At 71.3% G+C, this 56090-nt stretch carries 54 protein-coding genes (1 of these 54 running past the window's edge); 14 read left to right on the forward strand and 40 right to left on the reverse strand.

Annotation, left to right across the window (positions count from 1 at the left end; translation table 11 throughout):
• Positions 1 to 182: 182 nt before the first annotated feature.
• Positions 183 to 2234, forward strand: coding sequence for a M23 family metallopeptidase (locus MFF13_RS03455; protein WP_238271024.1), 2052 nt, complete (start codon positions 183 to 185; stop codon positions 2232 to 2234).
• Positions 2235 to 2247: 13 nt separating this feature from the next.
• Here MFF13_RS03455 and gluQRS read toward each other — a convergent pair whose 3' ends face one another.
• The 5 genes from gluQRS to MFF13_RS03480 form a co-directional block, all read right to left on the reverse strand.
• The gene (gene gluQRS, locus MFF13_RS03460; protein ID WP_238270876.1) at positions 2248 to 3147 is read right to left on the reverse strand and encodes a tRNA glutamyl-Q(34) synthetase GluQRS; all 900 of its coding nucleotides are present in this window, start codon (positions 3145 to 3147) and stop codon (positions 2248 to 2250) included.
• Positions 3144 to 3431, reverse strand: coding sequence for a hypothetical protein (locus tag MFF13_RS03465; protein ID WP_238270878.1), 288 nt, complete (start codon positions 3429 to 3431; stop codon positions 3144 to 3146). The genes gluQRS and MFF13_RS03465 overlap by 4 nt, the downstream gene beginning before the upstream one ends.
• A 32-nt stretch (positions 3432 to 3463) precedes the next feature.
• Positions 3464 to 5488 carry an ATP-binding protein gene (locus tag MFF13_RS03470; RefSeq protein WP_147830686.1) on the reverse strand — a complete coding sequence of 675 codons (2025 nt, stop codon included), beginning with the start codon at positions 5486 to 5488 and terminating at the stop codon, positions 3464 to 3466.
• 173 nt (positions 5489 to 5661) lie between these two features.
• On the reverse strand, positions 5662 to 6510 hold the full coding sequence (locus MFF13_RS03475) for an oxidoreductase (RefSeq protein ID WP_147830689.1): 849 nt from the start codon (positions 6508 to 6510) through the stop codon (positions 5662 to 5664).
• A 179-nt stretch (positions 6511 to 6689) separates the two neighbouring features.
• Positions 6690 to 7235: a hypothetical protein gene (locus MFF13_RS03480; RefSeq protein ID WP_238270881.1), complete on the reverse strand. Its 546-nt coding sequence runs from the start codon at positions 7233 to 7235 to the stop codon at positions 6690 to 6692.
• Between the two features lie 307 nt (positions 7236 to 7542).
• On the opposite strand from MFF13_RS03480, the gene trpA reads away from it, so the two are divergent.
• The 4 genes from trpA to MFF13_RS03500 all read left to right on the forward strand — a co-directional run bounded on the left by trpA (position 7543) and on the right by MFF13_RS03500 (position 11813).
• A complete protein-coding gene (gene trpA, locus MFF13_RS03485) occupies positions 7543 to 8379 on the forward strand; it encodes a tryptophan synthase subunit alpha (protein ID WP_147751841.1) in 837 nt (278 codons plus the stop codon).
• A 107-nt stretch (positions 8380 to 8486) separates the two neighbouring features.
• Positions 8487 to 9398 carry an acetyl-CoA carboxylase, carboxyltransferase subunit beta gene (accD, locus tag MFF13_RS03490; RefSeq protein WP_147812875.1) on the forward strand — a complete coding sequence of 304 codons (912 nt, stop codon included), beginning with the start codon at positions 8487 to 8489 and terminating at the stop codon, positions 9396 to 9398.
• 14 nt (positions 9399 to 9412) lie between these two features.
• Positions 9413 to 10738 (forward strand): bifunctional folylpolyglutamate synthase/dihydrofolate synthase, encoded by a 1326-nt coding sequence (locus MFF13_RS03495; RefSeq protein ID WP_147830693.1) that lies wholly within the window; start codon positions 9413 to 9415, stop codon positions 10736 to 10738.
• 166 nt (positions 10739 to 10904) lie between these two features.
• On the forward strand, positions 10905 to 11813 hold the full coding sequence (locus tag MFF13_RS03500) for an outer membrane protein (RefSeq protein WP_147751843.1): 909 nt from the start codon (positions 10905 to 10907) through the stop codon (positions 11811 to 11813).
• Between the two features lie 178 nt (positions 11814 to 11991).
• Here MFF13_RS03500 and trxA read toward each other — a convergent pair whose 3' ends face one another.
• Positions 11992 to 12321: a thioredoxin gene (trxA, locus tag MFF13_RS03505; protein ID WP_147751865.1), complete on the reverse strand. Its 330-nt coding sequence runs from the start codon at positions 12319 to 12321 to the stop codon at positions 11992 to 11994.
• A 309-nt stretch (positions 12322 to 12630) separates the two neighbouring features.
• Between trxA and MFF13_RS03510 the strand changes: the two genes are divergently transcribed.
• Complete coding sequence (locus MFF13_RS03510; RefSeq protein ID WP_147830697.1) at positions 12631 to 13920, forward strand: PQQ-dependent sugar dehydrogenase; 1290 nt, start codon at positions 12631 to 12633, stop codon at positions 13918 to 13920.
• Between the two features lie 418 nt (positions 13921 to 14338).
• On the opposite strand, the gene MFF13_RS03515 is transcribed toward MFF13_RS03510, so the two are convergent.
• From MFF13_RS03515 to MFF13_RS03580, 14 genes are all read right to left on the reverse strand, one after another.
• Positions 14339 to 15040, reverse strand: coding sequence for an SURF1 family protein (locus MFF13_RS03515; RefSeq protein WP_187273720.1), 702 nt, complete (start codon positions 15038 to 15040; stop codon positions 14339 to 14341).
• Positions 15037 to 15447 (reverse strand): cytochrome o ubiquinol oxidase subunit IV, encoded by a 411-nt coding sequence (cyoD, locus tag MFF13_RS03520; protein ID WP_147751845.1) that lies wholly within the window; start codon positions 15445 to 15447, stop codon positions 15037 to 15039. The genes MFF13_RS03515 and cyoD overlap by 4 nt, the downstream gene beginning before the upstream one ends.
• Positions 15444 to 16070, reverse strand: coding sequence for a cytochrome o ubiquinol oxidase subunit III (gene cyoC, locus MFF13_RS03525; protein WP_147751846.1), 627 nt, complete (start codon positions 16068 to 16070; stop codon positions 15444 to 15446). Before cyoC ends, cyoD begins: the two co-directional genes overlap by 4 nt.
• 4 nt (positions 16071 to 16074) lie before the next feature.
• Positions 16075 to 18078 (reverse strand): cytochrome o ubiquinol oxidase subunit I, encoded by a 2004-nt coding sequence (gene cyoB / locus MFF13_RS03530; protein ID WP_147761725.1) that lies wholly within the window; start codon positions 18076 to 18078, stop codon positions 16075 to 16077.
• Positions 18079 to 18121: 43 nt separating this feature from the next.
• A complete protein-coding gene (gene cyoA / locus MFF13_RS03535) occupies positions 18122 to 19318 on the reverse strand; it encodes a ubiquinol oxidase subunit II (protein WP_373322478.1) in 1197 nt (398 codons plus the stop codon).
• A 94-nt stretch (positions 19319 to 19412) separates the two neighbouring features.
• Complete coding sequence (locus MFF13_RS03540; protein ID WP_147751849.1) at positions 19413 to 20750, reverse strand: MFS transporter; 1338 nt, start codon at positions 20748 to 20750, stop codon at positions 19413 to 19415.
• Positions 20751 to 21013: 263 nt separating this feature from the next.
• A complete protein-coding gene (locus MFF13_RS03545) occupies positions 21014 to 21208 on the reverse strand; it encodes a hypothetical protein (RefSeq protein WP_147751850.1) in 195 nt (64 codons plus the stop codon).
• A 120-nt stretch (positions 21209 to 21328) separates the two neighbouring features.
• Positions 21329 to 21649 carry a hypothetical protein gene (locus MFF13_RS03550; RefSeq protein ID WP_238270884.1) on the reverse strand — a complete coding sequence of 107 codons (321 nt, stop codon included), beginning with the start codon at positions 21647 to 21649 and terminating at the stop codon, positions 21329 to 21331.
• Positions 21646 to 21786 carry a hypothetical protein gene (locus tag MFF13_RS03555; RefSeq protein WP_187273716.1) on the reverse strand — a complete coding sequence of 47 codons (141 nt, stop codon included), beginning with the start codon at positions 21784 to 21786 and terminating at the stop codon, positions 21646 to 21648. Before MFF13_RS03555 ends, MFF13_RS03550 begins: the two co-directional genes overlap by 4 nt.
• Before the next feature lie 209 nt (positions 21787 to 21995).
• A complete protein-coding gene (locus MFF13_RS03560) occupies positions 21996 to 22445 on the reverse strand; it encodes an EamA family transporter (protein ID WP_373322479.1) in 450 nt (149 codons plus the stop codon).
• Between the two features lie 16 nt (positions 22446 to 22461).
• Positions 22462 to 22830 carry a fluoride efflux transporter CrcB gene (gene crcB / locus MFF13_RS03565; protein ID WP_147830701.1) on the reverse strand — a complete coding sequence of 123 codons (369 nt, stop codon included), beginning with the start codon at positions 22828 to 22830 and terminating at the stop codon, positions 22462 to 22464.
• A gap of 174 nt (positions 22831 to 23004) precedes the next feature.
• The gene (locus MFF13_RS03570; protein WP_147830703.1) at positions 23005 to 25260 is read right to left on the reverse strand and encodes a xanthine dehydrogenase family protein molybdopterin-binding subunit; all 2256 of its coding nucleotides are present in this window, start codon (positions 25258 to 25260) and stop codon (positions 23005 to 23007) included.
• Positions 25261 to 25270: 10 nt separating this feature from the next.
• Positions 25271 to 26284: an FAD binding domain-containing protein gene (locus MFF13_RS03575; protein WP_147830705.1), complete on the reverse strand. Its 1014-nt coding sequence runs from the start codon at positions 26282 to 26284 to the stop codon at positions 25271 to 25273.
• Positions 26281 to 26832 carry a (2Fe-2S)-binding protein gene (locus MFF13_RS03580; protein WP_147830707.1) on the reverse strand — a complete coding sequence of 184 codons (552 nt, stop codon included), beginning with the start codon at positions 26830 to 26832 and terminating at the stop codon, positions 26281 to 26283. The genes MFF13_RS03575 and MFF13_RS03580 overlap by 4 nt, the downstream gene beginning before the upstream one ends.
• 246 nt (positions 26833 to 27078) lie before the next feature.
• Between MFF13_RS03580 and MFF13_RS03585 the strand changes: the two genes are divergently transcribed.
• From MFF13_RS03585 to MFF13_RS03595, 3 genes are all read left to right on the forward strand, one after another.
• Entirely contained in the window at positions 27079 to 28473 is a 1395-nt protein-coding gene (locus MFF13_RS03585; protein ID WP_147751856.1) for a dipeptidase, read from the forward strand.
• Between the two features lie 134 nt (positions 28474 to 28607).
• On the forward strand, positions 28608 to 29585 hold the full coding sequence (locus MFF13_RS03590; RefSeq protein ID WP_147830709.1) for an SMP-30/gluconolactonase/LRE family protein: 978 nt from the start codon (positions 28608 to 28610) through the stop codon (positions 29583 to 29585).
• A 13-nt stretch (positions 29586 to 29598) separates the two neighbouring features.
• Positions 29599 to 30804: an SMP-30/gluconolactonase/LRE family protein gene (locus MFF13_RS03595; protein ID WP_187273717.1), complete on the forward strand. Its 1206-nt coding sequence runs from the start codon at positions 29599 to 29601 to the stop codon at positions 30802 to 30804.
• Between the two features lie 10 nt (positions 30805 to 30814).
• On the opposite strand, the gene MFF13_RS03600 is transcribed toward MFF13_RS03595, so the two are convergent.
• On the reverse strand, positions 30815 to 31222 hold the full coding sequence (locus MFF13_RS03600) for a DoxX family protein (protein WP_147830711.1): 408 nt from the start codon (positions 31220 to 31222) through the stop codon (positions 30815 to 30817).
• 424 nt (positions 31223 to 31646) lie between these two features.
• Here MFF13_RS03600 and MFF13_RS03605 point away from each other — a divergent pair, with 424 nt between their 5' ends.
• On the forward strand, positions 31647 to 32213 hold the full coding sequence (locus tag MFF13_RS03605) for an NAD(P)H-dependent oxidoreductase (protein ID WP_373322480.1): 567 nt from the start codon (positions 31647 to 31649) through the stop codon (positions 32211 to 32213).
• A 17-nt stretch (positions 32214 to 32230) separates the two neighbouring features.
• Here MFF13_RS03605 and MFF13_RS03610 read toward each other — a convergent pair whose 3' ends face one another.
• Complete coding sequence (locus MFF13_RS03610) at positions 32231 to 32800, reverse strand: glutathione peroxidase (RefSeq protein WP_147761736.1); 570 nt, start codon at positions 32798 to 32800, stop codon at positions 32231 to 32233.
• A gap of 215 nt (positions 32801 to 33015) precedes the next feature.
• Here MFF13_RS03610 and MFF13_RS26480 point away from each other — a divergent pair, with 215 nt between their 5' ends.
• Positions 33016 to 33690: a PRC-barrel domain-containing protein gene (locus MFF13_RS26480; RefSeq protein WP_306422405.1), complete on the forward strand. Its 675-nt coding sequence runs from the start codon at positions 33016 to 33018 to the stop codon at positions 33688 to 33690.
• A gap of 21 nt (positions 33691 to 33711) precedes the next feature.
• Here MFF13_RS26480 and MFF13_RS03620 read toward each other — a convergent pair whose 3' ends face one another.
• The 3 genes from MFF13_RS03620 to MFF13_RS03630 all read right to left on the reverse strand — a co-directional run bounded on the left by MFF13_RS03620 (position 33712) and on the right by MFF13_RS03630 (position 36012).
• Entirely contained in the window at positions 33712 to 34548 is an 837-nt protein-coding gene (locus MFF13_RS03620; protein WP_147830713.1) for an AprI/Inh family metalloprotease inhibitor, read from the reverse strand.
• A complete protein-coding gene (locus MFF13_RS03625) occupies positions 34545 to 35498 on the reverse strand; it encodes a 2-hydroxyacid dehydrogenase (RefSeq protein WP_238271030.1) in 954 nt (317 codons plus the stop codon). Before MFF13_RS03625 ends, MFF13_RS03620 begins: the two co-directional genes overlap by 4 nt.
• Before the next feature lie 112 nt (positions 35499 to 35610).
• Entirely contained in the window at positions 35611 to 36012 is a 402-nt protein-coding gene (locus MFF13_RS03630; RefSeq protein ID WP_238270886.1) for an OsmC family protein, read from the reverse strand.
• A 308-nt stretch (positions 36013 to 36320) separates the two neighbouring features.
• Between MFF13_RS03630 and leuC the strand changes: the two genes are divergently transcribed.
• The gene (gene leuC, locus MFF13_RS03635; RefSeq protein WP_238270888.1) at positions 36321 to 37733 is read left to right on the forward strand and encodes a 3-isopropylmalate dehydratase large subunit; all 1413 of its coding nucleotides are present in this window, start codon (positions 36321 to 36323) and stop codon (positions 37731 to 37733) included.
• A 209-nt stretch (positions 37734 to 37942) separates the two neighbouring features.
• Here leuC and MFF13_RS03640 read toward each other — a convergent pair whose 3' ends face one another.
• The 9 genes from MFF13_RS03640 to MFF13_RS03680 form a co-directional block, all read right to left on the reverse strand.
• Positions 37943 to 38599 (reverse strand): glutathione S-transferase family protein, encoded by a 657-nt coding sequence (locus tag MFF13_RS03640; RefSeq protein WP_147754468.1) that lies wholly within the window; start codon positions 38597 to 38599, stop codon positions 37943 to 37945.
• Between the two features lie 121 nt (positions 38600 to 38720).
• A complete protein-coding gene (locus MFF13_RS03645; RefSeq protein ID WP_147754467.1) occupies positions 38721 to 39188 on the reverse strand; it encodes a cytochrome c-type biogenesis protein in 468 nt (155 codons plus the stop codon).
• Positions 39185 to 41188, reverse strand: coding sequence for a heme lyase CcmF/NrfE family subunit (locus tag MFF13_RS03650; protein ID WP_147761742.1), 2004 nt, complete (start codon positions 41186 to 41188; stop codon positions 39185 to 39187). Before MFF13_RS03650 ends, MFF13_RS03645 begins: the two co-directional genes overlap by 4 nt.
• 30 nt (positions 41189 to 41218) lie before the next feature.
• A complete protein-coding gene (ccmE, locus tag MFF13_RS03655; RefSeq protein ID WP_147754465.1) occupies positions 41219 to 41740 on the reverse strand; it encodes a cytochrome c maturation protein CcmE in 522 nt (173 codons plus the stop codon).
• A 143-nt stretch (positions 41741 to 41883) separates the two neighbouring features.
• Positions 41884 to 43404: a c-type cytochrome biogenesis protein CcmI gene (gene ccmI / locus MFF13_RS03660; protein ID WP_147830560.1), complete on the reverse strand. Its 1521-nt coding sequence runs from the start codon at positions 43402 to 43404 to the stop codon at positions 41884 to 41886.
• A gap of 227 nt (positions 43405 to 43631) precedes the next feature.
• Complete coding sequence (locus MFF13_RS03665; protein ID WP_147753951.1) at positions 43632 to 45050, reverse strand: sensor histidine kinase; 1419 nt, start codon at positions 45048 to 45050, stop codon at positions 43632 to 43634.
• A 263-nt stretch (positions 45051 to 45313) separates the two neighbouring features.
• A complete protein-coding gene (locus MFF13_RS03670; RefSeq protein WP_147830561.1) occupies positions 45314 to 46756 on the reverse strand; it encodes a sensor domain-containing diguanylate cyclase in 1443 nt (480 codons plus the stop codon).
• Between the two features lie 260 nt (positions 46757 to 47016).
• Positions 47017 to 47694: a response regulator transcription factor gene (locus tag MFF13_RS03675; RefSeq protein WP_147753953.1), complete on the reverse strand. Its 678-nt coding sequence runs from the start codon at positions 47692 to 47694 to the stop codon at positions 47017 to 47019.
• Positions 47695 to 47731: 37 nt separating this feature from the next.
• Positions 47732 to 48103, reverse strand: a complete 372-nt coding sequence (locus MFF13_RS03680) for a PepSY domain-containing protein (RefSeq protein ID WP_147753954.1) — start codon at positions 48101 to 48103, stop codon at positions 47732 to 47734.
• Between the two features lie 459 nt (positions 48104 to 48562).
• Between MFF13_RS03680 and MFF13_RS03685 the strand changes: the two genes are divergently transcribed.
• Together MFF13_RS03685 and MFF13_RS03690 are read left to right on the forward strand one after the other, a co-directional pair.
• Entirely contained in the window at positions 48563 to 48727 is a 165-nt protein-coding gene (locus MFF13_RS03685) for a hypothetical protein (RefSeq protein WP_238270890.1), read from the forward strand.
• Positions 48728 to 49852, forward strand: coding sequence for a family 16 glycosylhydrolase (locus MFF13_RS03690; RefSeq protein WP_238270893.1), 1125 nt, complete (start codon positions 48728 to 48730; stop codon positions 49850 to 49852). It begins immediately after the preceding gene.
• On the opposite strand, the gene MFF13_RS03695 is transcribed toward MFF13_RS03690, so the two are convergent.
• From MFF13_RS03695 to MFF13_RS03720, 6 genes are all read right to left on the reverse strand, one after another.
• Positions 49809 to 50321 carry a hypothetical protein gene (locus MFF13_RS03695; protein WP_147830563.1) on the reverse strand — a complete coding sequence of 171 codons (513 nt, stop codon included), beginning with the start codon at positions 50319 to 50321 and terminating at the stop codon, positions 49809 to 49811. The genes MFF13_RS03690 and MFF13_RS03695 overlap by 44 nt on opposite strands.
• Positions 50318 to 50740 (reverse strand): hypothetical protein, encoded by a 423-nt coding sequence (locus tag MFF13_RS03700; protein WP_238270895.1) that lies wholly within the window; start codon positions 50738 to 50740, stop codon positions 50318 to 50320. Before MFF13_RS03700 ends, MFF13_RS03695 begins: the two co-directional genes overlap by 4 nt.
• A 56-nt stretch (positions 50741 to 50796) precedes the next feature.
• Positions 50797 to 51153, reverse strand: coding sequence for a hypothetical protein (locus tag MFF13_RS03705; RefSeq protein ID WP_238270898.1), 357 nt, complete (start codon positions 51151 to 51153; stop codon positions 50797 to 50799).
• 223 nt (positions 51154 to 51376) lie between these two features.
• Complete coding sequence (locus tag MFF13_RS03710) at positions 51377 to 51997, reverse strand: lysozyme (RefSeq protein ID WP_238270900.1); 621 nt, start codon at positions 51995 to 51997, stop codon at positions 51377 to 51379.
• A gap of 50 nt (positions 51998 to 52047) precedes the next feature.
• Complete coding sequence (locus MFF13_RS03715; RefSeq protein ID WP_238270902.1) at positions 52048 to 53643, reverse strand: DUF2793 domain-containing protein; 1596 nt, start codon at positions 53641 to 53643, stop codon at positions 52048 to 52050.
• Positions 53644 to 53700: 57 nt separating this feature from the next.
• Positions 53701 to 56090, reverse strand: the 3' portion of a protein-coding gene (locus tag MFF13_RS03720) for a baseplate multidomain protein megatron (protein WP_238270904.1). The gene runs 1501 nt beyond the window's last position; the window shows 2390 of its 3891 coding nt (coding positions 1502-3891); its start codon lies beyond the right edge, outside the window — the gene reads right to left on this strand; its stop codon occupies positions 53701 to 53703.

The following is a 56090-nucleotide window of genomic DNA, read 5'->3' on the forward strand; positions in this document are numbered from 1 at the left end:
AGACTGGAAGGCGGCCCCGAGTGGATCGTCGCGCATCTCTCCTGACGGATGGACCTGATCCGACGGATCGATGAGTGGAAGCGCGCTCGCGCACGAGGCGCCTCAATCTCGACATGCTGCCCTTCGACATGCTCATGTCTTGGCGGCCCTTGAAGCCGCCCTCCTCCGACAAGGCGCTCTTGGTGAACCGCGACCGTCTCAAGATCGGCGAGGCCGGCGGCCCGCGGACCCCGCCGGGTCATGCCCACGGGATTCAGCCGGCCCTCGACCTGCTCGGATCGGATGCGACGCGCATCGACCGCCGCGAGGTCAACCTGCGCTGGCTCTGCGCCTCGGCGCTGACCGGCCTCACCGGCGCGGCGCTGATCGGGGCGGCACTGCACGTCTCGCTTCAGGGCGAGGCCTCCTTCGCCGCCATCCCGGAACGGGTGAGCGTGGCGCCCCGGCCCCAGCCGAGCGAGGGCGGCACCAACCTCGCGCGCAAGGGCGACCGCCTCGTGCGCAACCTGATGATCGCCTCGGCCAAGCAAAGTTTCCGCTCGCCGGTGACGGTGCGTCTGGGGGACCGCGAGATCATCAAGGTCCGCCCCTTCGTGCGGATCACCACCGCGCTGTCTATGTCGACCGGGGTGTTCGCCGGCGACATCCCGAAATTCGATCCGATGAAGTTCGTTTCCGACGAGCCGGTCGAGCGGGCGCCTGATCCCGGCTCCGCCGACGCGCCCGGCGCGGAGGTCAGCGTGGTCAAGCGCGACCTCGCCGACGCGACGGTCGAGGCCGGCTCCGCCGCGCTGTCCGACGACGACGTGACGGCGCAGGTCGAGGAGGAGCGCCGGATCTCGGCCGAGGCGGGCCGGCGCACCGCGATCCCGATCGCGCCGCAGATCCTGCTGTCGCGCACCCTGCAGGGCGCGCCGACGCCGGACTTCGCGGGATCGCCCAAGACCGCCAACGACGGCAACCCGTTCAAGTCGATCGAAGTGCTGGTCGTGCCCGAGAACGTGACCAAGCTCGCCAAGGTCGAGTTGCGCCCCAACGAGACGCCGATCGTCGAGGAGCGCGACCTCGCATTGAAGCGCGGCGACACGCTGGAGGCCGTGGTGCGCGCCACCGGCTTCGCCTCGGAAGAGCAGATCCGCGGCATCGTCACGGCGCTCGGCGGTAGGACCAAGACCGGGGCGCTCGCGGAAGGGCAGCAGTTCCGCCTGCAGATCGCCCCCGGCGCGAAGCCCGGCGACCCGCGCCAAGTGACCCGGGTCGTGCTCTACGGCGAGGGCGGGATCGAGGGGATCGCGGCGATCAACGATCGGGGCGCCTTCGTCTCGGTGGCCCCTCCCCCCGAGGAGGCGCCGTCGCAGAAGCCGGCGGCGAGCGCCGAGAACGCTGAGGACGACGAGGAGGATGGCGGCTCGGGTCCGCGCCTGTACCAGAGCCTCTACGAGACGGCGGCCCGGCACGAGCTGCCGCGGGCCACGGTCGAGGACATCGTGCGGGTGTTCAGCTACGACCTCGACTTCCAGCGGCGAATCTCGGCCGGCGACGGCCTCGACGTGTTCTACACCTACGACGAGGATGCCGGCGCCTCGGCCGACCGGCCCGACCTGCTCTACGCCTCGTTGAACCTCGGCGGGGAACAGCGGAAGGTCTACCGCTTCCAGTCCCCGGACGACGGCTCGATCGACTACCTCGACGACCAGGGCCGCTCGCTCAAGAAGTTCCTGATCCGCAAGCCGATCGCCGACGGCATCATGCGCTCGGGCTTCGGCTATCGCCGCCACCCGGTGCTCGGCTACGCCAAGCTCCACACCGGCGTCGACTGGTCGAACCCGATCGGCACGCCGATCGTGGCCGCCGGCAACGGCACCGTGATCCGGGCCGAGATGACCTCGGGCTACGGTCGCCGGGTCGAGATCCAGCACATCAACGGCTACGTCACCACCTACAACCACATGTCGCGGTTCGGGCGCGGCGTCACCGAAGGCGCGCGGGTGCGCCAGGGCCAGGTGATCGGCTACGTCGGCTCCACCGGCCTCTCCACCGGCGCGCACCTGCACTACGAGGTCATCATCAACGGCCACTTCGTCGACCCGATGAAGATCCGGGTGCCGCGCGGGCGCGAGCTCGACGGCCGGATGCTCACCGAGTTCAAGCGCCAACGCGAGCAGATCGACGCGGTGATGCAGAAGTCGAAGAGCGCCACCGCGATGGCGCAGCGCGACGCGGCGGTGCGCTGACGCGGTCTGCCCTTCAGGCGAAGCCGAGCGTCGCGCGGATCGCTTCGGCGGTGTCGCCGCGCGCACGCAGGTCGGCGAGGCTCTCGGACGCCTTCGATTTCGCGAGCTTGCCGCCGTCCGGCCCGAGGATCAGGGCGTGGTGGTGGTAGCGTGGGGTGGGCAAGCCGAGCAGCGCCTGGAGCAGGACGTGCAGGTCGGTCGCCGCCTCGAGGTCGCGACCGCGCACCACATGGGTGACGCCCTGGTGCGCGTCGTCGACGACGACGGCGAGATGATAGCTCGTCGGCACGTCGCGGCGCGCGATCACGGCGTCGCCCCAGCGGACGGGATCGGCGACCCGAAACGTTTCATGAGACACTCCCTCCCCTCCCCGCTCGGCGGGTGATGAGAGAGCGAGATCGGCATAGCCATGGGTGCCGGATTCCGTTGCCAACGCCCGAGCCATGTCGAGCCGCCAGGCGTGCGGCGCGCCGGCGGCGCGGCGGGCGGCGGCGGCCTCCGGGGGGAGGCCGCGGCAGGTTCCGGGATAGAGCGGCGCGCCGTCCGGGTCGCGCGCGGCGCTGCCCTCGGTCGCGACGCGGACGTCGCCGCGGGTGCAGAAGCAGGGATAGGCGAGGCTCCGCGCGATCAGCCGGTCGCGGGCGTCGCGATAGGCCTGCATGTGCTGCGACTGATGGCGGACGGGCGCTTCGAAGCGGAGGCCGAGCCAGGCGAGATCGGACATGATCGCGTCCACCAGCTCGGGCCGCGATCGGGCCGGGTCGATGTCCTCGATCCGTAGCAGAACACGGCCGCCGGTTCGGGCGGCGAGGTCGGCGTTGAGCAGCGCGGAATAGGCGTGGCCGAGATGCAGGCGCCCGTTCGGGCTCGGCGCGAAGCGGAAGGTGGGCCGAGGCGCGCCGGCAGACGTCAACCGCCGACGCGCTGCAGGCAGCGCAGCGGGCCGGGCGTGCAGGCGATGCCCGGCAGCGAGCAGGCCGGACCCTCGGCCTGCCGCCGGCAGACGCTGCAGCCGTCGCCCCATTCGGCGCAGGTCGCGTCCGCGGCCGGCGAGACCGGGCCGTGGGGGGCGCGGTTCGGCAGGAGCACGCCGAGCAGTACCGTCGCCGCCACGAGGGCGGCGATGCCCCAGGCGGCGAGGCAGCCGGGGTCGCGGGACTTCGGGTGCGGGTCGGCGGTCGTGGCGGAAGCGGACATGGTGCCGGTGTTCGCTTGGGGGGACGCGTCCGTCAAGCCGCCCGCGCCACGCGGCGTTCCAGCAGGCCGGGCAGCAGCTTGAGGTCGAGGGGCTTGGCGAGGAACCCGTCGAAGCCGGCGCGGCGGGCGGCCTTCTCGTCCTCGCGGCCCGCGTTGGCGGTGAGCGCCACGAGCTGGAGGCGGCCGGACCGCGCGCGGGCTTCGGCCGCGCGGATGCGGCGGGCGGTCTCGTGGCCGTCGCAGTTCGGCATACGGATATCGATCAGGGCAAGGTCGAACACGCCGCCGTCCGCGATCCGCGCCAGGGCCTCGAGCCCGTCGGCCGCGTGCACCACCTCGGCGCCGAGGCGTTCCAGGGCCTTGGTCGCCAGGAGCGCGTTGATCGGGTTGTCCTCGGCCAGCAGCACGCGCAGGCCCGCGCCCACGCGCGCGGGGGCGGCGCTGGCCGCCTCGGGCGCGACGTCGGCCGGGGGCGCGGGGGCGAGCAGGCGGTCGAACAGCGAGCGGGCGCGAACGGGCTTGATCAGGTAGGTGTCGAAGCCGGCCGCACCCGGCGCGCCGAATTCGCGCCGGTCGAACGGCGAGAGCAGGACGAGGCTGCAGCGCACCCCGCAGGCCCGGGCCTGGTCGGCCAGCCGCCGAACCGCGTCGTCGCCGAGCGCCCGGTCGGCGATCACCGCGTCGAAGCCGACGCCGGCCAGCGCGTCGAGCCCGTCCTTGAGGTTGGGCATCACCACGGCCGCCGCGCCGGAGCGGGCGAGGTTGCGCGCCAGGAACGGCGCCTGGAACGGCGAGTCGGCGACGATCAGCACCTTGCGCGCCGCCAGCACCGGACGCGGCACGGGGGCGGGCTGGTCGTCGGCTTCCGGCAGCGGCAGCACCACGCGGAAGGTCGAGCCGCGGCCGAGCTTCGATTCCACCTCGATCCGGCCGCCCATCCGCAGGACGAGGCGGCGGGTGATGGCCAGCCCGAGGCCGGTGCCCTCGTGGCTGCGGCTGGCGCTGCCGTCGCCCTGCTCGAACTCCTCGAACAGCGAGCCGATGCGGTCCTCGGCGATGCCCGGCCCGGTGTCGGCGACCGTGAGCAGGATCGCGCCGTCGGCTCGCGCCACGCCGACGCCGACGCCACCGGATTGGGTGAACTTCACCGCGTTGCCGACGAGGTTGACCAGGATCTGCCGCACCCGGTCGCCGTCGCCGACCACCAGGGCCGGCACGTCCTCGGCCACGTCGAGGGCGATCTCGATGCCCTTGTCCTGCGCGCGCGGCGCCAGCAGCTCGACCACGGCCTCGGCGGTGGTCTCGACGTCGAACGGTTCGGCTGCGAGGTCGATGCGGCCCGCCTCGATGCGCGAGAAGTCGAGGATGCCGTCGATCAGCGAAAGCAGCGCCTGCCCGCTGGTGCGGACCGCCTGGACGTAGGTGCGCTGCTCGGCGTCGAGGCCCGTGTCGAGGACGAGCTCGGCCATGCCGAGGATGCCGTTGAGCGGCGTGCGGAACTCGTGGCTGACGGTGGCGAGGAAGCGCGACTTGGCGACGCTCGCGGATTCGGCGCGCGAGAGCGCCACATCGAGGGCACGCGCCGACTCGACCCGTCCGGTCACGTCGCGGCCGGCGCGCAGCCATTGGATCGGCTCGCTCCCGCGGGCGATCGGCACCTCGACGAAGGCGAACCAGCGCGGCACGCCGTCGGGTGGCATCACCCGCACCTCGCTCCGGCGCACCCCGTCCGGGCCTGTCTCGGCGCCGGCGGCCTCGAGCACCTGGAGGTCGAGGGTCGCGCCGATCATCGCGAGCGGCGTCCGGTCGAAGAGCGCGGCGTAGCCTTCGTTGGCGAAGGTGATGCGCCCGGCCGCGTCGCGCTGGACGATCACGTCGGTGGTCGCCTCGACCAGGGCGCGGTAGCGGTCCTCGCTCTCCGAGACCTGCCAGATCCGGTCGTGAAGATGCTCGGTGTCGTCCTGGGCGCCCGCCCGCCCACGGCGCGCCCAGGCGAAGGCGACGCTTCCCACGGTGACGAGGAGCGCGAGCGCGACGACGAGGTCCCTGGGGTCCATGCGGATCTCCCCCGGCGTGACGCACCCGGGCAGGGTGGACCATCGCAGGCGAGGCTGAACGATCGGTTGGGAAAGGCGCTTAATCGGAGGTTGCGACGCGCACGCCTCCCGATGTCGCGGCGCGTCGCCGTTCGAGCGTTCCCTCGCCGCAAGCGGTCACCCGCCGCGGGTCATCAACTCTGCGGAAAATCCGCACCCAGGCTGGTCTCGCGCCAGGCTTCGATCTCGGCGAGCCGCGCCTTCAGCTTCGCGGTGACCGCGTCGTAGCCCCAGGCGCCGAGGACGAGGTGGCGCGGGGGATTGTCGATCTCCGCGACGCGGATCATCGCCTCCGCCGCGCGGACCGGGTCGCCGGCCTGGGTGCCGCTCTTCTCCGAGGTGGCGGTCAGCCGCGCGCCTGCGGTCTCGGCGTAGTCGGGGATCGTGCTCGGGGTCTGCTTCAGCGAGCGTCCGGCCCAGTCGGTGCGGAACGGACCGGGTTCGATGCAGGTGACCTTGATGCCGAGGGGCGCGGTCTCGGCGGCGAGCGCGTCCGACCAGCCTTCGACCGCATGCTTGCTCGCGGAGTAGTAGCCCGAGGCGGGAAAGCCGATGAAGCCCGCCACCGAGGTGACGTTGAGGATGCGGCCGCCGCGTTGCGCCCGCATGCCGGGCAGCACCGCGCGGGTCAGCGCGAACAGGCCGAACACGTTGGCATCGAACTGCGCGCGAATCTCGGCCTCGACGCCCTCCTCGACCGAAGCCTGGTAGCCGTAGCCGGCATTGTTCACGAGCACGTCGACGCGGCCGAACGCGGCGTGGGCCGCCGCGACCGCAGCTTCGACCTGGGCTTGGTCGGTCACGTTGAGGGCGAGCGCCAGGGCGCGGTCGCCGACGGCCTCGGCGAGGTCCGCGACGCGGCCGACGTCGCGGGCCGTCACCACCGCGCGCCAGCCGCGGGCGAGCACGGCGCGGGCGAGGTCGCGGCCGAAGCCGGTGGAGCAGCCGGTGATGAACCAGACGGGGGTGGTCGCGGAGGCCATGCGGATCGTCCCGTGCGCCCCGGCGGCCGGGGCGATGCGTGAGGGAAACGCGCATCCGGCCCAGGGCCGGGACGCGCGGCGTCCTCACGCAGATAGGACGCAGCGACGCCCCGGCGACGGGCTGGGCCGTCGCCGGGGCGGGGATCGTGCTGGGCTGCGCTGCGGCAGGCCCGTCGAGATCACTGGACGGCGTAGCGGGCGTGGCCCTCGATGGTGCCGGCATGGTGCTGCACCGGCACCTGGGCCTGGCCGACGAAGTAGGCCTCGACCATCTCACGCACGACCTCGGCGAGGTCGTCGGCGCGGGCGAGGTCGAGCTGCAGGTCGCTGCCGACCGAGCGGCCGAGGCTCGCCGCGCAATGGGTCTTGGCCACGAGCTTCTCGGCGTAGGCCTGGCCGATGCCGGAGACCGAGATCAGGTTGCGGCCGCCGAGCTCCGGGCCGTACTTGATGACGATGCGCTGCTCGGGCTGCGAGGTGCCGCTGAGGACCGCACGCAGGGTGACGAAGTCCTCCTTGTCGATCGCGCAGTCGAGGCCGGCGATGCGGCCGTGGACGTTGTCGCGCTCGTCCAGCACCTCGGACATCAGGGTCAGGACGCCGAGCACCGGCTGCAGCGCGCGCACGCCCTCGGCGAGCAGCCGGCTGCGGAAGCCGTTCTCGCGCGCCTCGGAGGCTTCGAGGCTGGCGTGGAAGCGATTCTTGATCTCTGACGGGTTGGTCATGGCGTGTCCTCGGATTCGACTGTCGATCTTTGGCGACCGTGATTCGAGACCTAGGGGTTTTCTTGATCTGCCACAATAGTATGCAAAGTATTCCCGCCTGCCTGCACAATGGGCAGCTGGCGCGTCGATGATCATGCCTCTTTCCGGTGCAGACGGGCGACCCGTCCTCGCGCGCACGAGGACGGGTCGCGAAACCGCTTCCGCTTCACGGGCCGGCGCCGATGGTGTAGGCGCGGCATCGATCCTTCGCCGCGCTCCCCTTCGCGACGCGCGGCACACGTCTCGATACCAGGAACGGACAGGCACCATGGCCGCCCGCATCGACGCCACCTTCGCCCGCTGCCGCGCGGAAGGCCGCGCCGCCCTCGTGACCTACGTGATGGCGGGCGACCCCGACCCCGAGACCTCGCTGAAGGTGCTGCAGGCGTTGCCGGCGTCGGGCGCCGACATCGTCGAGTTCGGCCTGCCCTTCACCGACCCGATGGCCGACGGCCCGGCGATCCAGGCGGCGGGCCTGCGGGCGCTGAAGGCCGGCCAGGGCGTCGCGAAGACGCTCGACCTCGTGCGCCGGTTCCGTGCGGGCAACGCCGACACGCCGGTGATCCTGATGGGCTACTTCAACCCGATCCACACCTACGGCGTGGAACGCTTCCTCGACGACGCGTCGGCGGCCGGCATCGACGGGCTGATCGTGGTCGACCTGCCGCCCGAGGAGGACGACGAGCTCTGCCTCCCGGCGCTGGCCAAGGGCCTCGCCTTCATCCGGCTGGCGACGCCGACCACCGACGAGCGGCGCCTGCCGGCCGTCCTCGCGAACACCGCCGGCTTCGTCTACTACGTCTCGATCAACGGCATCACCGGCACGGCTACGCCGGATTTCGGTGCCGTCGGCACCGCGGTCGGTCGCATCCGCCGCCACACGGCGCTGCCCGTGGTCGTCGGATTCGGCGTGAAGACCGGCGCCCACGCCGCGGCGATCGCCAAGGGCGCGGACGGCGTCGTCGTCGGCTCGGCGCTGGTCGACGCGCTGCACCGGACGCTGGACGGCGCGGGCGCGGCCACCGGCGGCAGCGTCGAGGCGGTCTCGGCGCTGGTGCGCGAGCTCGCGGCCGGGGTGCGCTCGGCCTCCGCCCGCGCCGCCTGACGCGGGCGGCGCTGGTCAAACGGGGCGACGGCCCCGATATGCAGGGCTCACGCTGAGCAAGGCCGATCGACGATCTCGGTCTGATCGAACCGGACGGGCGCTACATGATGGTCGAACCGATGAACTGGATCTCGGAGGTCGTGCGCCCCAAGATCAAGACCCTGTTCAAGCGCGAGACGCCCGAGAACCTCTGGGTGAAATGCCCGGATACCGGGCAGATGGTGTTCCACAAGGAGGTGGAAGGGAACCACTGGGTCATCCCCGGCTCCGAGCACCACCTGAAGATGAGCGCCAGCGCGCGCCTGAAGATGATGTTCGACGAGGGCACCTGGATCGACGTGCCGCTGCCCGAGGTCGCCGTCGACCCGCTCAAGTTCCGCGACGAGAAGCGCTACGCCGACCGCCTCAAGGAGGCGCGCACCAAGACCGGCATGCAGGACGCGTTCAAGGTCGGGTTCGGCCGGGTCGGCGGGCAGCCGATGACGCTGGCCTGCCAGGATTTCGCGTTCATGGGCGGGTCGCTCGGGATGGCGGCCGGCGAGGCCTTCATCCGCGGCGCCGAGACGGCCCTTGAGAAGCGCACGCCCTACGTGATGTTCGCGGCCTCCGGCGGCGCGCGGATGCAGGAGGGCATCCTCTCGCTGATGCAGATGCCGCGGACCACCGTGGCGATCCGGCGCCTGCGCGCGGCCCGCCTCCCCTACGTCGTCGTGCTCACCAACCCGACGACCGGCGGCGTCACCGCCTCCTACGCGATGCTCGGCGACGTGCACCTGGCCGAGCCCGGCGCGCTGATCTGCTTCGCCGGCCCGCGGGTGATCGAGCAGACGATCCGGGAGAAGCTGCCGGACGGCTTCCAGCGCGCCGAGTACCTGCTGGAGCACGGCATGCTCGACCAGGTCGTCCACCGCCACGCGCTGAAGGACACCATCGTGCGGATCTGCGGCCTCCTGATGAACGTCGGGCCGGCCTCGGTGCCGGCGTCCGCGCCGTCCGCGCCGATTCTCGAACCCGCCTGACGCGGCGCGCGCCCATGGATTCCTCCGACGCGCTGATGGCGCGCTTCCTGGCCCTGCATCCGCGCACGATCGACCTGTCGCTCGGCCGCATCCAGAGCCTGCTCGCCCGCCTGAACCATCCCGAGCGCCGGTTGCCGCCGGTGATCCACGTGGCCGGCACCAACGGCAAGGGCTCGACCATCGCCTTCATGCGGGCGATCCTCGAAGCCGGGGGCTTGGCCGCGCACGTCTACACCTCGCCCCACCTCGTGCGCTTCCACGAGCGGATCCGGCTGGGCGGCATCGGCGGCGGCCACTACGTGCCCGAGGACCGGCTCGCCGAGGCCTTCGCCCGCTGCGAGGCGGCCAACGCCGGCGACCCGATCACGGTGTTCGAGATCACCACCGCGGCCGCGCTCCTGCTGTTCTCCGAGGCGCCGGCCGACGTGCTGCTGCTCGAGGTGGGGCTGGGCGGCCGCGTCGACGCGACCAACGTGATCGACACGGTCGCCGCCGCCGTCGTCACGCCGATCGGCCGGGACCACGCCGAGTATCTCGGCGACACCGTCGAGCTGGTCGCCAACGAGAAGGCCGGCATCTTCAAGCGCGGCTGCCCGGCGGTGATCGCCGCGCAGGACTACGCCGAGGCCGACGCGGTCCTGTGTCGCCGCGCGGAAGCCGTGGGCGCGACGCCGGTCTGGGTCGGCAACCAGGACTTCTCGGTGCACGAAGAGAGCGGCCGCCTCGTCTACCAGGACGAGACCGACCTGTTCGACCTGCCGCGCCCGAAGCTCGTCGGCCGCCACCAGTTCACCAACGCCGCCACCGCCATCGCGGGCCTGCGGGCGGCGGGCTTCGGCGACATCGGCGTCGCCGCGGTGGAGGCGGGCCTGCGCAACGTCGACTGGCCCGGCCGGATGCAGCGTCTCGCCCGCGGCCGACTCGCGGCCCTGGTCCCGGCCGGCTCCGAGCTCTGGCTCGATGGCGGCCACAACATCGACGGCGGCCGCATCCTCGCCACCGCGCTCGCCGACCTCGGCGAGCGCAGCGACGTGCCGCTGGTGCTCGTGGTCGGCCTGCTCGGCACCAAGGACGCCGAGGGGTTCCTGCGCCACTTCGTCGGGCTGGCCCGCGCGCTGATCGCGGTGCCGATCGCCGGGCAGATGGCGGCGAGGCCGGCCGTGGAGGTCGCCGAGATCGCCCAGCAGGTCGGCCTGAGCGCGCGCGTCTCGCCGAGCATCGAGGCCGCCCTCACGGCGGTCGCCGACATCGCCTTCGAGCGGCCGCCGCGCATCCTGATCTGCGGCTCGCTCTACCTCGCCGGCGCCGTCCTGACCGCAAACGGCACGCCGCCGACCTGACGCCCGACGCGCCCGGCGGCGTGCGGGCTAGAGCCTGCCGCACGCGAGGTCCGGTCGGCCCGCCATTGCAGAGCTGCCGCATCTGTGGCGCCGATGTTACATCTTGGCTGTGGGAAATCCCGTATTCTCAGCATCGATCGGGCAACATGCTGGGGATCAAGAGAACATGAACAAGCTTCTGACGTCATTGGCCGCCTTCACGGCCCTCACCGCCGCCGCCTCGGCCGCCGACCTGCCGCGTCGCGCTCCGCCGCCGGTCTTCACGCCCGTCCCGGTGTTCACCTGGACCGGCTTCTACTTCGGTGTGAACGCCGGCTACGGCTTCAACGCCGGCAACACCACCGCCCCGACCGTCGTCGGCGTCTCGCCGGGTAACGCGATCTTCGCCGGCCCCGCCGTCGGCGGTGTGCCCGCTGGCAACCGCGCTGGCGTCCTCGCCTTCGGCAACAACAGCGGCAACGACGGCTTCACCGGCGGTGGCCAGGTCGGCTACAACTACCAGTTCACCCCGGGTTCGGGTGTCGTGATCGGCATCGAGGCCGACGCCCAGTACGTCGACTTCGGGCAGAACCGGAACCGCTTCTCGTCCGCCACGGTCGCCGGCGGCGGCATCCTGCCGGGCACCCTCGTGTTCAACCCGTCGGGCCTTTCCAGCCTCGACTACTTCGGCACCGTGCGCGGTCGTCTCGGCTACGCCTTCGACAAGGCCCTGTTCTACGCCACCGGCGGTTTCGCCTACGGCTCGGGCGGCGGTCGTGACTTCGGCCTGCCGAACCGTTCGACCGACTCGTTCCAGACCGGTTACGCGGTCGGCGGTGGCGTCGAGTACGCGCTCCCCACCGACTCGTTCCTGAACTTCTTCCGTTCGTCGGCCGTGACCCTCAAGGTCGAAGGCCTGTACGTGAACCTGAACCAGGGCAACCGCAACAACGGCATCTTCGCCGTCAACTCGGCCGGTACGCCGGTCGGCGTCGGCAGCCCGGGCGTCACGCTCGTGTCGGGCGGCAACGTCCGTCGCGACACCGAGTTCGCCGTCGTCCGCGCCGGCCTGAACTACAAGTTCGGCTCCTACTAGGATCCGACCTCCGACCCATGGGCCGTCCAGAGCCCGGGGTCGACTCGAACCATTCGAATTGGGTTTCGAAACGGAGAAAGCCCGGCCTCGCGGCCGGGCTTTCTTTTTGCGCGTGAAGCGATGCGCACGAAAAAGCCCGCCTCCTCGAGGAGGCGGGCCTGTTCGGCCGACGCGGGCGTCAGGCGCTCGCGGTTTGCGCGCTGATCCAGCGGGACAGGTCGCCCTTCGGCGCCGCGCCGACCTTCTGGTCGACCCGCTCGCCGTTCTTGAACAGCAGCAGCGTCGGGATCGAGCGGATCCCGTACTGTGAGGCGATGCCGGGATTCTCATCCACGTTCACCTTCGCGATCTTCACGCGGCCCTGCATGTCGGAGGCGATCTCCTCGAGCGCCGGACCGATCTGCCGGCAGGGACCGCACCACTCCGCCCAGAAATCCACGACCACGGGCTCGACGGACTTGAGGACGTCCTGCTCGAAGCTCGCGTCGGTCACTTTCACCGTCGCCATCGGAAAATACCCTTCTCGAAAGGCCGCCCGGGCGCCTGCAACAGGCCGCCCGCCGACCGGTGCCATGAGACTTGGCGACCGGGCGTCCTGCGGTCAAGGCGGCGGAGGGGGCCGCATGCCGGCTGCCCACCCGGTTCATGACGAATCGCACACGAAGCGCCGTGCGACGGGGGCCGGGTCCCCGCGCGCTCGCTTTGGTGGAGGCCCCGCCCCATGTGAGTCGGAACGCCCGGGCGACGGTCCGTATCCGCCGCCCGGGCGTTTGGACCCGATCCAGGAGGATTCTCGACGGTGACAGGATTTTTGCAGGTGCCGCGCTTCCGTTCCCTCACGCTCGCCACCGTGGCGGCGGTCGCGCTCGCACCGGTCGCATTCGGCGAGGAGAGCGCCGCCCCGCGGCCGTCGCGCATCGAGGGCGATGCCTTCAGCGTGCCCGCGGCCAAGACCGCCGGCGACGCGCCCGCCGAGACTGCCGCGCCGAACACCGCCTACAAGCCGCTGCTGCCGAACCAGACCCGTGCCCCGAAACCCGCCGAGGCCGTGAAGGTGGACGTCGCCACGGTGGCCAAGGGCCTCGCGAGCCCGTGGGCGATGGAGTTCCTGCCGGACGGCCGGATGATCGTCACCGAGAAGGCGGGCAAGATCCGCATCGTCGCGAAGGACGGTACCGTCGGCCCGGCCATTTCCGGCGTGCCGAAGGTCGACGCCCGCGGCCAGGGCGGCCTGCTCGATATCGTGCTCGGGCCGACCTTCGCCACCGACGGGCAGGTGTTCTTCAGCTTCAGCGAGCCCCGCGGCAAGGGCAACGGCACGACCGTGGCGAAGGCCAAGCTCCTCCAGGACGGCAAGGGCGGGGGCAGGCTCGACGACGTGAAGGTCGTGTTCCGGCAGATGCCGACCTACGACGGCGACAAGCACTTCGGCTCGCGCCTCGTCTTCGCGCCCGACGGCATGCTGTTCGTCACGGTGGGCGAGCGCTCCGACAAGGCGACGCGCGGGCAGGCGCAGGACCTGTCGAGCGGCCTCGGCAAGGTCTTCCGCATCGACGCCGAGGGCCAAGCCCCCAAGGACAACCCGTTCTACGGCAGCGACAAGGCCAAGCCCGAGATCTGGTCCTACGGCCACCGCAACGTCCAGGCCGCGGCCCTCGACGGGCAGGGCCGGCTCTGGACCGTGGAGCACGGCCCCCGCGGCGGCGACGAGCTGAACCGGCCGCGCCCCGGCCTCAACTACGGCTGGCCGGTGGCGACCTACGGCATCGAGTATTCCGGCGAGCCGCTCGGCGAGGGCGTGACCCAGGCCGCCGGCACGGTGCAGCCAGTCTACTACTGGGACCCGGTGATCGGCCCCTCCGGCATGGCGCTCTACACCGGCACGCTCTTCCCCGCCTGGAAGGACGACTTCCTCGTCGGCGGCCTCGTCAGCGAGGGGATCGTGGTGCTGAAGCGCGACGGCGACAAGGTCGTCACCGAGGAGCGCGTGCCCCTCGATGCCCGCATCCGCGACGTCCGCGTCGGACCGGACGGCGCGGTCTACGCTGTCACCGACGGCGCGGACGGCCGCATCCTGAAGCTGACCCCCAGGGCCGACGCCGGCTGATCGGGGCATCGCTTGCCGAACGCACGCGACGCGTTCGGGCGCCCGTTGGTGTTCCTTCCACGTGCTGCCAGAGACCGTATTCACACAGCTCGCCGCGCATCCCGAGGGAGGCGCGGCTTCCCCTCTCCCCGCGGGCGGGGAGAGGCTCGGCTGCACCCCGTCGTGCAGCCGGGGAGCGGCGGCGAAGCCGAAGCGACGGTGAGGGGGAGTATGCGGAAGAGCCTCCTCCGGCGTCGCCCCCTCACCGTCGGCCGCCGCCTCGCTTTGCCGACGACGAGGTCGGCAATGCCCTCTCCCCGCAGGCGGGGCGAGGGGATGCGCGCAGAGCGGATCGACAGCAGCGGCGATGTGTGAATTCGGTAGGTTTGCCGGGAAGGGACAGCACCACAACTTCGCAGCAGCCGACGAACGTGCGTCGCTACCGCCGCCGCTCCCCATTCACGTAGATCGCCGCGCCTAGCATCATCGCGGCGAGGGTGAACCAGGTCAGCGCGTAGACGAGGTGGTTGTTGTGGAAGGCCACCACCGTCAGGCCGCCGACCGGGAGGCCGCCCTCCGGCCCGGCATCCGCATCGATGAAGTACGGCGCCACGTCGGACAGCCCGCGGGCCGATGCGATGACCGCGACGTCGCGCGAGTACCAGCGATTCTCGGGCGGCGCGTTGCTGCGGAGGAACGCGCCGCCGGGTTCGGTCAGCCGCAGCAACCCGGTGACCACGACCTCGCCCTCGGGCCGGCGCCAGCCCGCCGGGTCGCGGCGGTCGGACGGGACGAAGCCGCGGTTCACTAGGACCGTGAAGCCCTCGGAGACCAGCGGGGTCAGAACCCAGAACCCACCGCCGAGCGCCGTCACGGCCTGGACCAGCGTCGTGGATTCGTGGCGGAAGCGGCCCGACACCCGCACGTGCCGGTAGGCGTCGGACGCCTCGGTGACCGAGGGCCAGGCTGCGGGTCCCGGGGCAGGCGTCGGCGCCGCGCTCACCCGCGCCTCGACGCGGGCGATGAGGTCGAGTTTCCAGGTCCGGCGCTCGACCTGCCAGATCCCGAGGGCGACGAGCCCCGTGACCGCCAGCGCGCTCGCAAGGTTGAAGGCCGCCCGGCCGAGGCGGATCGTCCTCAGGGCTTGTGGTGCATCAAGTCGTGCGGGGAGGCCGGCATCATGTTGTTGTTCAGGTGATACATCACCCAGATCGAGCCGGTCAGCGTGATCACGACGAGGGTCAGCGTGAAGATCAGGGCGAGGATGGTCCATCCCCCTTCCGACTTCGTGTTCATGTGCAGGAAGTAGATCATGTGGACCACGATCTGCACCACCGCGAAGGCCATGATGATCAAGGTGGTGTGCACGGCGTTGCCGAGCACGTCGCTCATCACCAGCCAGAACGGGATCGCGGTGAGGATCACCGAGAGCACGAAACCGGTCATGTAGCTGCGGAACGACCCGTGCGCGCCGGTCCCGGGACCATGCGCGTCGTGGCCGTGGCCGTGCGGCTCGGCGTGGGTGCCCGCCCCCGTCGCTAGACTCACTGCAGCACTCCCATCAGGTACACGAAGGTGAACACGCCGATCCAGACCACGTCGAGGAAGTGCCAGAACATCGACAGGCACATCAGCCTGCGCTTGTTCTCGACGATCAGCCCCTTCTGGGCGGTCTGCACCATCAGCACGATCAGCCAGACGATACCGAGCGACACGTGCAGGCCGTGGGTGCCGACGAGGGCGAAGAACGAGGACAGGAAGGCCGAGCGCTGCGGCGTCGCGCCCTCGTGGATCAGGTGGGCGAACTCGTAGAGCTCGATGCCGATGAAGCAAGCGCCGAACAGGCCGGTGATGGCCAGCCAGAGCTGCATCGTCTTGAGGTTGTCCTTCTCCATCTCCAGCATTGCGAAGCCGTAGGTGATGGAGGACAGGAGCAGCATCGAGGTGTTGAGCGCCACCAGCGGCAGCTCGAACAGGTCTCGCGGCGAAGGCCCGGCCGCGTAGTTGCGGCCGAGCACCCCGTAGGTGGCGAACAGCACCGCGAAGATGAGGCAATCGCTCATCAGGTACATCCAGAATCCGAGCATGGTGCTCGACTCGTGGGCGTGGTCCTCCTCGAGGTAGAAGGCCGGTGCCTCGGCGCCCGGCGGGGCGGTGTCGGTGTGCATCATCGGCTCAGGCCCGCCCCGCCATCACGCTCGTACGCTGTCCTTCGGCCCGTACCACGTCGGCGGCGGGGATGTAGAAGTCGCGGTTGTAGTTGAAGGTGTGGATCACGGTGACCAGGAACATCGTCGCGAAGGTCGCCGCGGCGAGCCACCAGATGTACCAGATCATCGCGAACGAGAAGCCGATCGAGACCACGCCGAGGATCACGCCGGTGGCGGTGTTCTTCGGCATGTGGATCGCCCGGTAGCCCTCCACCGGCCGTGCGTAGCCGCGCTTCTTCATGTCGGACCACGCGTCAAGGTCGTGGATCACCGGGGTGAAGGCGAAGTTGTAGTCCGGCGGCGGCGAGGCGGTGGACCATTCGAGGGTCCGGCCGTTCCACGGGTCGCCGGTGAGGTCGCGCAGCGCCTCGCGGTTTCGGATCGAGACCACGAACTGCACGATCATCGACAGGATGCCGAGCAGGATCAGCACCGCGCCGAAGGCGGCGACGACGAACCAGATCTGAAGGGACGGGTCGTCGAAGTGGTTGGCGCGGCGCGTCACGCCCATCAGGCCGAGCACGTAGAGCGGCATGAAGGCGAAGTAGAAGCCCACCGTCCAGAACCAGAACGACATCTTCCCCCAGAACGGGTCGAGCTTGAACCCGAAGGCCTTCGGGAACCAGTAGGTCACGCCGGCGAACATCCCGAACAGCACGCCGCCGATGATCACGTTGTGGAAGTGCGCGATCAGGAACAGCGAGTTGTGCAGCACGAAGTCGGCCGGGGGCACGGCGAGCAGCACGCCGGTCATGCCGCCGATGGTGAAGGTGACCATGAAGCTCACGGTCCACATCATCGGCAGCTCGAACCGGATGCGGCCGCGATACATCGTGAACAGCCAGTTGAAGATCTTCGCACCCGTCGGGATCGAGATGATCATCGTCGTGATGCCGAAGAACGAGTTCACGTCGGCGCCCGAGCCCATCGTGAAGAAGTGGTGCAGCCAGACCAAGTACGACAGGATGGTGATGACCACCGTGGCGTAGACCATCGAGGCGTAGCCGAACAGGCGCTTGCCGGAGAAGGTCGAGGTGACCTCCGAGAAGATGCCGAAGGCCGGCAGGATGAGGATGTAGACCTCCGGGTGGCCCCAGATCCAGATGAGGTTGAAGTACATCATCGGGTTGCCGCCGAGGTCGTTCGTGAAGAAGTGCGTGCCGACGTAGCGGTCCATCGACAGCAGGGCGAGGACGGCGGTGAGGATCGGGAAGGCCGCCGTGATCAGCACGTTGGTGCAGAGCGAGGTCCAGACGAAGATCGGAAGCTTCATCATGGTCATGCCCGGCGCGCGCATCTTCACGATGGTCGCGATCAGGTTGATGCCCGACAGCAGCGTGCCGATGCCGGCGATCTGCAGCGCCCAGATGTAGTAGTCGACGCCGACGCCCGGGCTCATGTCCGCGCCCGAGAGCGGCGGGTAGGCGAGCCACCCGGTGCGGGCGAACTCGCCGACGAACAGCGAGGCCATGACCGTCATGGCGCCCGAGACCGTCATCCAGAACGAGAAGTTGTTGAGGAACGGGAAGGCCACGTCGCGGGCGCCGATCTGCAGCGGCACGACGTAGTTCATCAGGCCGGTGACGAACGGCATCGCCACGAAGAAGATCATGATCACGCCGTGCGCCGTGAAGATCTGGTCGTAGTGGTGCGGCGGCAGGTAGCCCTCGTTGGCGCCGAACGCCACCGCCTGCTGGGCGCGCATCATGAGCGCGTCGGCGAAGCCGCGGAGCAGCATCACGAAGGCCAGCACGATGTACATCACGCCGATCTTCTTGTGGTCGACCGAGGTCAGCCAGTCCCGCCACAGCGGGCCCCAGAAGCGGTAGTAGGTGATCGCGCCGAGGACGACGAGGCCGCCGAGCGCCACCATGGCGAAGGTCACCTGCAGAATCGGCTCGTGGTAGGGGATGTCTTCCAGGGAGAGCCGTCCGAAGACGAGCTTCTGGAGATCCGGATTGGAGAACATGGGTTCGATCCGTTGAGGGTGGTGCGGCGGCGAGGCGCCGGTCCTACTTGTTGTTGAGCTGCGACGGGGCGATCGAGTCCCGCTCCGGCGCCGGCATCTGGTTCTCGGGTTTCGTTCCGTTTTCGTGGACGTGCGGGTTGTTGCCGTCCGGCTTCATGCCCTGCGGCTGCTCCTGGCCGTGCGGGGTGCGGCCGGAGGCCGGGGCGGTGGAGCCCGGCGCCTCGTCGCCCTGCTCGATGTGGCGGTTGTCGTAGCGCAGGCGCTCGCGGTTCTCGGTGGAATCCTTGCCGGCGCCGCCCTTGGCGTCGATCGTCATCATCTCGCTCATGCACATCTTGCCCGGCACGGCGCACATGTTGAGGATCGTGTCGAACAGCCCGTCGGCGACGGACTTGTAGTACTTGACCGGCTCGGCCTCGCTCGGCTTCTCGAGCTTGAGGTAGTCCTCGCGGCTGAGCTCGCTTCCTTGCGCCTTCGCCTTGGCGATCCAGGCGTCGAAGCCGGCATCGTCGAGGCCGTGGAACTTGAACGTCATCCGCGAGAAGCCGGTGCCGCTGTAGTGCGAGGACAAGCCGGCATACTCACCCGGCTTGTTGATCACCGCGTGGAGCTGCGTCTGCATGCCAGGCATCGCGTAGATCATGCCGGCCAGCGCCGGGACGTAGAAGGCGTTCATCACCGAGGAGGCGGTGATCTTGAAGTCGATCGGCCGGTCGACGGGGGCGGCGAGCTCGTTGACGGTGGCGATCCCGTATTCGGGATAGAAGAACAGCCACTTCCAATCGAGCGCGACGACCTCGACGGTGAGCGGCTTCACGCCGGCCGCCACGGGACGGGTGGCGTCGATGCGCCGGAGCGCCCGGAACGGGTCGAGGGTATGGGTGCTGATCCAGGTGAGCGCGCCGAGCGCGATGATGATGAGAAGCGGCGCGGTCCAGATCACCACCTCGAGCTGGGTCGAGTGGTGCCAGTCCGGATCGTAGGGGGCGGACTCGTTGGTCGCCCGGTAGCGCCAGGCGAAGAGCAGGGTCAGCGCGATCACCGGAAGCACGATCAGCAGCATCAGCCCGACCGAGGCGAGGACGAGGTTGCGCTGCTGCAGGGCGACGTCGCCCGAGGGCTGCATCACCACGAGGTTGCAGCCGGCGAGCAGCCCGGAGAGCGAGACCGCGCAGAAGCCGCGCAGAAGCCGGGCGGCGGTGCGGGCCGGAGGACGGGGACGTGAGGCGGAACGTGCCACGGTGATCAACTCGGTTTGCCTGGCCGGCGGGCCCGGGGGCCGTTCGGCGCGATCATGCATCGGGACGGGGTGAGTGACGACGCGGGTGTCCCGACTACATCTGCCGCATCTCGGAACGGTCGAGGGTCAGGGCAAGGAGCGATGCCGCCGCACCCGAGAGCAGGTAGAGGCCGACCATCCACAGCCCGTAGCGGGACGAGAGCCAGAGGACGACCAGCGGAGCGAAGCCTGCGCCGAACAGCCACGCCAGATCCGAGGTGAGCGCCGCGCCGGTGTAGCGGTAGCGCGCGCCGAGGCGCGCCGTCACCGCGCCGGCGGTCTGCCCGTAGGCGAGGCCCATCAGCATGAAGCCGACCGTGACGTACATGGTCTGGCCGATGGCGCTGTCGCCGAACACCAGCGGCGCGACGATGCTGCCCAGCGCGAAGGCGGCGATCAGGCCGGAGCTGAGCAGCAGCGCGTTGCGGCGGCCGATCTGGTCGGCGATCAGCCCGGAGGCCGCGACCGCGCCGGCGCAGACGATGGCGCCCGAGCATTGCACGATCAGGAACTCGCCGGGCGAGCGGTCGGTGAACAGGGTCAGCCAGCTGATCGGGAAGATCGTGACGAGGTGGAACAGCGCGAAGGCGGCGAGCGGCACGAAGGCGCCGATCCACACGTCGAGGGCGTGATGGCGCACCACCTCGGACACCGGCACCGGCTCGAGCTTGCCCTTCTCCATCAGCCGGACGAACTCGTCGGTGGCGACCAGACGCAGGCGGGCGAACAGGGCCACGACGTTGATGGTGAAGGCGCAGTAGAACGGGAAGCGCCAGCCCCAATCGAGGAAGTCGGCGGAGTCGAGGTTCACGAGGAAGAACGAGAACAGGGCGCTGGCGACGATGAAGCCGAGCGGCGCGCCGAGCTGGGGAATCATCGCGAACCAGCCGCGGCGCTCGCGCGGGGCGTTCAGCGCCAGCAACGAGGCGAGGCCGTCCCAGGCGCCGCCGAGCGCGAGGCCCTGGAGGATGCGCAGGCCGGCGAGCAGCCAGATCGAGGCGTAGCCGATGCTGGCGTAGCTCGGCAGGAAGCTCACCGCCGCGGTGGCACCGCCGAGCATGAACAGGGCGATCGTCAGCTTCACGCCGCGCCCGTGCCGCCGGTCGACGGCCATGAAGATCACCGAGCCGATCGGCCGGGCGACGAAGGCCAGCGCGAACACCGCGAAGGAGTACAGCGTCGCGGTGAGCGCATCCGGCTCGAACGAGAAGAACACCTTCGGGAACACCAGCACCGAGGCGATGCCGTAGACGAAGAAGTCGAAGTATTCCGAGGCACGACCGATCACGACGCCGGCGGCGATCTCGCCCGGGGCGACCTTGTGGTCGGTGGAGACCAGATGCGCGTCGCGCTCCAGGGGGGTGGAGTTTGCCAGGGCGGGCTCAGGAATCATGTCGGACAGCCGGCTTGCTCGTTGAGGCGACGGTGACGCGGTGCGGCGATTCACGGGGCGTGCGTGCCACGGCCGGGGAGCGGTAAGTACCCGCTCAGGGCCGTCGGCGACACCGCCGCGTAGTCGCAGCGCCGATCAGAGGCTTTCGAGGCTGATAGCGCAAGCGTGCGCGACGGTCCCCCATGAATCCGGCATGTCCCTGCCGTTCCGAGCGCATGCCCCGGCGCGCGAAAATGCCGGGTGAAGTCGCGCGAGCGGACGTCTCAGTTCGCGTTTCGAGGAACGTCGACCGTGAGCATCGGCAGGAGGATCGAGCCGGCGGAGGCGTCCGCGAAGGGCGGGCGCAGGAAGCGGGGGCTCGCAGCAGGCGGGCTTGCCAGCAGGGCGAAGGCGGCGACGCTCAGGGCGAAGCCGAACGCCAGCAGCGACGTCTCGAGGCTGTGGTAGATTGCGTCCATCGCCCGAACTCCCACCGCGCATGCGGTGCGGAATGATCGCGCGGCCGGGTTAAGCGAGCGGTAACGTCCGCCCGCTCGCGAGGCGGCGCAAGGACCGGGCGGGGCGGGCCGCCCGTCCCGTCAGGCGCTGCCGGCGGCCTCCATCCGCGCGAGGTCGCGCGCGCGCGGCTGCAGAATGGCGGCGGCCAGATGCGCTTCGAGCACGATCAGGTCGCCGTCCGGGTCCGGCACCCAGCCGCAGGCGCAGGTCGTGCCCGCCCCGTGCGCCGCCGCGATCTGCCCGTAGAGCGCGCCGACGGTCCGCGAGGCGGCTTCGAGGGCGGCCATCACCGGCAGGCCCTGCCCGTCGAGGGCCTGCCAGAACGCGCGCGCGAGCGCCTGCTCGATCGCCGCCTGCCCGCGGGTCTCGTCGCGGCGGCAGCTTTGGGATTCCGGGATCATGCGCGGGCTCCGGTGCGGCGGACCCGCTGCGGCGCCGACGCGACGCGGTCGATCAGGTCCGGCAGGCGGTGCAGGCGCAGGCCGAGGCAGGAGCCGTCCCACCAAGCCACCGTCACGCAGGTATCGATCAGGTCCATCACCCGTCTCATTCCGGCCTCCAGCATCCGTGCATTCGCCGATGCCGCCGCCTGAATGCAGACGATCCGACAGCGTCGATAGACCGTCTAGCAGGGTCGCAAAGCGATGATCAAGCAATCCATCAAATATTGGAAACGTTGTAATTCCAGTCTTCAGCCGTCTATCTCCAATTTTATATTTGAAATCATTCCACAGTAGACGCCTGCCATCACGCTCCGACGGCCACGAGCACCGCGCCGGCGGCGATCAGCGCGACGCCGAGCCAGTTCAGCGGGCTCAGCGTCTCGCCGAGCAGGGTCGCGCCGAAGAGCGCGACCAGGACGACGCTGAGCTTGTCGATCGGCGCGACGCGGGCGGCGTCGCCGAGGGACAGGGCGCGGAAGTAGCAAAGCCACGAAGCACCGGTGGCGAGGCCCGACAAGACGAGGAAGACCGCGCTCCGCCCCGGGATCCGGGCCAAGTCGGCGGCCTGGCCGGTGACGACCACGATGGCCGCGGTGAGCGCCAGGATCACCACCGTGCGGACGAGGGTCGCGACATCCGAGGGCACGCCCGCGACGCCGACCTTGGCCAGGATCGCGGTAAGCGCGGCGAAGGCCGCCGAGAGCAGGGCCCAGAAGCGCCAAGACTGGATCGATGACTGGATCAGCGTCGCCATCACGAGGGCCGGCCCGTCACAGGATCGCGCGCATCAGCAGCAGGCCGGCGAACAAGCCTGCGAGGCCGAGCGCCACCGAGCCGACGATGTAGACCGCTGCCGCCGCGGTCTGACCCCGCTCCAGCAGAAGCACGGCTTCCAGGGAATACGAGGAGAAGGTGGTGAAGCCGCCGAGCACGCCGGTGGCGATGAACAACCGCAGCGGCTGCCCGCCGCCGCGCAGGGCGAACCACCCGGTGAACAGCCCCATCAGCACCGAGCCGACGACGTTGATCGCCATGGTGCCGTAGGGGAAATCCGAGCCGAGCCGCAGGGAGGCTGCGCTGACGCCGTAGCGCGCGACGCCGCCGAGGCCGGCGCCGAGGAAGACGAGGAGGAGGTTCATTCTGTTGCCGATCCCGGGCAGGCGTGCACCCAAGCGCTAGCGTCTGGCACCGCGTCTGTCATCGGGCAGCCGGCATGCAAGAAGCCGGCAAGCACGACGAACGCCGCCGGCCCCATCACGGTCCGGCGGCGTGCAAGCGAGGTTCCAGGTTCGAACGCGCAAGTGTGGGGCGCACTATCCGAGCACCTTGTCGATGGTGATCGGCAGGTGGCGGATGCGCTTTCCGGTGGCGTGGAACACCGCGTTGGCCACCGCCGCGGCGGTGCCGACGATGCCGATTTCGCCGAGGCCCTTCACCCCGAGCGGGTTGGCCTTGTCCTCCTCGTCCACGAAGATCACGTCGATGTCGTAGATGTCGGCGTTGGCCGGCACGTGATACTCGCCGAGGTTGTGGTTCATGAACCGGCCGAGGCGGTGGTCCATCATCGATTCCTCGTGCAACGCCGAGCCGATGCCCATCACCACGCCGCCGAGGATCTGGCTGCGCGCGGTCTTGGGATTGAGGATCTTGCCGGCCGCCACCGCCGAGACGACGCGGGTGAGGCGGATCTGGCCGAGCTCCTCGTCGACCCGGACCTCTACGAAGACGGCCGAGTGGGTGTAGGCCTCGTACTGGCTGGCGAAATCCTTGTCGGGACCAGCGGATTCGGTCGCCTCCACCGTCTCGACGCCGGCGGCCTTCAGCACGTCGACCAGGGCGACGCTGCGGCTATCGTCGCCCGCCACCGCGATGCGCCCGTTCGCGAAGGAGACGCGGTCGAAGTCGACGTTGGCGAGCGGCGAACCCTCCATGGCGCGGGCGAGCTTGAACACCTGTTCGCCGACGTTGCGGCAGGCCTTCATCACCGCGGTGCCGGAGGAGGCTGCGGTCCACGAGCCGCCCGCGACCGGCGCCTCGGGGAGCCGCGTGTCACCGAGCTTGGTCGTCACGTCCTCCATCGGCAGGCCGAGGGTGTCGGCGGCGATCTGGGTGAGGATCGTATAGGTGCCGGTGCCGATGTCGCCGGTGGAGTTGCCGACCTCGAGCTTGCCGTCCGCGCTCAGGATGGCGTGGGCGCTCGATTGCTGCATCATCGATTCCCACACGCCGGTGGCCATGCCCCAGCCGACGAGCTCGTGACCCTCGCGCATCGAGCGCGGCGCAGGCGTGCGCTTGGCCCAGCCGAAGCGTTCGGCGCCCTGCGTGAAGCAGGCCTTCAGCGCCTTCGAGCCGAACGGCTTGTCCTCGGAGGTCGCGTCGGCCTCGGAGAAGTTGCGCAGGCGCAATGCGATCGGGTCGAGGCCGGCCTCGTGCGCCAGCTCGTCCATCGCGGTCTCGATGGCGAAGACGCCGGTGACCGCGCCGGGCGCACGCATGTCGCCGGGCGAGGCCGTGTCGAGCTGGGCGATCTTGTACGTCAGCGCGACGTTGTCGCACTTGTAGAGCACGCCCGACCAGTTGACGACGACCTCTTGGTAATCCTCGTAATGCGAGGTCACGCCGATCGCGTCGTGGCGCAGCGCCTGCAGCTGCCCGTCCTCGCCTGAGCCGAGCGACACGGTCTGGATCGCGTCCGGACGGTAGGTGAACGACCACATCTGGTCGCGGGTCAGGACCACCCGCACCGAGCGCTCTAGGTCGCGGGCGGCCAGCATCGCCAGGAAGAGCTGGTATTGCGGGCGCAGGCCCGAGCCGAAGCCGCCGCCGAGATACGGGTTGAGCACCCGCACGTCGTCCTTCTTCAGGCCGAACACCGCCGCGAGGTAGTTGTGGCTGTTCGAGACGCCCTGGACCTTGTCGTAGACCGTGTACTTGCCGTCGCCCTCGTAGACGACGGTGGAGGCGTGGGGCTCCATCGGGTTGTGGTGCTCGACCGCGAGCCGGTACTCGTTCTGCAGCTTGATCGGCGCGGCGTCGTAGGCGGCGTCGGCGTCGCCCCAGGGCTTAGGCGGCGGCTTGATGCCGGCGCGCTTCTTCGGCGGGTCGTAGGCGAAGGCGCGGACCGCGTCGGCGGAGGTCTTGGGCTCCTCGGCCTCGTAGGCGACCTTCACCAGGGTGGCCGCGTGCCGTGCGGTCTCGAAATCCTCGGCCACGACGAGGGCGACCGGCTGGCCGCTGAAGGCGATCTTGTCGTCGTAGAGCGCGCGGAACGGCGAGCCGGGGGGCGCCACCGCGTCCTGGTAATTGTAGTCGAGCCAAGCGGTGCGCGAGCGATTCTCGTGCGTGAGCACCTTGATGACGCCGGGCACGGCTTCGGCGGCGGCGGTGTCGATCGCGCTGATGCGGCCGCGCGCGATCGCGCTCGACACCACGTAGCCATGGGCGAGGTCGGCGGCGGTGAATTCGCCGGCGTACTTGGCCAGGCCCGTCACCTTGGCCGGTCCGTCGACGCGGTTGCGGGGGGTGCCGACGAAGCTGTCGTGGCCGGTGGAGCTGAAGGTCTGTGTCATGCGGCGATCCTTACTGGATGCGCTTGTCGGTGAGCGACTGCGGCGTGCCGGCGGCGGCCTGGGACAGGCCTCGCACGATCGCACGCCGCGCAAGCTCGACCTTGAACGCGTTCTCGGATTGGGGGCGGGCCTCGGCGACGACGAAGTCGGCGGCGGCCTGGAAGGTCTCGCGGGTGGCCGGCTTGCCGACGAGCAGCGCCTCGGCTTGCCGGTTGCGCCACGGCTTGTGCGCCACGCCGCCGAGCGCGAGGCGGGCGATCTTCACCGTGTCGCCGTCGAGTTCGAGCGCTGCCGCCACGGAGACGAGGGCGAAGGCGTAGGACAGCCGGTCGCGCAGCTTCAGGTAGGTGTAGTTCTTCGAGAGGTCCGCGGCGGGAAGGTCGACGGAGAGGACGATCTCGCCCGGCTTCAGGGTGTTGTCCTTGGCCGGGTCGTCGCCGGGCAGCCGATGGAAGTCCGCGAACGCGATGCTGCGGTCGCCCTCCGGCCCTGTCACCTGCACCACCGCCTCCAGCGCCGCGAGCGCGACGCACATGTCGGACGGGTGGGTGGCGATGCAGGATTCGCTCGCCCCGAAGATCGCGTGGATGCGGGTTACGCCGCCGATCGCGGCGCAGCCGCTACCGGGCTCGCGCTTGTTGCAGGGGGTGGCCGTGTCGTAGAAATAGTAGCAGCGGGTGCGCTGGTTGAGGTTGCCGCCGGTGGTCGCAGCGTTGCGCAGCTGGCCCGAGGCGCCTGCCAGGATCGCATCCGCCAGCAGCGGGTAGCGGCTCCTGACGCGGGCGTCGTAGGCGAGGTTCGCGTTCGTCACGAGGGCGCCGACCCGCAGTCCGCCGTCGTGCTCGGCGATGTCGCCGAGCGGCAGGCGGGTGATGTCGATCAGGCGGCCGGGGCGCGTCACGTCGTACTTCATCAGGTCGACGAGGTTGGTGCCGCCGGCGATGAACTGCGCGCCGGGTGCGCCGGCGAAGGCCTGCACGGCCTCCGCCACGGTGCCGGCGCGAACGTAATCGAAGCGGTTCATCGGGCGGCTCCCAAGTCTTGAGCCGCACCGTCCTGCGCCATCACATCCTCGATCGCGTCGACGATGTTGGTGTAGGCGCCGCAGCGACAGATGTTTCCGCTCATCGCCTCGCGGATCTCGTCGCGCGAATGCGCGTGACCCTCGTTCATCATGCCGACCGACGAGCAGAGCTGGCCCGGCGTGCAGTAGCCGCACTGGAAGGCGTCGTGCTCGACGAAGGCCGCCTGCATGGGGTGCAGGCCGTTGCTGCCGGCGCCGCCGTTCGACAGGCCGGCAAGGCCCTCGACGGTGGTGACCTCGGCGCCGTCCTTCATCACCGCCAGGGCGAGGCAGGAATTCACGCGGACGCCGTCCACCAGCACCGTGCAGGCGCCGCACTGGCCGTGGTCGCAACCCTTCTTGGTGCCGGTGAGGTCGAGGGTCTCGCGCAGCAGGTCGAGCAGGGTGGTCCAGGGGGCGACCTGGAGTTCGCGGTGCTGCCCGTTGATGGTCAGGCTGATGCCGACCCGGGTGTCCGCGGCGACCGGCGAACCGCTTTCGATGAGCATGAGGCGTTCCAAGAGAAAAGGTTTTTCGCGAAAGGGCGAACAGGTCGGGGCGAACACGGCGCGCAAGGCGTGCATCCGGCCTCGCCGCACGGCTCGTCCGTTGCACTCGATAACGGTTCCAATCTGCCGCCGTTCCAATCCGTGGTCGTCGCCGCGTCGGGCGTCGCGTTGCGGGCCAAGCGGTTTCCGTTTGCGCACGCCTCGGCTAACCCTGGGCCGGACCGCCGAACCGCCTCAGGAGCCCCGATGGCCGCCCTCGATTCCGTCCTCAACGACATCGACAAGGATCTCGACAACGCCCTGGAGCGCCTGTTCGCCTTCCTCAGGATTCCCTCGATCTCGACCGATCAGGCCTATGCCCCCCATTGCCGCGAGGCGGCGGCCTGGCTCGCCGCGGACCTGACGGCGCTCGGGTTCGAGACCTCGGTGGAGGAGACCTCGCTCCACCCCGTCGTGCTGGCGCATAAGCCGAAGCCCGGGGCGCCGCACGTGCTGTTCTATGGGCATTACGACGTGCAGCCGGTGGACCCGCTGGACCTGTGGGAGACGCCGCCGTTCGAGCCGCGGATCGCCACCGACGCGAAGGGCGAGAAGACAATCGTCGCCCGCGGCGCTTCCGACGACAAGGGCCAGGTGATGACCTTCGTCGAGGCCTGCCGGGCGCATCTCGCGATGAACGCCGAGCTACCCTGCGCGGTCACGATCCTGATCGAGGGCGCCGAGGAGAACGGCTCGCAGGGGCTGCCGGAATGGGTGGCGCGGAACAAGGATCGGCTCGCCGCCGACGTCGTGCTGGTGTGCGACACGTCGATGTGGAACCCGACGACGCCGGCAATCACCTCGTCACTACGCGGGCTCGCCTATTTCGAGGTCGAGGTGACCTGCGCCGACCGCGACCTGCATTCGGGCTTCTTCGGCGGCGCCGCGCGCAACCCGATCCACGTGCTGTCGCGCATCCTCGCCGACCTGCACGACGATGACGGCAAGGTGACGCTGCCTGGCTTCTACGACGGCGTGCGCGAGCGGCCGCCCGAGGTGCTGGAGCAGTGGCGCGGCCTCGACTTCACGCCCGAAACGTTCCTCGGCCCCATCGGCCTGTCGGAGCCGGCCGGCGAGCGCGGGCGTCTGCTGATCGAATTGGTGCAGTCGCGGCCGGCTTGCGACGTCAACGGCATCATCGGCGGCTATACCGGCGAGGGCACCAAGACGGTGATCGCGGGCAAGGCCAGCGCCAAGGTCTCGTTCCGCCTCGTGGACGACCAGGACCCGCAGAAGCTCGCCGAGACCTTCGAGGCCTTCGTGCGCGCACGCATCCCCGCCGACTGCTCGGTGAACGTGATCTGCTACAAGGGCTCGCGCGCCATCAGCCTGCCCTTCGACATGCCGGAGCTGGAGACCGCCCGCGCCGCGCTCCAGGACGAGTGGGGCGTGCCCGCGGTGACGGTGGGCGCGGGCGGCTCGATCCCGATCGTCGGCGACTTCAAGCGCCTCCTCGACCGCAACACCCTGCTGATCGGCTTCGGACTCGACGACGACCGCATCCACTCGCCGAACGAGAAGTACGACCTGCGGAGCTTCCACAAGGGCACGCGCTCGTGGGCGCGCATCCTGTCGGCTTTGGGGGCACGGCGGGGGCACTGAGCGGCGGCTTTCCCTCCCCCTTCCGCTGGGGCAGGCGGTGCGGTGCGAGACGGCTCGCGGGAACCGAGGCGTGCTTCTGCGCCTTCCCTGACCGCGCGACGGCAACCCGGCCGGTCGCCCGTCCCGGGAGCTTCATGCCGCATCGACGCACGATCCTGGCGGGCGGCCTCGGCCTGCTCGCCGCCTCGACGGCGCGGGCGGCGGGCGCGGTGGTGCGGGTGGACGATCCGCGGCTCGACGCGCTGATCGACCCGTCTGCACAACTGCGGACGCTGTTCGACGACGGGCGCTGGTGCGAGGGTCCGTGCTGGGCGCCCGGTCTCGGCGGGCTGGTGTTCAGCGACACCAAGGCCAACCGGATCCGCGTGCTCGCGGAGGACGGGTCGGCGAAGACCCTGTTCGACCCGTCCGAGAACGGCAACGGCAACGCGCTGGACGCGCAAGGACGCCTGATCACCTGCGAGCACCGCACCCGGCGGGTGGTGCGGCGCGAGGCGGACGGGACCAAGACCGTGCTGGCGGACGCGTTCGGCGGCAAGAGGCTGAACTCCCCCAACGACGCGGTGGTCGCCACTGACGGAGCGGTGTGGTTCACCGATCCCGTCTTCGGCATCACCCAGCCCGAAGAGGGCATCCTGGCCGAGCCCGAGCAGGCCGCGCGGCGCGTCTACCGCGTCACCGCGCCGGGCTCGTCGGCGGCCCGCGTCGAGGCGATGACCGACGCCCTCGACCAGCCGAACGGCCTCGCCTTCGCGCCGGACGGGCGCACCCTCTACGTCAGCGAATCCGGGGCGTCGCTCAACCCAGAGGGGGGTCGCGCGGTGATGGCCTTCGCGGTCGGTCCGGACGGTCGGCTTGGGCCGCCGCGGACCTTCGCGGCGATCGAAGCCGGCGTACCCGACGGCCTCAAGGTCGACGCCGCCGGCCGGGTCTACGCCGCCTGCGGCGACGGCATCCGCATCTTCGCACCCGACGGCACGGCGCTCGGGCGGATCGCCATGCCGACGGCTGCCGCGAACCTCGCCTTCGGCGGATCGGACGGGCGCCGGCTGTTCGTCGCCGCCGGCCACGCCATCCTCGCCATCGACCTGCGCGTCGCGCCCCGCGGCTGAAACGGTAAGCTCCATGTCCTTCGCCCGACTGTCTCTCGCCCGGCGCCACCTCCTCGCCGGCGGCCTCGCCGCCCTCGCCCTGCCCGCGGTCGCGGCCGAGGGCGGCTCGCCCGCGCCAGGCGGGACCGCGGTGGCGAGCCGGAAGGCGTCTCCGATGGAGCTGGCGCTCGCCGCGAACGCGCCCTCGACCCCGACCGGGCTGGCGATCTCGCACAAGGGCCGCGTCTTCGTGATGATGCCGCGCTTCACCGGCAAGGAGCCGATCACGGTGGGTGAGGTGTCGCCAGACGGCTCGGTGAAGGCCTATCCCGACCAGGCGACCAACACCCCGGACGCGGGGCAGCCGCAGGCGACGTTCTTCCACGTGCCGAACGGCGTCTTCGCCCCCGACGACAGCCTGTGGCTGCTCGATTCGGGCCTGCCCGAGGGCAAGGGCGCGCCGGTGCCGGGCGGGGCCAAGCTCGTCCAGATGGACCTCGCCACGAACCGGATCGTCCGCATGATCCCGCTCGAGGCCGGCGTCACGCCGACCTCGTCGCTGAACGACCTGCGCGTCGAGGTCCGAGCCGGGCGCCAGCGCGCCTACATCACCGACCAGGGCCAGGGCGAGGACGGGGCGATCCTCGCGGTCGACCTCGCTACCGGACAGGTGGCGCGGCGGCTCTCCGAGCATGCCAGCACCAAGTCGCAGAAGGGCGTGGTGAAGTTCGTCGAGGAGCGCCCGGTGATGCAGACCAAGGGCGACGGCCCGCCGCAGCATCCGAAGGGCGGCGCCAACGGCATCGCGCTGAGCCCCGACGGCACGCGCCTGTACTACGCGCCGCTGATGGCGCGGCGGCTGTATTCCGTGGAGACCGCGGGCCTCCTCGACCCCAAGGTCACGGATACCGAGGTGGCGGCGACCGTGAAGGATCTCGGCGAGAAGGGGATGACCGGCGGCCTGACCACCGACTCGAAGGACCGGGTCTACCTCAGCCTGCAGGAGCACAACGCCGTCGGCCGGCGCGACCCCGACGGCACGATCACGGTGATCGCCTCGGATCCGCGCCTGATCTGGGCGGACACGTTCTGGATCACCGCCGACCGCTGGCTCTACATTTCGGGCGCGCAGGTGAACCGCCGCCCCGAGTTCAACCACGGCAAGGACCTGCAGCAACCACCCTACGCGATCCTGCGGATGCGGATCGACGCCGACCCGGTCGACGGATTGTCTCAGTGACGACCTCGGCTCAGTAGCGGCGGCCGGCGCGGGCGGCGTCCACGCTCAGCGGGCCGGGGCCGGCGAAGACGAGGTACAGGAAGACGAAGCAGAACAGGATCGCGGCGTCGCCCCCGTTGACCGCCGGGAACGGCGATTTCGGCGCGTGGACGAGGAAGTAGCCCACCGCCATCTGGCCTGATAGCAGGAACGCGACGGGCCGGGTGAACAGGCCGAGGATGATCAGCGCGCCGCCGACCAGTTCGAGCAGGCCCGCGGCGCCCGCGAGGGAGAGCATCTCGGGCGCGGGCATCGCGCGGGGCGGCAGGCCGAACAGCTTCTGCGTGCCGTGCTGGAGGAAGACGAGGCCGGTCACCGCCCGCAGCAGCGACAAGGCGAGGGGGGCGTAGCCGTTCAGGCGCGCGACGAGCGAGTTCATGAGCGGACGTGTCTCCGAGGCCGGGGGAGACACCATCGCGAAGAATTCGGCGCCGCTGTCAAGCTTGGGGCTTCGGCGAACTGTGCTGCCGTCGGGCGCGTCTCGACCGCTTCATGAAATCCCAACCGATGCGTGTCACACTTTCCTTCCGACCGGACGCGCCGGGCTAGGGACTTGCAGGGAACGCCGTCCACGGCCTCCGATCCGGTGCTCCGCCGGGACGCCCCAACCCGTGCGAAGGGCCAATGCCATGACATCGGGTCCCCTCACGCGCATCCCGCCGAATGGACGGACAGCCCCCGACACGGCGGCGGAGTCGCGCCCCCCGGTGGTTCCCAAGCGTCGCCGGACCGGTCACAACGGGCCGATCGCGCCGCCGGCCTCCACGGGCCGGGGCGCTCCGCCGAGTCCCGAGGTCCCATCCGTGCCCCTGCCCCGCGTCGTCGCGTTCTCGGCGAGCATCAACCGGCCCTCGCGCACCCGCACCCTCGTCGAGGCGATCGCCGCGGAACTCGGCCGCCATCGCCGCATCGACCTGACCGTGATCGACCTGATCGACGCCGGGCCGGGCCTCGGTGCGCTCACCCGCGACGACCTCTCGGAGGCGGCGGAGGCGCTGGTCGCGGCGATCGAGGGGGCCGACGCGCTGATCGTCGGGACGCCGGTCTACAAGGGCGCCTATTCCGGCCTGTTCAAGCACGTGTTCGACTTCGTCGGCGCGGAGGCGCTCGTCGGCCTGCCGGTGGCGCTCGCCGCCACCGGCGGCGGCCTGCGCCATGCGCTGGTGGTGGAGCACTCGCTCCGTCCGCTGTTCGGGTTCTTCTCCGCGCACATCGCGCCGACCTCGGTCTATGCCGGCGGCGACGAGATCGCGGACGGGGTCGTCGCCGACGCGACGGTGGCCGCGCGCATCGAAGCGGCCGGCCGCGAACTCGACGCCCTGCTCGCCGTGTCGCGCGGGGCCGACCGGGCCAAGGCGCCGGCGGCGTGACCCTCAGGCCCTGACCTTCAAGCCTTGTCGAGCGCCCCGGCGATCGCGCTGATCACCCGCGGATCGGTCGGCTCGACCTGCGTCGCGAAGGCGGCGGCCAGGGTGCCGTCGCGGGCCACGAGGTACTTGTGGAAGTTCCAGCGCGGCGTCTCGCCGGGCTTCTCGAGCGCCGCCCACTGGTAGAACGGGTGCGCGCCCGGCATCTTCACCCGCGTCTTGGCCGTGAGCGGGAAGGTGACGCCGTGGTTCTTGCGGGCGGCCTCGGCGATGGCGGCCCCGTCCAGCGGCTCCTGGTTGCCGAAATCGGGCGACGGCACGCCGAGCACCGTCAGACCGCGCTCCTGGAAGCGGGTCCACAGGGTCTGCAGCCCTGCGAGCTGGCCGGCATAGCCGCAGGCGGTGGCGGTGTTGACCACCAGGATCGGTCGCCCGGCATAGGCCGAGAGCGGCATTGCGCCCCCTTCCGGCCCGTCGAAGGCGAAGGCGGTGGCACGCATCCCTGCATCCAGGGCTTGGGCGCGGCCGGCGGTGGCGGCGCCGACGGCCGCACCGAGGAGGGCGAGGGCGTCGCGGCGGTGAAGGATCATGGGCTTGCAGCCTCCGGAACGGTGGCAGATCACGTCAGCCACCACATGGCGCAGGCGGCCGAGAGGTCCAGGGCGGCCGATCGCGCGATTTCGCGAGCCGGCGCACCGTCGGCACCGGTGGAACCTTCTGATGCGGCGGGCCTTTTGCGGGGGAACCTTGACTGTCGACTTCGGGCCGGATCGGGCGCGGGGCGACGATGGAAAGACGAGACGCGATGCGCAGCCTGATTGCCGGAACGGTCCTCCTCACCCTGGGCACGACCGCCCTGGGAACGAGCCTCGCGCTCGCGCAGACGCCGGCCCCGACCGCGCCCGCGCCGGGCACCCAGGCGGTGCCGCCGGAGAAGCCGGCCACGATTTCGCCGGACGCGCCCAAGCCCGACGTGGTGAAGCCTGACGTGGTGAAGCCCGACGCCTCCAGCTCCGACACGACCAAGTCTGACACGGTCAAGTCCGACACGGTGAAGCCGGACGCGTCGGCCGCGCCATTGAAGCCGGTCGAGCCGGTGCCGGGGCAGCCCGCGACCTTCACGAACGACCTGCGGCCGACCTTCGTCGCACAGTCGCCCGACGACATGGTCAGCTCGAAGCTCGTCGGCCAGAGCATCATCAACGGCGCCAACGAGACCATCGGCGAGATCGCCGACGTGGTGATCGGCTTCGACGGCAAGGTGAAGGCCTGGGTCGTCGGCGTCGGCGGCTTCCTCGGGATCGGCACCAAGTACGTGGCGGTCGATCCCAGCGCGCTTCACCTCCAGCGGATCGACGGCAAGGCGCTGCGGGCGGTGATCAACACCGACAAGGACCAGCTCCGCGCGGCGCCGGAATACATCTACCTCGGCAAGGAGAAGCCGAAGGACGACGCCGGCAAGGCCGACGGGGCCAAGTGATCGCGACCCTGTAGGGCGGCCTTACGGCTCGACCCGGCGGAGCACGAAGGCGACGCCGGTTTCGGGGTCGCGCCGCCAGGTGCCGTCGCCGGCGGGCACGAGGTTCACCACGTGCCCGCGCTTGGCCACCAGGGTCATCCGGCCCTGGCCGGTGCGCCACGTCGCCGGGTCGAACACCTCGATCCCGGTGTCGCGGCAATTCGGAAGCAGGTGCACCGGCGCGCCGGGACCGCCGCCGAGATCGAGGCGACAGACGTCGCGGTTGAGCAACCGGTCGAGGGCGTAGATCCCGGCCTGCGCGCCAATGCCGGGCCCGGGCGCGGCCGCCGGGGTCTGCACCGGCTCCGGCGCTGCGGACGGCGCGGCCGCGGGCGGCGTGATCGCGACCGGCGCCGGATCGAGGAGGCTCGGCGGGCCCATCGCTGCGATCTCGAGGGGGACGAGGCTGTAGCTCTCGCCCGACGCGGCCGTGGCGACGTAGCTGCGCTGGTCGGGGCGTTTGGCGAAGGCCAGCACCGGGCGGACGTTCCTGTCGACGAGGCGGACGACGCCGTCGGCGAAGAGCCAGCCGGCGACCGTTCCCACCACCGGCACCGCCCGCCGACAGCCGGCAGGAAACCGCACCACCTGCCCGGCCTCGCCGGATTCCGAACTCAGCGTCATCACGCAGCGCCGGTTGGTGCCGTCGCGCGACAAGTCCCAGGTGCCGGGCACGCCGCCGCGCGCCTCGGGGAGGGTCATCGCGAAGGGCGCGGGCGAGTCGGCCGCGGGCGGCTCCTGCGCGCGGGCGGCGCCGGCCAGAGCGAGCCAAGCCCCGGCAGCGAACCGTAGGCCGGCGACGGAGTGGGCCGTGCTCATGCGCGGGCGCCCGAAACCGGCCAGGGCGTCTCCGCCACCGGCGTCAGCGGCCCGCGGCCCTCGAACCACGAGACCAGGTTGTCGACGACGAGCCGCCCCATGCCGGCGCGGGTCTCGTGCGTGCCCGACCCGACATGCGGCAGCAGCACCACCCGGTCGAGGGCGACGAGCCGCTCCGGCACGTGCGGCTCGGCGGCGAAGACGTCGAGGCCGGCGCCGTGGATCGTGCCGGCCTCAAGCGCTGCGACCAGCGCCGCCTCGTCCACCACGCTGCCGCGGGCGACGTTGACGAGGATGCCCTCCGGCCCGAGCGCCGCGAGCACCGGGGCGTCGACGAGGCCGTCCGTGCCGGCGCCACCCGGCGCCACCACCATGAGCACGTGGACGGCTTGCGCCAGCCCGACCAGGGTCGGATGGTAGGCGTAGGGCGCGTCGGCTTGCGGCCGCCGTCCGTGATAGGCGATCTCGACGCCGAAGCCTTCGAGTCTGCGGGCGATCGCCCGCCCGATCCGCCCGAGCCCGAGGATGCCGACCCGGCGCCCGCGCAGCGATGCGGTGAGCGGGAACGGCGCCGCCGGCCACCGCCCGGCGCGCAGGTAGCGGTCCGCCTGCGGGATCCGGCGGATCGTGGCGAGCAGGAGGCCGACCGCCAGGTCCGCGACCTCGTCGGTGAGCACGTCCGGCGTGTTGGTGACGACGACGCCGCGCCGCGCGGCCTCGGCGGCGTCGATCGTGTCGTAGCCGACCCCGAAGTTGGCGACGATCTCCAGGTTGGGAAGCTGGTCGAGCAGCGCGCCGTCCACCACCGCCTGGGCGTTGACCGCGAGCCCGCGGACGCGCGGGCCGACCTCGGCGAGGAACGCGTCGCGGTCGTTCGCGGTGTCGAGCCGGTGCAGGGCGAAGGTGGGCGTCAGGGCCTCCGCCACGCTCGGGTGCATCGGCTTCAGCATGAGGAGTTCGGGCGGATGCAGGGTCAAAGGTCGGCTCCGGGCGCGGGGCGCGGCTGGTGTCCGTCGCATGGACGGGAGGGAGCTGACGATCCTGCGCGCATCGGCGTCGTCGCTATCCGATCCAGTCGATGGTGATGGGAGCGTCGATGTTCAGGAGGCCGTGGACCGGGCATGCGTGGGCGGCCGCTTCCAGCCGGGCGCGTTGCCCGTCGTCGAAGGCGCCGGGCACCTGGAGGGCGACCGACAACCGGGCGATGCGTCGCGGGGCGTCGGCCATCTCCTTCGTGACGGTCGCCGTCGCACGGCCGATCTCCAGGCCCATCGTGTGCGCGGCCACACCCATCATGCTCAGAATGCAACTGCCGAGGGACACCGCCAGCATCTCGCTCGGAGAGAAGCCGGCCCCGAGCCCGTGATGGTCCTTCGGAGCATCCGTGAGGACGACGGCACCGGAATCGGCATGCTCGGAACGGCAGCGCAAGCGCCCCTCATAGGTCACCACGATCCCGCTCACGCCGGCCTCCCGCGATGCCCCCGCATCCCCCAAGACGGTTGCCGCACTTCCCGGCGAAGATCCAGTGCCCTGCGGAATGGCCGGCAGGGATCGGATGACGACGGCGGCGGCCTGACTCCCCTTCGAGCGATCCTGCCCGCTCGCTGCCCCCTCCCTGCCCCCCTCGCATCCCCATTGCGGCCGGTGCCGGTCTGCCATCCGCGGGCGTCGGCCGGCAGCCACTTCCGAAATCGCGCGTCGAACCTTACTAAAGACCTCCGCGCCGGCCGTTGGCCGGCAACAGACACGCCGCGAAGCGACCAGAATCCATGACGAGCCCGCGCACCCTCTACGACAAGATCTGGGACGACCACATCGTCGACGTCGAGGCCGACGGCTCGACGCTGCTCTACATCGACCGGCACCTCGTCCACGAGGTGACGAGCCCGCAGGCCTTCGAGGGTCTGCGCGTGGCCGGTCGCACGGTGCGCGCCCCGGAGAAGACGCTGGCGGTGGTGGACCACAACGTCCAGACCTCGGACCGCTCCAAGGGCATCGAGGACCCGGAGAGCCGGATCCAGCTCGAGGCGCTGGCGCAGAACGTCAAGGATTTCGGCATCGAGTTCTACGATGCCCTCGATCGCCGCCAGGGCATCGTCCACATCATCGGCCCCGAGCAGGGCTTCACCCTGCCCGGCCAGACCATCGTCTGCGGCGACAGCCACACCTCGACGCACGGCGCGTTCGGGGCTCTCGCCCACGGCATCGGCACCTCCGAGGTCGAGCACGTGCTCGCCACGCAGACGCTGCTGCAGAAGAAGGCCAGGAACATGCGCGTCACCGTCGACGGCGTGCTGCCGGCCGGCGTCAGCGCCAAGGACATCGTGCTCGCGATCATCGGCGAGATCGGCACCGCCGGAGGCACCGGCCACGTCATCGAGTATGCGGGCGAGGCGATCCGCGCGCTGTCGATGGAAGGCCGGATGACGATCTGCAACATGTCGATCGAGGGCGGCGCACGCGCCGGCCTCGTCGCCCCGGACGCCACGACCTACGCCTATTGCGAAGGCCGGCCGATGGCGCCGAAGGGCGAGGCCTTCGCGCGGGCGCGGGCCTACTGGGAGAGCCTCGTCAGCGACGAGGGCGCGCATTTCGACAAGGAAGTCCGCCTGGACGCCGCCAGCCTGCCGCCAATCGTCAGCTGGGGCACGAGCCCCGAGGACGTGATCTCCGTGCTGGGCTCGGTGCCCGACCCGGCCTCGATCCTCGACGAGAACAAGCGCGCCTCGAAGGAGAAGGCCCTGTCCTACATGGGGCTCACGCCGGGCACGAAGATCACCGACATCACCCTCGACCGGGTGTTCATCGGCTCCTGCACCAACGGCCGGATCGAAGACCTGCGCATCGTCGCCCAGATGGTCGCGGGCCAGAAGGTGCACGAGAGCGTCTCGGCGATGGTGGTGCCGGGCTCCGGCCTGGTGAAGGCGCAGGCCGAGGCCGAGGGCATCGACACGGTGCTGAAGGCCGCCGGCTTCGATTGGCGCGAGCCCGGCTGCTCGATGTGCCTCGGCATGAACGCCGACCGCCTCAGCCCGAACGAGCGCTGCGCCTCGACCTCGAACCGCAACTTCGAGGGCCGCCAGGGCCATCGCGGCCGCACCCACCTCGTCTCCCCGGCCATGGCCGCCGCAGCCGCCGTGGCCGGCCGCTTCGTCGACATCCGGGCCTGGCCCAAGGGGTAAGGGCTCCCGCCAACCACCCCTCGCCGTCATTCCGGGGCGCCGAAGGCGAGCCCGGAATCCAGAACCGCAGGTCGTGCTTCGGCTGGCGCCGTCGGCGGCTCTAGATCCCGGACACTGCTGCGCAGCCCCGGGATGACGGGGAGTGTTCGTGATCGATCGGCGGAGCCTCGGCTCGCCGACGACGGACGCGGTTCAGGGCTGCTCCGCCCTCAGAACTCCATGTCGAGCTCTTCGATCTCCTCCGGCTCCTCGGCGGCGGCCTCGGCCCACTCGACCATCAGCGGCCAGTGCAGGATGGCGTCGCGATAGGCGGTGGCGCGCGGGGGAAGGGTCACGTCGTAGGTGCGGAAGCGCGTGCAGACGGGGGCGTACATCGCGTCGGCCAGCGTCGGGCGCTCGCCGAACAGGAACGGCCCGTCGTAGCGGGCGAGGCAGTCGTCGAAGATCGTGACGATGCGCTCGATGTCGCCCTTGGCGCCGTTGAACACCCGGAAGCTCGGGTGGAAGGCCTTCAGGTTCATCGGCAGGGCCGAGCGCAGGTTGATGAAGCCGCCGTGCATCTCGCCGGCGATCGAGCGGCAATGGGCGCGGGCGGCCACGTCCTTCGGCAGGAAGCCGGCCTCGGGGAAGGTCTCGTTGAGGTACTGCGCGATCGCCAGCGTGTCCCAAACCACGATGCCCTCGTGGTGCAGGCGGGGGACGAGGAACGAGGGCGAGAGGTGGAGCAGCTCGGCGCGCGAGGTCTCGTCGCCGCCGGGCAACATCTCGGTGTCGAAGTCGAGGCCGGCCATCTTGCAGATCAGCCAGCCGCGAAGCGACCACGACGAGTAGTTCCGGCTGGAGATCGTCAGCGTCGCCGTGGCCATGCTCGCATCCTTCGCGGATCGTTTTCGCGAGAGGCGGATCCAAGACTCGTGCCGACTCGCCGCCGCAGGCGCACATCATGCCTCGGGCGTGGGCGCGAATTGCCACGGACCCCGACGGGGATCACTCGCGCCGGAGCAGAGCCGCGACGTCGGCCTGCTCGGACGCCGACAGGCCACGCTCGGGCGCCGGCGCCGCGCGGCGCGACAGGCGCCAGATCCCGAAGCCGCCGAGCAGCACCGCGAGCAGCGGCGTCAGCCACAGGAGCACGGTGTGGAGCGCCAGGACGGGGCGCAGCAACACGAACTCGCCGTAGCGGTTCACCACGTAATCCTCGACGCCCTGGTTGCTGTCGCCGGCCTTCAGCCGCTCGCGCACGATCAGCCGGAGGTCCTTCGCCAGCGGTGCGTCGGAATCGTCGATCGACTGGTTCTGGCAGACGAGGCAGCGCAGGCCCGAGGAGATCTCGCGGGCGCGATGCTCCATGGCCGGGTCCTTCAGGACCTCGTCCGGCTGGACGGCTTGGGCCGCGCCCGCCCCGAGCACGAGGCCGGCGAGCAGGAGGCCGCGGAGCGTGCGCGCGGCGCTCATTCGGCCGGGACCGCGTGCGGGGGAACGGGCTTGAGCTTGGCGCGGGCGGGCGCGCCGACGCGCATGCGCCGGTCGGTGAGCGACAGGCCGCCGCCGAGCGCCATCACCACCGCGCCGAGCCAGATCAGCAGCACCAGCGGCTTGTAGTACAGCCGCAGGCCGATGCTGCCGTCGGGCGAGATCTCGCCGAGGCTGGCGTAGACTTGGCTGACGCCGCGGGTGAGCAGGCCCGATTCCGTCACCGTCATCTTGCGGCTCGGGTAGAAGCGCTTGCCGGTGTCGACCTGGCCGATCTCGTCGCCGGCCTTGTCGCGGATGGTGAGGAAGGCCGCGACCTCCTCGTAGTTCGGACCGGGCCGTGGCGCGACTCGATCCAGCGTCGCCACGTAGGGGCCGGTCGCCAGCGTCTGGCCGGGCTTCAGGGTGGCGAGGCCCTCGGTCGCCCAGCCCTGCGCCGCGATGCCGAGCACGACCACGCCGACGCCGGCATGGGCGATGGCCGTGCCCCAGGCCGAGCGCGGCAGGCCGATCGCCCGGCGCCAGATCAGGCCGGGCGCGCGGGTGCGGCTGCTGCCGAAGCCGCGGGCGCGCGAGACGATCTCCAGCACCGAGCCGACGATGAGGTAGGCGCCCAGGCCCACGCCGACCGGAGCCATGGCCGGGCCGCCCCAGGTCCAGGCCAGGGTGGCGAGGCCGACCGCCAGGGCGAGGCCGAGGGCCGCGAACAGGCGCTGCGAGGCGGCGAGCGCGTCGCCGCGCTTCCAGGCCAGGGTCTGCCCGAACGGCACGATCAGCAGCAGCGGGATCGCGAGCGGCACGAAGGTGTAGTTGAAGAATGGCGGCCCGACCGAGATCTTCTCCGCCGTCAGCATCTCCAGCAGCAGCGGGTAGAGCGTGCCGACGAGCACGGTGGCGCAGGCGGCCACGAGGAACAGGTTGTTCATCACCAGCGCGCCCTCGCGCGAGATCGGCGCGAACAGGCCGCCCTGCCGCAGCATCGGCGCGCGCCACGCGAACAGCGTCAGCGACCCGCCGATGAACAGGATCAGGATCGCGAGGATGAAGATGCCGCGGGTCGGGTCGGTGGCGAAGGAGTGCACCGAGGTAAGTACGCCCGAGCGCACGATGAAGGTGCCGAGCAGCGACAGCGAGAAGGTGAGGATGGCGAGGAGCACCGTCCAGACCTTGAGGGCGTCGCGCTTCTCCATCACGACGGTGGAGTGCAACAGCGCAGTGCCGGCGATCCACGGCATCAGCGAGGCGTTCTCGACCGGGTCCCAGAACCACCAGCCGCCCCAGCCGAGCTCGTAATAGGCCCAGTACGAGCCCATCGCGATGCCGAGCGTCAGGAAGCTCCAGGCGGTCAGCGTCCACGGGCGCACCGCGCGGGCCCAGACGGCGTCGATCTTGCCGTCGATCAGGGCCGCGATCGCGAAGGCGAAGGTGATCGAGAAGCCGACATAGCCGACGTAGAGCAGCGGCGGGTGCACCGCGAGGCCGAAATCCTGCAGCAGCGGGTTGAGGTCGTTGCCCTCGACCGGCGCCGGCACCGCCCGGGTGAACGGGTTCGACGTGGTGATCACGAACAGCACGAAGACGAAGGTGATGAAGCCCTGCACCGCCAGGGTGTTGGCGCGCAGCACCGGGGGCACCGACTCGCGGGCCACCGCCACCATCGCCCCGAACAGCGTGAGGATCAGGATCCAGAGGAGCATCGAGCCCTCGTGGTTCCCCCAGACGCCGGAGAGCTTGTAGATGAACGGCTTCGTCGTGTGCGAGTTCTCGACCACGTTCTGGACCGAGAAGTCGGACGTGGCGTGGGCGTAGGTCAGCGCCGCGAACGCGAACAGCACGCAGGCGAAGGCGCCGAGCGCCGCCGGCGTCGCCACCTGCCGCAGGGCGGCGTCGCCCGAGCGGGCGGCCCAGATCGGCATCACCGACTGGACCAGGGAGAGCGCCAGCGCCAGCGCCAACGCGAAATGTCCGACCTCGACGATCAAGCGGCGGTTCCTCGAGTCAATGACATCGGCTCAGCGCTCGCTGCGCGGGCCGAGGGTCGCGGGTGCGGCGTCGGCGGCCTTCGGCGGGTCCGTCTTCACGGAGCCCTTGCCGCCCTTGCCGCCCTCCTGCCAGCGCCCCTGCGCCTTGAGCGCGTCGGCGACCTCGCGCGGCATGTAGGATTCGTCGTGCTTGGCGAGCACGGTGTCGGCGCGGAAGATGCCGCCCGGCTCCAGCGTTCCCTCGGCGACGACGCCCTGCCCCTCGCGGAACAGGTCGGGCAGAAGGCCGGTATACTGGACTTGGACGGTCGCGTTCGTGTCGGTCACCGCGAAGTCGATCTTCTGGTTCGCCCCGCGCTGGAGCGAGCCGTCCTTCACCAGGCCGCCGAGACGGAAGCGCGTCCCGGGGCCGACGCCCTGGTTCGCCACCTCGGTCGGCGAGCGGAAGAACACGATCGACCCGCTCATCGCCGACAGGATGAGCCCGACGGCGAGCGCCAGGACGGCGCCACAGGCGGCGATCAGGATCAGGCGGCGGCTCTTGCGCGTCACGAGTTCAGTCCGTCCCCGGCGGGTGGTCCGGCCCCGGCACGACCCACGAAGGTCGGTCCGGCGCCGTGCCGTCCTCATTCTTATCCTCTCGGATGTCGGCTCCGACGGGCCGCGGGTCAAGTCGCCCGTGCCGGGACAGATCGTCAGGGGCGCAGCGGAAGGCCGAGTTCCTTCGCCAGGGTGTCGAGCCGCTCGGCGGCGCCCGGGTCCGCGGCGAGCGCCATCCGCGCGCGGCTCAGGACCTTGCCGGCCTGCTCCGGATCGCCGAGCGCGCTGTAGGAGCGCACGAGCCGCAGCCATTCGTCGACGCTGCCGCCCTTGGCCGCGAGCCGGCGGTCGAGGCCGGCCACCATGCCGCGGATCGCGGCGTCGCGCTCGGCCGGCGGCATCGCCGTCACCGCGGCGGCCGCCGACTCGGTCTCGGCGCGGGATTCCGGCGTGGCGGCGTTCAGCGAGGCCGGGGGCACGGCGCTGCCGGCGTCGCGCGGCGTGCCGTCGGCCGGCTTGCCGGACAGGCCGAGGTCGCGCGCGCCGGCCTCCAGGCTCGCGAGCGCGGCCGGGTCGGATTTCAGGGCGGCGCGGGCGCGTTCCAGCACAGCCTGCGCACGCTCCGGCTCGCCGAGGACGCCGCGGGAGCGGGCCAGCCGCAGCCATTCGTCCACGGTGCCGCCCTTGGCCGCGAGGCGCTCGTCGAGGCCGTCGACCATGCCCTGGATCGCGGCGCGCTGCTCCGGCGGCAGCCCGGGCGCGTCCTTTCCGGCTCCCTTGCCCGCCCCGTTACCCGCTCCCTTGGCCGGCGTCCCGGACAGCTGTGGGGCGGGCTCGCCCCGCAGCCGCGCCAGGTTCTCGCGGACCAGGCGGAGCCAGGGGGCGTCGGCCGGGCTGGTGTCGTTCAGGGCGCTGAGTTGGCGGATGGCCTCCGGCGTGTCGCCGTTCTGCTCGGCCGCGCGGGCGAGGTAGAAGCGGGGCTTGGGCGCCTTGGGGTCGAGGGCGAGGGCCCGGGTCAGGGCGGCCTTGGCCTCGGGGGGCACGATGCCGTTGCCGGCGGCCACCATCGCCTCGCCCCAGTCCGACAGCGATTCCGCGGTCTCACCCTTGATCCGGACGATCGCCGCGTAGGCGCGCGCCGCGTCCTCGAACCGGCCGAGCCGCATGTAGACCGGCGCCAGCACGGCCCAGCCGCGGGCGTCGTTCGGGTCGGCGGCCAAGCGCGCCTCGATCTGCCCGACGGCCTTCATCAGGTCCTGCGCACCCGATTGCGCCGCCTGCCGGTCTCCCGGCGTCTGGGCCGGCAGGTCGGGAGAGCCGTAGAGGCCGTAGGCGAGGAGGGCGACGAGGGGGATGGTGGACAGGGCGAAGGCCGAGGCCGCGCGGCGCTGGCGCAGGCGCGGCTCGGCCACGCTCGCCTCGCCGGGGCCGGGGGCGCGGCTCGCGCGAAGGAGCCGGCGGGCGGCCTCGGTGCGGGCCGATTCCGCCTCCGCGGGCGCGATCAGCCCACGTTGGAGGTCGCGCTCGATCTCGGCGAGCTGATCCTCGTAGAACGCCGTCTCGGTGACGGTGCCGGCCGCATCGGGGACGATGGCGACGCGGCGCGACATCGGCCAGAGCAGGGCCAGGACGGCCGCGGCGGTCATGCCCGCCAGAATGAACCAGATCGCCGTCATCACACCTTCGAAGCGGTCCCGGTTCGCCTGACGCGAGACCGCGGCCGCCTCATCCCCTCAGATTGTAAGACGGCCCTCGTCGGGACCGAATGGCCGTCGGCCGGATCGTAGAGACCGGCCGCAGGCGGTACGATGCCCGCTCTCGGCGTCACGGTGTCACGCAAGTTTTTCGCGATGACAAGCTTTTCGCGACGACGAGGGCGCGGACCTTTCCCGAACGTCCGCGATCAGTGCCCGGCCGCGCCCTTGGGCAGGTCGCCCGGCACCTCCAGCACCGCGCGCAAGCCGCCCAACGCCGCCTGCTCGAGGCGGAAGCGGCCGCGATAGAGGGTGGCGAGGTCCGCGACGATGGAGAGGCCGAGGCCGGAGCCGGGCTTCGATTCGTCCATGCGTCGGCCGCGCCCGAGCACCGCCGAGCGCGCCTCCTCCGGCAGGCCGGGGCCGTCGTCTTCGATCGCGACGAGAAGGTGGGGATAATCGTGGGCCTCCACCGCCTCGGCCCGGATCGCGACGCGGCCGGCGGCCCATTTCGAGGCGTTGTCGACGAGGTTGCCGACCATCTCCTCGAAATCCTGGCGCTCGCCGCGGAAGCGCAGGCCCGCCGGCACGTGGACCTCGTAGGCGATGTCCTTGTCGCGGTAGATCTTCCCGAAGGTCCGCACGAGGCCGGCGAGCGCCGGCTCGACGTCGGTCGAGGTCCCGAGCGTGCCGGCGAGCGCGGCCGCGCGCGCCCGGTCGAGGTGGTAGTTCACCTGGTCGCGCATCACCGCCGCCTGCTCGCGGATCTTCTCGGCGAGGTCGGCCGGCGCGTCCGAGGCGCCGACCTCGTTGACGATGATCGACAGCGGCGTCTTGAGCGCGTGGGCGAGGTTGCCGACCTGGGTGCGGGCGCGCTCCAGGATCTCGCGGTTGGTCTCGATCAGGAGGTTCACCTCGCCGGTGAGCGGGGCGATGTCGCGGGGATAGGTCCCGGTGATCCGGTCGGCCTCGCCGCGGCGGATCGCGCCGAGCGCCGCGCGCATCTTCTTCAGCGGCGCCAGGCCGAAGCGGATCTGCAGCAGGGTCGTCAGCGCCAGCGACAAACCGAGCAGGCCGAAGGTCATGAACAGCGAGTTGCGGAAGCGCTCGACGTCGTTGACGATCTCGTCGGCCGGGCCGGCGACGCGCACGGTGTAGCGCCCGTCCTCGCCGAGGTCGACATCGCGTTCGATGATGCGGAGCAGCCGGTCGTCCTGGGCGCGGCCGTAGCCCTGGCGGATCTGGCCGACCCCGGCCTTGCCGTCGGGATCGGTCGCGGGCTTCAGCGGCACGCCGACGAGGGAGCGCGAGGTGCGCAGGTCCCGCGGCCGGGCGTCGGGCTTGCCGACCTGCCAGTACCAGCCCGAGAGCGGCAGGTCGAAGCGCGGGTCCCCGAGGGTGAAGGCGCGACTCTCGGTGTCGCTCGGGGTGACGAGGTCGGTGGCGAGGTTGTTGGCGAAGACCAGCAGGCGGCTGTCGAAAGCCCGCTCGGTGGTCTCGCGGTAGAGCGTCGTCAGGATCCAGGCGGCGAGCAGCAGGATCGCGGAGCTGGCCAGCAGCGCCGAGACCGCCAGGCGCACCGCGATCGAGCGACGCCGGAGGGAGAACAGGCTCAGGACCGCGCGCATCGGGGCGACGCGCGGTTCGGGCGCCGGATGCTCACGATCCTTCGGCTCGGCTCGTGGGGAGGTCGGAGTCATGCCGTGACCACGTTTCGAGGGCGGCGCGCGTACGCCCATTCTACCGGCGATGCGGAAGCCCATCGTCTCGTCGGTCCTCGGGCCGAGCGCAAGGGTCATCCGACGCGAGATCGCGACGCCCGAACCGAGTGAATGCGCAGGCGCGCCCCTGCGCGGCGACCGAGTGTGTCAGGGGTCGCGCCGGCGTCGGCTCAGGCGACCTGCCGGTCGAGGGGTTCGAATGCTGCGTCACCCGTGACCTGAGCCTGGTCCGGGGCGTAGGCGAACCGGAAGGCGTTTCGCCCCTCCGCCTTGGCGCGGTAGAGGGCGCGGTCGGCGGCTCGGTAAAGCGCCTCGCGGTCGAAGCCGTCCTCTCGCGTCAACGCGATCCCGATGCTGACGCCGATCCCGACGGGATGGCCGTCGAGATCGATCGGGAGCGACATCGCCGCGATCAGGCGCTCGGCCAGCCGGGTCGCGTCCTCCCGTCGGCCGGAGCCGGTCTGGATGACGACGAACTCGTCGCCGCCGATCCGGGCCACCGTATCCTCGATGCGCACCACCGAGCGGAGCCGGTCGGCGACATGGCGCAGCAGTTGATCCCCGGCCTGATGGCCCAGCGTGTCGTTGACGCCCTTGAAGCGGTCGAGATCCAGACAGAGGATCGCGAACCCGCCCTCCGCCCGCGACGCGCGCGCAGTCTCCTCGTCGAAGCGTTCGCGGAAGAGGACGCGATTGCCGAGGCCGGTGAGCGCGTCGTGCCGCGCGAGGTGCGCCATCCGCTGCTCGCTCTCCTTGCGAACCGTGATGTCGCGAACGGAAGCGACGTAGCCGTCCGGTCGACTCGTGATCTCGTCGTAGGTCAGGCTGAAGGAGGCCTCGACCCACACCCAGGTCCCATCCTTGCGCCGATATCGCTGCTGCCCCACGGCGTGGGTGACGCGCGCCGCGCCGATGTCGTCGAGGAGGCGCCGATATTCATCCGCATCGTCGGGGTGAACGAAGTCGAGTGGCCGGGTGCCGACCAACGCCTCGGCCTCGTAGCCCAGCAGCAGCTTGGCCGCGGGCGAGACGTAGCGGCGCGTTCCGTCGAGATCGGACCGCACCACCATGTCGGTGGTGTTGTCGGCGAGCAGCCGGTAGCCCGCCTCCCGTTCACGCAAGGCCCGCTCGGCCGCGTGCAGGCGGAGCTGCGCCACCACGACCTGAGCCACGTCCTGCAGCTGCCGGCGCTGTTCGGTGGAGAAGGTCCGCGGCTGGGTGTCGATGGTGCAGAGGGTACCGGCATGCAGACCGGGCGCCAGGACGAGCGGGGCACCCGCGTAGAAGCGGATATGCGGCTTGCCCGTCACCAGCGGGTTGACGACGAAGCGGTCGTCGCGCGTCGCATCCTCGATCACCATGACCTCGGGGCTGAGGATGGCGTGCGAACAGAACGACACCTCGCGCGAGGTGCCGTCCAGGTCGAGGCCGCATTTGCCCTTGAACCACTGGTCGTTCTCTTCGACGAGCGAGACGAGCGCGATGGGGAGGGAGAACAGGGCCGCCGCGGTGCGGCAGAGCGCGTCGAAATGCGGCTCGGGCGGCATGCCGATCACGTCGAGGCTGCGCAGCGCCGCCAGGCGCGCAGGCTCATTGTGCGGAAGGGGAACCATGGAGATCCTTGCGCGAAGGCTCGGCAACCCTTGGGCCGAACCCGTCGAAGTGATCCGCAGGCTAAATCACCGAACCTTAACGTCGCGTCAGTGCTCGGCGTGGGGTCGTCACGCGATCCACAATGCGTCGGGCCACGAAAATTTGATCTCGCTCGCCCAAACTTCATTTCTCATACTAGAGATACTGATAACACACCTTTAGGTTGTGAAAGATCCAAAAATCTCGTTCTGAAAGGATCGCGCAGAGCGGGCGCCAAGCGTCACACCCGAGCCGGCGGCTGGCTCGGATCCACCAGGTAGCCGAGGCCGCGCACCGTCTGGATGAGGTCGACCGCGAGCTTCTTGCGCAGCCGCCCGACGAAGACTTCGATGGTGTTCGAATCGCGGTCGAAATCCTGGTCGTAGAGGTGTTCGGTCAGCTCGGCGCGGGAGACGACGCGGCCGGTGTGGTGCATCAGGTAGGACAGCAACCGGTATTCGTGGCTCGTGAGCTTGACCGGGTTGCCGTCGACGAACACCCGGCCCGAGCGCGTGTCGAGGGTGACGGGCCCGCAGGCGATCTGGCTGGTGGCGTGGCCGGCGGCGCGGCGGAGCAGCGCACGCACCCGCGCCATCAGCTCCTCCATGTGGAACGGCTTGGTCACGTAGTCGTCGGCGCCGGCATCGAACCCGTCGACCTTGTCGGACCAGCGGTCGCGCGCCGTGAGGATGATCACCGGGGTCTTGATCCCGGCCCGGCGCCACTTCTGCAGCACGCTGACGCCGTCGGCCTTGGGCAGGCCCATGTCGAGGATGATCGCGTCGTAGGGCTCGCTCTCCCCGAGATAGCCGCCCTCCTCCCCGTCGAAGGCCTTGTCTGCGACGTAGCCCGCCTCCTCCAGCGCGCTGACCACCTGCCGGTTGATGTCCCGGTCATCCTCGACCACGAGCAGACGCACGGATCACTCTCCCTCGAGCCACGGCCTTCTCGGCCGGTCAGTACTGGCCCGCCACCTGGCCGGTCTTGGCATCGACCATCACGTGCACGAAGTGGCCGTCCCGACGCAAGGCGGTCAGCATGTAGACGAGGCCGTCGGCGTGGCGGCACAGGCTGGCGCGCTGGATCTCCGCCCGCGCGATCACCGTGCGCGCGGCCTTGATCGCCGCCACCGGCGCGATCACCCGGCGCTCGGAGACCTCCTCGCGCATGTCGGCGGGCGACAGGCACTCCTCGACCCGCGGCTGCGACGCCCCGGGGGCGACGACCGGGGCCGCCTCGCGGGTCTCCTCCGCCAGCGTGCCGAGACCGCCGCCGGCGAGGGCCGCGACGGTCAGGCAGATCGCTGCGAGGGCGAAGGGGTAGCGCATGGATCGGGACTGTCGGCCGAAGGCACTGAATGCGCCCTGAATGCCCCTGGCCCGAGACGTGTCTCGCGGCGCGGTTAGAGCCTCGTGTGCGAGGTGAGTGGATCGGGGGGCGGCGGGTCTCATCGAAGGTCCGTCGGGAGCTGCGAAGCGTTACGGCCGAGACCGGCAGCGGTTCCCTCGTGCAGGGTGCGATCCCCCGCGATCACGGCCCGGAAGCGGGCGACAAGATCGCAGCTCGGCGATCGACGTGCCGCACGGAACGACTGTCGAACGTCGAAGGCGTCGGTGATTTATACCTGGCCCCGCCCCACGAAGACGCACGAACCGTCCCGAACGGTGCCGGCAGATCGCAATCGCGCGATCGCGGCCCGGAACCAAAACTTAAGACGAGATATTCTACTCTCAGTTGCATTCAGTGTGCGAATCCACTCCGGTGGCGCACACGCGGCGGGGGCCTCCATGGCGATCGATCCGAACAACCTGTCGAAGACCGCGACCCTGACCTTCGCGGAGGAGTTCGACGACTTCACGCCTTGGAACGGCACGACGGGGCTCGACACGGTCGGGGCGCCGCAATGGTCGACGAAGATCCACGCCACCGGGACGATGCCATACAATGACTAGTTGCAATACTACGTCGCCGCGTCGGACGGGGCCGCGGGCGGCACGGCCGGCCTGCCCGACCCGTTCCACGTCTCCGACGGCCTGCTGACGATCACCGCGGCGCCGGCCGCGCCCGGCATCCGGGATGCGATCGAGGGGCAGGCCTACACGTCCGGGATGCTCAACACCGCCCATACGTTCAGCCAGACCTACGGCTACTTCGAGATCCGGGCGCAGCTTCCGGCGGCGCAGGGGATGTGGCCGGCCTTCTGGATGCTGCCGGCGGACGGGAGCTGGCCGCCCGAACTCGACGTGATGGAGATGGTCGGCGGCGCGCCGAACATCCTGCGCAACACCGTCCACAGCCAGGTCTCGGGCGGACACCGGGTCGACGCGACCCATTACCTCGACGAGTCGAACGTCGCGGTGCCGGACATGACGTCCGGCTTCCACACCTACGGCGTCGACTGGGAGCTGGACACGATCACCTGGTACTACGACGGGCAGCCGACCTTCCAGGCGGCGACGCCCGCGGACCTGAACACGCCGATGTACCTGATCGCCAACCTCGCCGTCGGCGGGGCCTGGGCCGGCGACCCCGACGGGACGAATCCGGCGCAGATGACGATCGACTACATCCGGGGCTACGCGAGCGCACCGGACGCGGCGCGCGACGACACGTTCCACTTCCGCGACGCGCGCACGGGGGACGACCTCTACACGACGAGCGCGAGCGAACGGGACTACATCGCGCAGAACCTGCCCTCCTACACCGAGGAGGGCGTGGCCTGGGCGGCGCCGGCGGCGAGTCCCGATACGGTGGACGTGTTCCGCTTCGTCGATACGCGGACGGGGGAGCACTTCTACACCGCGAGCGTGGCGGAGCGCGACCACGTCGCCGCCATGCTGCCGAGCTTCCACGCCGAGGGCGTGGCGTTCCAGGCCTACGCCGACCCGGCGCTCGCCGGGATCGACGCGCTGACGGTCCAGCGCTTCGTCGAAACCGCGACCGGGGCGCATCACTACACCGCCGGGGCCGCCGACACGGCGGCCTTCACGCAGGCGCAGGCCGGCGGCGCCTGGGTCCATGAGGGCGCGGCCTTCACGGTACTCGCGCCGTCTTCGCCCCCGCCGGACCTGTGGTGACACCACCGCAGGTCACCCGGAACGGCATGACCGCATCCGGCCGGCGCTGCGGGCGGACGGTGCGCCGGAACCCGTTGCAGGCGGCCGAAGGACTCTCGACCGGCATCGCCGGCCCGCAGGGAAAGTCGGCCGGGATCTCGGTCTCGATGGTCCGGGGTCTGCCGTCGCGGTCCCAGGGCGGCGCATCGACGGCGTTGGCAGGCGGCGCCACTTGGTGCCGGTCGGGTCGGACGCTGTGCAGGCGGCGCGCGTCGGGCAGCGTACATTCGGCGAGGTCGGCGATCACCCGCGCCTGCCGCAGCGCGCCGCCGGGCGCGACCTCCGACGCCAGAAGCTTGGGCGACCCGACCCGGTCGGGCCGGTGCCGGTCGCCGGCGGCGTAGGAGACGATCGCGCAGAGCCCGAGAAACAGGCCCCCGCCGACCGCGTGGTAGAGCCGGGTGAGCCAGCGGTCGAGGGCGGCGCTCATCGCAGATCTCCCCGGACGAGGCGCCAGAGCTGGCGCACGAGCGGCAGCCGGTCGACCCCGAACTGCGCCAGGGCGAAAGCCGTGACGACGACGACGACCGCCGCGGGCTTCATCCGCCGGTAGAACCGGGCGAGCGCCCGCCGCTCGATCCGTTCGTCGATCAGCTCGTCGAGGGCGGTGAGCCGGTCCGGCGTCTGGCGCCGGATGAAGGTGCGCCACTCGGTGCCGAAGCGGACGACCAGCCGATCCTCCTCGGCCTCGGCCGCCGCGCGGCCGGAGTAGGCCCGGCGGATCAGGCTCTCGCCGAGGCCGTCGTCGGGCGGCGGCAGCACCCGCCCGACGCCCTCGCCGATCGCGTCGAGGGCCGCCCGGCGGCAGGCGGGGTCGCGCGCCTCCGGGCTCTGCGATGTCGCGTCCATGCCGCCTCCCGCGGGTGCCAGCGTGTCGGTCCGTCACCCGCGGCTGGGCACTCTCGCTAGCGCGCCGCGAGGCCGACGGCGGCCAAAGCCGGCGCGAGGGTGTTGGCGGCGGTCGAGCCTTGCTCCAGCGCGAGGCGGCGAAACACCTTCTCGGCGATGCCGGGCAGGCCGCCGGCGGCCTTCACGACGAAGCCCGGCGCCTGGTCGGACGCGCGCTGGACGGCGGCCGCGATCACGGCCGAGCCCACCGGCACGGTGAGCACCTGCCCCTTGGCGGCCCCGGATACCGCGTTCAGCGCATAGTCCGTGACCCGCCGGACCATGCCCTCGACCACGGATTTCGACAGCACGTAGCTCAGGAGCGGCGCGAACCGGGCGATCAGGCCGGTCGCCAGGGCGACGAGGAGCGGCATCAGCACCGCCTGCGCCGTGGTGGCGAAGGCGACGACCCACTCGCCCCAGGGCAGGACGACGGCGGGGGCCGCCGCGGCGAGGGCGGGCGACGCGACGAGGCAGGTCGCGAGGCAGGCGGTAAGCGAGACACGCGCGCGCGGGGGCGCCGCAGGGAAGCGGGTATGGTTTCAAGTCCTCTGGCTGGGGATGCGCGGCGGAGCCCGGCCGGCACGGGAACTCGGATCAGGCTCGGCCGGCGGCCGGCGTCGCGGCGAGCCAGGCGCGGATCGCGTCGCGGAGCCGCGCGAGCCGGGCGGGACGTGGGGCGGTCGGGACCAGGACCGGGGTCGCGACGCGCGGGTCCGCCACCGCCGCGAGGGGGGCCGCGATCCGAATTCGCGCCGCGGCGTCGGTCGGGCGCGGCAGGGCGGCGGCGTAGGGGGTGACGAACTGCTCGGCCTCGGCGCGGCGGCGCCCGAGGATCGTCGCGGGCCTGGCCCACATCAGCATCGCCTCGGCGCCGCCGGCCGCGTCCCCGGCGTTGATCCGCCGCAAGGCGGTCGAGCCGGCGAAGGCCGACGGCCCGATGTTGTAGCAGAGCGAGACCAGGGCATCGAAGGCGTGCGGCCCGACCGGCGCCGTCAGCCCGCTCCGGACGGCGGCGACGTAGGCCGCGACGTCGCGCGCGAAGATCGCGTCGCACTCGGCGGCGGTGATCGCGAGGCCCGGCGCGACCTGCGGCGGCCCGGCGGCGGAGGTGTGGCCGACGCCGATCGTCCAGACCCCGACGGAATCGCGGTAGGCCCGCAGGCGCCGGCCCTCGCGCGCGATGAGGCACGCCTCGCCGATGGGGGAGAGGTTCATGGCAGTCTCCGAGAGGGAAAAGGTCGATCGACGCGGCGGGTGCTCGGGTCTCACCCGAGCTGGTGGGCGCCGAAGAACGAGTCGGCCGCCGCGACGTAGCCGTCGGCACCGGTGAAGCGGACCCAGACCTCGACGCCGTCGCCCGCCGCGAGCTTCAGGGTCGAAGCGAGCGACAGGGCGGTGATCCCGTCCACCAACGCGCCGGTGGCGGCGGCGCGCCCGCGCCCGGCGGCCGCTCCGTTCCGGTAGAACTGGACCTCGAAGGCGGTCGGCGCACTGGCCCCGTTGCGCTTGTAGGTGAGCATCGCCGAGACCCGGTAGAGCCCGGCCTCGGGGGCGGTGAAGCGGTTCGTCCCGGCGGCGAAGGCGCCCTGGTCGTTGCTGTCGGCGACGTTGAACTGCACCTTCGTCCAGGCGCCGGCCGGAACGTAGTTGTCGAAGCTGGTGCCGGCGGCGGCCTTCGCGAAGTTGCTGATCCGCGCCCAGCCCGCGCCGGTGTACCATTTGAGCGCGGTGGCGGTGCTGCTGGCGTAGAGCTGCCCGAGGGCGAGACCGGCCGCGGGGTCCGCCGCCAGCGGCGCGAGCCGCACCGCGCCGTTGGCCTCGACGGCCAAAACCTCGGCGCTGGCCGCGGTGCCGGCGGGCGTCGTGCGCAGGCTGATCCGCGTCGGCTGCGACGCGTCCGACCAGGCATCCGTGGCGAGGAAGGCGAGCTGCGCCCGGGGCGTCGCCGCGTAGCTCGTCGCACCGTAGCCGAAGGCCGAGACCTGGCCGATCATGGAACCCGACTGCAGGGCGACGGGTGCGGCGGCGTTCCCCGCCGCGGCCCGGAAGGCGAGATGCCCCGAGGCGCCGGCGCCGAAGCCGTCGAGGACGAGCCGCGGCGGCGTCCCGTCGGCGCCGGAGACCCGCAGCACCGTCTGGGGCGGCGCGTCGGGCAGCGCGCCGGCGTTGGCGCTGACCTCGAGCGGGCCGGCGACCCGCCCCAGCGCGAGCCGGCCGGTGGCGGCCGAGACCGCGAGCGGGGTCGTGAAGCGCGCGCCGTCCGGGCTGACCTTCAGGGCGAGGTCGTCGGCGCCGAAGGTGCCGAACAGCGCGCGCGTCGAGAACCCGGTCTGGAACGCCAGCCCGGCGTCGCGCGCCGCCGCCTGCTTGTTGAGGGTGAGCCGCACGCTGCCCGAGCCGGGCGTGACGTCGTCCCAGGAGAACAGCGCGGCCTCGGACTTCACCGCGAGGCGGTTCACGGCGTCGGCCGCAGTGCCGATTCCGAGGCGGGCGAGGTTCTGGAGGGTCGTGAAGGAAGCCCGCAGGCTCGTCCAGGCGCCCCCCGCGAAGGTGTAGAGGTCGGCCTCGTCGGCGACGTAGGCGAGCCAGCCCGGCCGGGGCGCGAGCCCGATCCAGACCCCGTCGCGGAAGCAGGCGACCTGACCCGACAGGGCCGCCCAGGCCCCGGTGGGCGCTGCCGCGACGACGAGGTAGCGGTCGCCTTCGGCCGGGGCGGCGGGCGGCGCCGCGAGGTCCTTGTCGAGGCAGGCGAGCTGCACCAGCGCATCGAGCTGCACCAGGGCCTCGTTGTGGGTGACGTGCTTCTGCGCCTGGTTGGCCGCGATCAGCGGCAGCGCGAGGTTGTGCGTGGCGTCCGACATCGTCGGGCTCCTTTCCGAGGTTCTTCCAGTGCGTCTTGCGAACGAGGTTTCCCGGCGTCAGGCCCGGGCGACCGCCAACCGCGCGCGGGCCGCCGCACCCGGCCCGAACGCCGCCCCGACCTGCGCGACGGCCACGTCGAGTATTGCCTGCGGCCCGCCGAAATCCGCGGCCTCGTCGGCGTAGAGCAGGCTCGGCCCGGAGGCGGTCAGCGTGCGCAGGCCGCTCCCGTCGGAGGAAAAGACCGTGACCGCGTAGGCCTCCACCGCCTCGTCGAGGGGGATGTCGGCGGCCTCCCAGCCGTCGGCGTCGCGGCGGGCCCGGCGGATCCACGAGAGGCGCACGCCGCCGGGCTCGCGCCGGGCGCGCAGGTGGACCGGGCGCAGGGGCGCCAGCGCCGACAGGCCGGCCGCGGCGAAGACCTCGACGAAGGACGGGTCGCCCGGATCGCGGGCGGCCGGGCCGATCCGGTAGCGGAACCGGCGGCCGGCCTCGTCGAGGCGGTCGATCAACGGGACCACCGCGCCGTCGTCGAGCCGGACGATCAGGCTGCCGGCCGGAGCCGGGCGCGTCGCCGCCGCCTCGCTGCCGGCGAGACCGCGCAGCAGCCCGCCGAGGCGGAACGTCTCCGGGCCGGTGAGCACGGCGTCCTGCGCCGCAATCATCTCCACGGTGCCGTCCGGCGCGATCACCGCGAACAGGTTGGCGCCGGAAAGCATCGCGGCCAGGCCGACGCTACCCAGCGCGCCGGCGTTGCGGAGGGTCGTATCGAGGCGCGCCGCGCGGTCGAGGCGCCAGAGCGGCCCGGGGGGCAGCGGCGTCAGGGTGCGGCCGAGGCAGGCCGGGTAGTCCACGCTGCCGTGGAGCGCCAGCGGCGCGCCCTCCCCGTCCGAGCGCCAGACCGCCAGCGCGCCGGGCCAGGGCTCGGCGGTGGCCGCGAGAACTTGCAGCGCCGTCGGCGCGCCACGGTCGGCCGGCAGGTCGAGGGCGAGCGCGAAGGGCGCGCCGGCCAGCACCGGCGGCCGGACCGGCCGGGCTACCGGGGCGGGCCGCGCCGGCCGAGAGCCCGGGCCGTGCAGCGGCACGCCGAGGGTCTCCAGCCGGCGGCCGGCCGGCCCGTCGTCGATGCGGACGATGCGCTGGAGGCCGGCCGGGGTGCTGAGCAGGTCGCCGGGCTCGAGGTCGAGGCGGCGCGGGCTGAGCGTCATTCCGGCGGTGTCGCGGCCCGCGATGGCCCGGTCGAGGAGCGCCTCCGCGAGGTTTTCGGCGGTCTCGCGCCGGGTGACGATCGCGGCCTCGATCCGGGTCTCGCGCCGCCGGCCGCCGGCCGGCCGGATCGCGGCGGCCGAGGCGCGGCGGTAATCCGGGTTCTCGGAATCGGTGAAGCCGATTTCGACCGAGCGCGGCAGGCCGCTCTCCTCGGCGCGCACCCGGCGCAGCGGCGCCTCGTCGTCCGAGACGCGCACGAGGTCGTCCTCGGCGATGGCCGCCGCCTCGCGCCGCGGCCCGCGCAGCCGCAGGGTGCCGGCGACCGCCGACACGTCGAGGCCGTAGAGCTGCGCCAGCGGCTCGAGGGCGGCGCGGGCCGAGAGCGGCCGGTCGATCACCGTGCCGTCGAGGTAGGCCGCGGCCTCGATCGCCACCGGCACGTCGACGCCGAGGTCGGCGAGAACCCGCAGGATCAGCCGGTCGAGGTCGCAGCCCTCGATCCGGCCGGTGATCCAGTGGCCGACCCGCCAGTTGCCGGCATCCGCCCAGACCGAGCCCTGGTCGGGAAAGGCCGGGTAGGGCCGCGCGTCCCAGGCCCAGACGAAGACCGCGCGCGGATCGACCATCGGCCCGCCGTAGACCGGCGAGCGCGGGTTGTCGGCGGCCGTGAACCCCGCCGCGGCGGGGTTGAACCGGGACAGGATCGCCTCCAGGCCGCGGAGCTGAATCAGCTCGTCGCGCAGGCCCCGCGAGGCCGGCGGGTAGGCGTTCTCGGAGGATTTCGGGTCGGGGAAGACGTTGGGGCCGTTGGTACCCTTGTCCACCGCCGGCACGCCGACCTCGGTGAGCCAGATCGGCTTTCCGCGCGGCACCCAGGCGGTGGCGCGGGTCTCGACCCCGCCGTCGCGCTCGACATGGGCGTTCGACCACCAGCCGACGAGGTCCTTGGCCCGGAACGTCCAGGGTTTGGCGTAGGCGCCGTCGGTGATCGGGGTGCGGACCTGCGCGGCGCGGGCGGCCGCGTCGGCGTAGTACCAGTCGAAGGCCTCGCCGGCCCCGAGGCGGGCCTTGAGATAGCCGCGATCGTCGATCGCGTCGGCCTCCGCGAGGTCGGCGTGGCCGGGGGTGTCGCGAAAGTCCGAGATCGGAGGGTAGTAGTCGATTCCGACCGCGTCGAGGCTCGGGTCGGCGAACAGGGCGTCGAGGGGGAAGCGTACGCGCGCGCCGCCGTCGCGGACGT

The sequence above is a fragment of the Methylobacterium cerastii genome, from assembly GCF_022179125.1.
Taxonomy (GTDB): domain Bacteria; phylum Pseudomonadota; class Alphaproteobacteria; order Rhizobiales; family Beijerinckiaceae; genus Methylobacterium; species Methylobacterium cerastii.

Bases quoted from the DNA above. Each gene is read 5' to 3' on its own strand.
- MFF13_RS03695 (WP_147830563.1), bottom strand. From the start codon at position 50,321: ATGAGCGCCGCCCTCGACCGCTGGCTCACCCGGCTCTACCACGCGGTC.
- MFF13_RS03465 (WP_238270878.1), bottom strand. From the start codon at position 3,431: ATGTCCGCTTCCGCCACGACCGCCGACCCGCACCCGAAGTCCCGCGAC.
- MFF13_RS03475 (WP_147830689.1), bottom strand. From the start codon at position 6,510: ATGGCCTCCGCGACCACCCCCGTCTGGTTCATCACCGGCTGCTCCACC.
- MFF13_RS03715 (WP_238270902.1), bottom strand. From the start codon at position 53,643: ATGTCGGACGCCACGCACAACCTCGCGCTGCCGCTGATCGCGGCCAAC.
- MFF13_RS03550 (WP_238270884.1), bottom strand. From the start codon at position 21,649: ATGATCCCGGAATCCCAAAGCTGCCGCCGCGACGAGACCCGCGGGCAG.
- MFF13_RS26480 (WP_306422405.1), top strand. From the start codon at position 33,016: ATGCGCAGCCTGATTGCCGGAACGGTCCTCCTCACCCTGGGCACGACC.
- MFF13_RS03470 (WP_147830686.1), bottom strand. From the start codon at position 5,488: ATGGACCCCAGGGACCTCGTCGTCGCGCTCGCGCTCCTCGTCACCGTG.
- MFF13_RS03680 (WP_147753954.1), bottom strand. From the start codon at position 48,103: ATGCGCTACCCCTTCGCCCTCGCAGCGATCTGCCTGACCGTCGCGGCC.
- MFF13_RS03590 (WP_147830709.1), top strand. From the start codon at position 28,608: ATGCCGCATCGACGCACGATCCTGGCGGGCGGCCTCGGCCTGCTCGCC.
- ccmI (WP_147830560.1), bottom strand. From the start codon at position 43,404: ATGACGGCGATCTGGTTCATTCTGGCGGGCATGACCGCCGCGGCCGTC.
- MFF13_RS03700 (WP_238270895.1), bottom strand. From the start codon at position 50,740: ATGGACGCGACATCGCAGAGCCCGGAGGCGCGCGACCCCGCCTGCCGC.
- MFF13_RS03710 (WP_238270900.1), bottom strand. From the start codon at position 51,997: ATGAACCTCTCCCCCATCGGCGAGGCGTGCCTCATCGCGCGCGAGGGC.
- MFF13_RS03580 (WP_147830707.1), bottom strand. From the start codon at position 26,832: ATGCTCATCGAAAGCGGTTCGCCGGTCGCCGCGGACACCCGGGTCGGC.
- MFF13_RS03610 (WP_147761736.1), bottom strand. From the start codon at position 32,800: ATGATCCTTCACCGCCGCGACGCCCTCGCCCTCCTCGGTGCGGCCGTC.
- leuC (WP_238270888.1), top strand. From the start codon at position 36,321: ATGACGAGCCCGCGCACCCTCTACGACAAGATCTGGGACGACCACATC.
- MFF13_RS03570 (WP_147830703.1), bottom strand. From the start codon at position 25,260: ATGACACAGACCTTCAGCTCCACCGGCCACGACAGCTTCGTCGGCACC.
- MFF13_RS03625 (WP_238271030.1), bottom strand. From the start codon at position 35,498: ATGCTGAAGCCGATGCACCCGAGCGTGGCGGAGGCCCTGACGCCCACC.
- MFF13_RS03685 (WP_238270890.1), top strand. From the start codon at position 48,563: ATGGCGATCGATCCGAACAACCTGTCGAAGACCGCGACCCTGACCTTC.
- trpA (WP_147751841.1), top strand. From the start codon at position 7,543: ATGGCCGCCCGCATCGACGCCACCTTCGCCCGCTGCCGCGCGGAAGGC.
- MFF13_RS03600 (WP_147830711.1), bottom strand. From the start codon at position 31,222: ATGAACTCGCTCGTCGCGCGCCTGAACGGCTACGCCCCCCTCGCCTTG.
- MFF13_RS03620 (WP_147830713.1), bottom strand. From the start codon at position 34,548: ATGAGCACGGCCCACTCCGTCGCCGGCCTACGGTTCGCTGCCGGGGCT.
- MFF13_RS03575 (WP_147830705.1), bottom strand. From the start codon at position 26,284: ATGAACCGCTTCGATTACGTTCGCGCCGGCACCGTGGCGGAGGCCGTG.
- MFF13_RS03585 (WP_147751856.1), top strand. From the start codon at position 27,079: ATGGCCGCCCTCGATTCCGTCCTCAACGACATCGACAAGGATCTCGAC.
- crcB (WP_147830701.1), bottom strand. From the start codon at position 22,830: ATGAACCTCCTCCTCGTCTTCCTCGGCGCCGGCCTCGGCGGCGTCGCG.
- MFF13_RS03500 (WP_147751843.1), top strand. From the start codon at position 10,905: ATGAACAAGCTTCTGACGTCATTGGCCGCCTTCACGGCCCTCACCGCC.
- cyoB (WP_147761725.1), bottom strand. From the start codon at position 18,078: ATGTTCTCCAATCCGGATCTCCAGAAGCTCGTCTTCGGACGGCTCTCC.
- MFF13_RS03640 (WP_147754468.1), bottom strand. From the start codon at position 38,599: ATGGCCACGGCGACGCTGACGATCTCCAGCCGGAACTACTCGTCGTGG.
- MFF13_RS03545 (WP_147751850.1), bottom strand. From the start codon at position 21,208: ATGGACGCAATCTACCACAGCCTCGAGACGTCGCTGCTGGCGTTCGGC.
- MFF13_RS03705 (WP_238270898.1), bottom strand. From the start codon at position 51,153: ATGCCGCTCCTCGTCGCCCTGGCGACCGGCCTGATCGCCCGGTTCGCG.
- MFF13_RS03595 (WP_187273717.1), top strand. From the start codon at position 29,599: ATGTCCTTCGCCCGACTGTCTCTCGCCCGGCGCCACCTCCTCGCCGGC.
- MFF13_RS03665 (WP_147753951.1), bottom strand. From the start codon at position 45,050: ATGCGCGCGGTCCTGAGCCTGTTCTCCCTCCGGCGTCGCTCGATCGCG.
- cyoC (WP_147751846.1), bottom strand. From the start codon at position 16,070: ATGATGCACACCGACACCGCCCCGCCGGGCGCCGAGGCACCGGCCTTC.
- accD (WP_147812875.1), top strand. From the start codon at position 8,487: ATGGTCGAACCGATGAACTGGATCTCGGAGGTCGTGCGCCCCAAGATC.
- trxA (WP_147751865.1), bottom strand. From the start codon at position 12,321: ATGGCGACGGTGAAAGTGACCGACGCGAGCTTCGAGCAGGACGTCCTC.
- MFF13_RS03560 (WP_373322479.1), bottom strand. From the start codon at position 22,445: ATGGCGACGCTGATCCAGTCATCGATCCAGTCTTGGCGCTTCTGGGCC.
- MFF13_RS03540 (WP_147751849.1), bottom strand. From the start codon at position 20,750: ATGATTCCTGAGCCCGCCCTGGCAAACTCCACCCCCCTGGAGCGCGAC.
- MFF13_RS03645 (WP_147754467.1), bottom strand. From the start codon at position 39,188: ATGAGCGCCGCGCGCACGCTCCGCGGCCTCCTGCTCGCCGGCCTCGTG.
- MFF13_RS03495 (WP_147830693.1), top strand. From the start codon at position 9,413: ATGGATTCCTCCGACGCGCTGATGGCGCGCTTCCTGGCCCTGCATCCG.
- MFF13_RS03480 (WP_238270881.1), bottom strand. From the start codon at position 7,235: ATGACCAACCCGTCAGAGATCAAGAATCGCTTCCACGCCAGCCTCGAA.
- MFF13_RS03555 (WP_187273716.1), bottom strand. From the start codon at position 21,786: ATGGACCTGATCGATACCTGCGTGACGGTGGCTTGGTGGGACGGCTCC.
- MFF13_RS03670 (WP_147830561.1), bottom strand. From the start codon at position 46,756: ATGGTTCCCCTTCCGCACAATGAGCCTGCGCGCCTGGCGGCGCTGCGC.